Genomic DNA, 57,671 nt, shown 5'->3' with positions numbered 1-57,671 from the left:
TCAGGTGAAGTTCACGACAAATTGTGTAAGAAATATGAAGGCAAACCAATCGTAACCATAGGATACGGACCGGATTTTGCAGTAATCCGCTCAAAGGGAGTCCTTATGAATATACCACAGATGGTAAGGGAACTCTATGAGGAAGTGCAAGGTGGCGGTGTCAACGGCGGAGGACACCTGGTAGTCGGAAGTATCAAATTCGTGCAGGGCATGCGCACGGAAGTGCTTTCCAAACTTGTAGAGAAAATAGGTTCCGTAGGAGTTGAATAACTCCTACTGAAAAACAAAAAATAATTTCTTTTTTGATCAGTCTACACGTGTGATGCGTACAAGAGAGTGCACAGGTACTTCGGAGAGGGTCTCTGAGCCGCTCTTGTCCACAAGTACGGCAATTGCCAGAGGTTTGGCACCAGAACTACGCAGATGTGTTACAACATCAGCCATTGTGTTACCGGTTGTAATTACATCGTCCACTATGATGCATTTCTTTCCTTTGATACCGGCAAAGTTCCTGCTGAAGGCACCATTAAGCTTGGAATCATCGCCCTGCTCATTGTAAGCATGGTAAACTGAAAGTTCTGTGTTGAGCTCTTCTGCAATAAGGCTTGCAAGAGGTACTCCACTAAGGCCAATTCCTACCACCAGATCAATTTCATTACCTGTTGCCTCTACTGTATCAAGGACCATGTCACACATGGCAATTCCTACATGACGCATCCTGAATGCGCTCTTTCCTATGCTGCTCCAGTTGACAGAAATGTCTTTTGGCGCAGGTGAAACTTCTTCCTTCTTTGCGCGGGTCAGGAGCCATGTGACGGTTTCCCGGGAAACGTTAAGCTCATCTGCTATTTGCCTTGTAACAAGACCATTTGCCTGTAACTCAAGGGCTTTTTGGATTAGTTTATCAATATTCTTCATATGTATCCCGTATCTTCATCTTTAACTTATATGTAATATATCAACAGAGATGTTATATTTTTCTTTTGCGCCTTTTCTTCAAGGGAGAACCACAAACAGGACATACATCACCACTATCAAATTTTCTCCGGCATCCTGTACACTGCTTTTGCCACACCAGAACATCCTTTATCTTTTTCTGGGCCACAGGCTTTACTTCAAGCCCCAGAACCTTTGCGACATTCTGGACTGCATAGTCATCGGTCAGGAGCACTGAATTCCCTTTATATTCAAGAGCCTTGGCCAGAATATCAATATCTGTTGACGACAATTCCTCACAGTCTTTTGTCTTGTTGGCAGTCTGTAAGACTTTCTCGCGGAGATCATCCTCCGGCATTTCAACCCTGGCACCACTTTCCCTGGCAAGATCAAAACGCATTGCTGCTTCGTTACTTTTCAATTCGTTTACAACCGAAGGTATGGTTATGATACGATGAGGCTCTATTCCGCTGCCCATGATGAAGACCGCAGAATCTGCGATGTAGTAATCCATATAATGCCAGATACTTTCTGAATATAGATTAATTCTTTGTCAGTAAAAGTGCAAGGGATATATATTCGACATTAATATATAATAACATGCGTATAATTAATTGATATATCATAAAATGAGAAGATAAACTATGGCCAGATTATCAACCGGAATAATGGAACTTAACAAAAAATTACAGGGAGGGATTCCAGAAGGAGAATGCATCCTTATTGCAGGAGAACCTGGAACAGGTAAAACTATTATGGGAATGCAGTTTCTTTACAATGCATGTAAGGAAGGTAAAAAATGCGCACTAATAGCAACTGAGGAAACCCCGGAAAAAATAATGATACATGCAAAAGCACTGGGATTTGACCTTGAACCTTTTGTGGAAAACAATCAACTATCAATGATACGTTTTCTGGAAATGAGAGCATACGATGTCGATGAAGAATATAACAGTAATTACATGCAAATTGATGACATCAGTAACCTGATTCATATGATGCAGGATGATATTGATGTTATAGTGCTTGACAATCTGGGGACTTTTTCAATTGGTGTGGACCTAAAAGAATTCAGGGATAAAGTGGATATGCTTGCATATTTGCTTTCAAAGCAAAAGAGAACATCCATCATCACTATAGATGCAACAGCACACGAACTCACACACAAAATAGCTGAGTACTCTACCTATGGCACTATCCGGTTGATGGTCAAAGAAAATCCATATACAGGGAAAATGGAAAGGTTCATGTACATACCAAAAATGAGAGGAACAAAGCTCTCCATGGAACTTATTGGATATGATATTACCGAAGAAGGAATCAAGCTGTCACCTCCAAAAACCAATAAATAAATATGATAGAGAACATTCTCAATCAAAGACTGCCAGGGCTGATATAAATGGATATTTCAAAAGCTAAAGACATTATAGTTGAGTTCATAAGGGAAAAAACAACAGAAGCAGGTGTAAAAGGTGCGGTTGTAGGTCTTAGCGGAGGAATTGATTCAGCACTTACTGCATACCTGACAGTTGAAGCCCTTGGAAAGGAAAATGTTCTTGGCATACACATGCCTGAACTCACTCTGACACCTGCCGAGGATGTACTGGATGCCACTGAAGTTGCAGAGAGACTTGGAATTGAATTCAAGACCGTTGACATCTCAGAAATACTTGCAGGATATCTGAACTCAATTCCTGAAGGTTCCGAATCAAATTCCCAGGCCAATGGTAATCTCAAAGCCAGGATCAGAATGTCAGTTCTTTATTATTATGCTAATATCATGTCCAGAATGGTCATGGGAACCGGCAACAAGACAGAGATCCTTCTAGGATACTTCACAAAATATGGGGACGGTGGAGTTGACCTTGAACCCATAGGCGACCTTTACAAAACAGAAGTAAGGGAAATGTCAAAACTCATGGGAGTTCCGGAAGATGTCATTACCAAAGCTCCATCTGCAAGACTCTGGGCTAACCAGACAGATGAGGACGAGCTTGGAATTACATATGAACTTGTAGACAGGTTCCTTGCGCTTTTACTTGAAGGCGAAACACCCCAGGTAGCCCAGAATACTCTTGGGATGAGCGTCACACAAAGAGATTCAGTCCTGAAAAGGATCAATGCTAACCTGCATAAACAGAAAGCAGCCCCAATACCAGAACTAAAATCACTAAGATAAGTTAATTATCTGCCAGGAAAGACTGGCAGATCCTCATTTTCAAACCGCAGAAGTTGTTTTGCAAGATGACGCCTTGCACATGGCGGAACTTCATAGAATCCTGGCAGAATATCTCTTTCTATTGCGGTTCTCTCAGGAATCACGGAACTTGTTCCACATTTTTTACATCTGTAACCCTGCCCTGAACCAGCAGATTTCATTCTCTTTCCACAGGAAGGACAGGGAGGATTCCGAATATCATAGGCTTTTGCCAGCCCTGTAATTTTTATCTTTTCAACGTTGACGGTGTTTTCAGTAACACTGCCATAAACAACCACTTTATCACCAGGGATCAGTTTACGAATTATTTCCCTGAAGTTCTTTGTAGGCTCAAAAGCAGCACAGTCAATGACATCACCTGCTGCATCCTTCAGAGGGAATATAGTGTGTCCTCCCCTGATGGTTATTGGTTCTGAAAGGACTTCGCCTTCCAGAATATAGGAATGCATCTCCTCAATTTCACTAATTGATGAAACTGATATCAAATGCATATCCGTTCCCTGGTTGGTGCGGTAAACACAGACACGTTCCACAGGTTCCGAAACTACAAAAGAAGCAGCTTTTTCCACAGAAGAAGCATCCTTTCCTCTTATTCCGTAAAGGACCGGGTCACCAGAGTGTGGAACACATACTACCATGTTGTTTGCCAGATCCACGGTGTCCCATGTATCAGGATATGTCTGCCTGTCAGCTTCAAAGAGAGAGCTTTCATCAACTTTGCGTCTGGTATCCCATACTTCTTTTTCCCGGTAAGCCAGATATTCATAAGTATGATCCCATTCAGGGTCAAGCATGGCTCCGCATGCAGAGAGAGCACCAATTAGACCGCGACCATTCTTGAAAGCATGGAACTCAAGATCAAGTTCAGAAGCAAGTTCCTTTGCTTCATCTATCATTATGACATCTTTGACTGCACGCCTGAAAAATGAACTGAGTTCACTTTTGACAGCATCGAACTGACCCTCATCAACAAAAACAACACCCGGATTTGTATTCTCATTGTCCAGACATGCCATTGAGGCTATTTTTTCCGTAACGTGCCTGATGACTTTCTCTTTATCACCACATTCAATAAACAGGGCCACCGATGCATTTCCACGGGTCTTGTAAGGTATTGTAGGATTAAGGCGCACCAGTATTGGATCTGATATGATCTTTGCAAATGAAGAAAGCTCATCCCTTAAAAGAGCACACAGGTATGTGGTGCACATCCCTTCCCTGGAATCCGTATCATCGATCCCAATGACTATTTTAGTCTTTTCACTGCTCATTTGACCAATTGCAGATATAATTGATTAGTGTTAAATGATTCCTCTGGAGGGAAAACGATCAAGAATCTTATACACATCATTCTTCTATGATTGGCAAAAGAACATGTATCTCTGTTCCTTTACCTACTTCACTAACTGCATATATGGAACCTCCGTGAGCCTCCACAACGCTTTTACAAAGGTACAGACCAAGACCATTTCCACCGTAACGACGTGTCAGGGAGCCATCTACCTGATAGAATCGTTTGAAAATATGAGGCATTTCATCCTTGGATATTCCTATACCCGTATCCCTTACAATAATTCGAATATTTTTATCCTCATGAGAAGCTACAACTGTTATCAAGCCATCAGGTGGAGTAAATTTTAAGGCATTTTCAAGTATGTGTGAAAAGACCTGCTTCAGATAGGTACTATTACCGCAAATAAATGGCAAAGGAGATGAATATTCTGTTTTCAGTTCAGGACCCTTGTCTTTAAATGTTAGCACCTTATCGATCACATTGTCCAGCACGTTGACAATATCTACTGAATCAAGATGATACTGTATATTTCCGGAATGGATGTTTTGCATATATAACAGGGAATCAATCAGTTTATGCAACCTGTCAGCATTTTGAAGGATCACACCTATGCCTTTCTTCTGATCTTCATCCAGCGAACCCAGATGCCCTTCGAAAAGAAGTTCACTGTATCCTTTAATTGGAATCAGTGGGGTTTTCAATTCATGTGTTATGTTTGCCATGAACTCATCTTTCATGCGATCCAGGGATTCCAGTTCCTTATTGTATTCCGCAACTTCCCTTGCATATGATTTTATCTGTTCCTCATTTTCCCTTCTTTGTATAATCTTCCAGGTACCTTCCATGAGGAGTGTTATTTGCCTTATATCAGAACTGTCATAGTTTCCATTCTTATTACCTACACTTGCTATCATGACAATATTGCCGGAATCTGATATTGGTATGCATAGATAATTACGGATATTCACATGTCCTGCAGGAGAACCTTTTTTGATAGGAGAATCATCAGGATAATTGTTTGAGATTAGGGGTTTTCGCTGCTTTACGATTATTCCCCACAGATTATCTACGTCTATATTGCAGTCCATATTTACCGTTTTTATCTCATAACCAGCTTCAGTTATTTCAGACCATGAATACATGGAGAAAGTTTCTTCAGCTTCATTCACAAAGCCAACATAACCTACACTGCTTTCTGTAAGGTTTACTGCTTTTTCAAGTGAAAAGTCAAGGATTTCTTCTATTGTAGAATCTGAATATTGACTTAGCTCAATCAGGGCCTCAAGCCGGGATTCATCCATTAGAAGTGCTTTTTCAGCAATTTTTCTATCAGTAATATCTTCACCGGATATTGTGATACCGGCAAATCTCCCGTTATCATCAATAAAAGAAACAGCATTCCAGAGTACATGTTTTCTGGAACCGTCTGCACATATAATAGGAAATTCAAGACCTGTTACAGAATCGATCTCGCCTGATACAAACTTGTCCCAGTATGGAAGTACTTCTGACCTGTATTCCTCTGGAAAAAGAAGGTCTAGCCATTTATTGCCTGATATCCGGACTTCTTCGTATCCGGTAAGTTCGAGGATTTTCTTGTTGACACATGAAACATTCCCTTCAGTATCCAGAAAAAGGATGATCATAGGTAGAATATCCATTATCTTATGGGATTTTATCTTTTCATTCTCAATTACATTATTCATTTCCTGCATTCGGTGAACAAAGAGTGAAACGATCATTCCAAATATCAAAATAATGAAAAACATTGAAATACGCATATATATTTCATGAGTTGAAAGACCGAAAATCAGACTATCTACGAATGTTCTTTCCGAGAAAAAAGTAGTATCCAATAACCCATCAATGATCCAGGATAGAATTCCAAAGAAGAATGAAAATACAATAATATGTTTGGTACTGAGAAAAGCTCTCTCAAGTGCAGACATCAGAAATACCCCTCAAATGAAATTTGCATTTCTTCTATCTCTGGTTCCATATTTTTCACTCAACAAGCAATGTACCAACTGTCATAAAAAATGAGGCGTTGTTGTATATACAACATTATTTCTGCATATTAGATAAATAATTTGCCCATATAATATAATAAATTATTATCTCTAAGAGATTATGAGTCTGTATTTAAAGGCACCCCATGGGATATCTTTATATAGATGTGCAAACAATGGCTATTTGCCTATGACAAAAGACATCCTCATACATCAGATCATTGATGTATTACAACAAGCTGGCTTTATGGTCTCAAAGCGATGTAATATTCGTCCACGGAGCTTTGACCTTGCAGCCCGAAAAGGGGATGTACTCATCTTTTACAAGGTATTGTATAATATAGATGGCCTGAATGAGGAAACTGCAAGGGAAATGAAAAGCCTTGCACGTTATCTTGGAGGGACTGCAGTACTCATTGGTGCCAAGACTAGGGATCAGATGCTGGAAGACAGCGTGGTATACATGCGCTACGACATCCCTGCTGTGAATGTCCAGACCCTTTATGACTATTTTGTTGAGGATGTACCGCCTCTTGTATCCGCAGCCCCCGGTGGACTCTATGTATCTATTGATGGGGATGTGCTAAAAGAAGCACGTAAGAGAACCGCAATGTCATTGGGTGCACTTGCCACCGAACTTGGAGTATCAAGAAGAACCATAAGTAAATATGAAGAAGGCGGCATGGATGCTTCAATTGATATTGTCCTTCAGCTTGAGGAGTTGCTGGATGTGGCTCTTGCGAAATCCATAGACATACTCCAGTGTTTTGAGAAACGTGTTAGTCTGGAAAAGCCACAGGAAAAACCCGCAGAGGCTCAACCTGATGATGGTATCCTTGGTATGCTCAATGCTCTGGGATATCAGGTAATGTCTACAAGCCAGGCACCATTTAAAGCAATATCAAAGGATACTTCTGACACACTGCTTACGGGAGTAAGCACTTACAGCAGCGCAATGATAAAACGTGCAGACCTGATGAGCAGCATTTCCTGTGTTACAATGACAAAATCAGTCTTTATCATCAACGGACAGATCAAATCTGAGACGGTGGAGAATACTGTACTGATAGAGAAAAGCGAACTGGATAAACTCTCCGGCACTGAGGAGCTTGCTGAACTTATTGATGAAAGGACTAAGAAGCACAACATCAATATCTGAATGCTAAAACCTCCTTTAATGCTAACAAATCAGGGAAAACTTTCCCAGTATATTTTCACTTTTTTAGCAATTCCAAAACCCTAATATACAGAAATCCCTTTTAGAACTAACAATGACTACCAACATTGCAGTACTTGTTTCAGGAAGAGGATCGAATTTACAGTCCATTATAGATAATATCGAAAACGGATACATTAAAGATGCAAAAGTATCCGTTGTTGTCAGCGATGTTGGAGACGCGTATGCACTTGAACGTGCACGCAATCATGGAATTACTGATGTGTTCGTTGACCCCTCAGATTATTCAGGGAAACAGGAATATGAAAAAGAGGTAATGGAAGTACTGAAGGACAATGATGTCGGACTGGTGCTCCTTGCAGGATACATGCGCCTTGTTGGTAAAGACCTGATTGCAGCATACCGTAACAGGATAATAAATATCCATCCTGCTCTGCTTCCTTCTTTTAAAGGACTTCACGCACAGCAGCAGGCATTTGATTATGGTGTAAAGGTCAGTGGATGTACCGTTCACTTTGTTGATGAAGGAATGGACACAGGGCCTATAATTATACAGAAATGCGTTCCTGTACTTGACACAGATACTGCAGACGATCTTGCAGCCCGCATACTTGAACAGGAACACAAGATTTTCCCGGAAGCTGTGAAACTCTTTGTTGAGGGTAAACTTAAAGTGGAAGGTCGAATTGTAGTACACACATAAATAACTCATATTAACTAAATACTGTCCTGGCAAGCCAGGATTCCAAAAACAGATACAATCTTTAACGTGGTAACAATGTCTTACATCTCAGAAATTGACCCGGATATTGCAGAAGCCTTAAGGCTTGAAGCAAACCGTCAGGATTACAAGCTGAACCTGATAGCATCAGAGAACTATGCAAGCCGTGCTGTAATGGAAGCACAGGGCTCTGTCATGACAAACAAATACGCAGAAGGATACTCAGGAAAGCGCTACTATGGTGGCTGCGAATTTGTAGATATTGCAGAAGACCTTGCTATTGAGAGAGCAAAGGAGATCTTTGGTGCAGAACATGTAAATGTCCAGCCACACTCAGGTTCCGGTTCAAACATGGCATGTTATTTCTCAGTTATCAAGCCAGGCGACACAATCATGTCAATGGACCTCTCACACGGAGGCCACCTTTCACACGGAAGCCCTGTAAACTTTGCAGGACAGCTCTATAATATAGTACCATACGGTGTTGACAAGGAGACAGAAGCCCTTGACTACGATGCACTTATGCTAATGGCAAAGGAAAAGAAGCCACAGATGATCGTCTGCGGTGCTTCAGCATACTCGAGAACCCTTGACTTCAAGGCATTCAGAGACATTGCTGATGAAGTAGGAGCATATCTCCTTGCAGATATCGCACACATTGCAGGTCTTGTAGCAGCAGGCGCTCACCCAAGCCCAGTACCATATGCAGACTTTGTCACAACCACAACCCACAAGACCCTCAGAGGTCCAAGGGGTGGAATGGTAATGTGTAAGGAAGAGTACGCAAAGGATTTGAACAGGTCAGTGTTCCCAGGAATTCAGGGCGGACCACTCATGCATATCATCGCAGCTAAGGCTGTTGCATTCAAGGAAGCACTCGGAGAGAAGTTCAAGGCAGACCAGTTCCAGACAGTAAAGAACGCAGATGTCCTTGCAAAGGAACTCCAGGCAAGGGATTTCGATATCGTATCCGGTGGAACTGACAACCACGTAATGCTCCTTAACCTTAACAAGTTCGACATCACAGGAAAGGATGCAGAAGCAGGAATGAGCAAGGCAGGAATTGTCCTTAACAAGAACACCATTCCATTCGAGACCAGAAGCCCATTCATCACAAGTGGAATAAGGATCGGTACACCTGCAGCAACAACAAGAGGAATGAAAGAAGACCAGATGAAGGAAATCGCAGGATACATTGCAGATGTAGTTAACAACCTCGATAATGATTCAGTCCTTCACGGTGTCAACTCCGATGTTGAGCAGCTTTGCAGCAGATTCCCGGTTTACAAGTAAATTAAAAACGCAGGCTGTATAGAAACTACATCAGGTGTTTTCATAATGGCAGAAGAGAACTACGATTCCAGGAAGATAGACGGCAGAGGCCTGTCAAAGAAAGTGGAAGAGCAGGTAAAGCAGGGAGTTGACAAGCTCAAGGCAGAGAAAGGTATCACACCTGGACTTGCAACCATACTTGTTGGCGAGGACCCTGCATCCAAGATGTATGTCCGTCTCAAACACAAAGCATGTGAAAGAGTTGGCATACACGCAGAGGACCAGAATATGCCTGAGTCCACCACACAGGAAGAACTCATGCAGCGTATCCAGGAATTGAATGACAGGAAGGATATCCACGGAATTCTCCTCCAGTTACCTCTTCCAAAACACCTTGATGATAAATCAGCAATGCTTGCAATAGATCCTGCAAAGGATGCGGACGGATTTCACCCATACAATATGGGTAAACTTCTCATTGGGGATGAAGGACTTGTACCATGTACTCCGAAAGGTGTTATCAGAGCACTGGAAGAGTATGATGTCACTATCCAGGGTAAACATGCAGTAATCGTTGGACACAGCAACGTTGTTGGAAAACCCATGGCTGCAATGCTTATCAACAGGAATGCAACCGTTTCTGTTTGCCACGTTTTCACCGATGACCTGAAGAAATTCACCCTAGATGCAGATATCCTTGTAGTCGGAACCGGTGTAATGCACCTTATTAAAGCCGATATGGTGAAGGAAGGTGCAGTGATCTTTGACGTTGGGATCACCGAGAAAGAAGGCAAGGTTTACGGTGATGTTGATTTTGATAATGTCGTGAAGAAAGCTTCACTGATAACCCCTGTTCCGGGAGGTGTTGGTCCTATGACCATTGCAATTCTCATGGAGCACGTGCTTATGGCAGCTTCAAACAGCTGATAAGCACACTTATATTTTATTAATTGAATACTATTTTGGCAAAACTGTTTTGCTCATTTACCTTTGATTAAAACTACCAGGTTGAATAATGGTTGTTGATGTAGACATATGCGGCTTGAAAGTTGGTGACGAGCATCCTGTAAGACTTATGGGTATCATCAACCTCAGCAAAGAATCCTTTTATAAGGGTTCGGTTGTTAGTAACGATTCTCTTCTTGATGTTGCACAAAAGATGATCAATGACGGTGCAACCATACTTGATATTGGTGCCCGTTCCACATGGCCACTTGCAAATCCTGTGATCAGCGAGGAAGAAGAACTCAATCGCATGATTCCTGCACTGGATTTACTTAATGAAAATGTGGATGCACTCATTTCCGTAGACACTGTTTATGCAAGCGTTGCAAAAGAATCCCTGAAACATGGTGCAGATATTATCAATGATGTATCAGGCTTTACAACAAATCCCGAAATGATGGATGTTGTTGCTGAGTACGATTGTCCTGCTGTTGTTATGGCATCGGAAAAGGTTCCCGGTGACCCAATTGGCATGGATGCTATCATGCAATCACTTGCTGACATAATCAGCAGAGCAGATGCAAAAGACATCGATACCAACAAGCTTATTCTTGACCCGGCAGTCGGTAAATGGATACCTGAAAAAGACCCGATTTTTGATTTTGAGACTATAGACCAGTTCGAGAGTCTCAGGGTTTTTGGCAGGCCACTGCTTGCAGCCGTATCACGAAAATCCTGCATCGATGCTGTGTTACACAAACCGGCAAAAGAAAGGTTGTATGGAAGCCTTGCTGCAACTGCAATTGTTATCCACAAGGGTGCACATATCGTAAGGACTCACGATGTTGCTGAAACAAAGGATGTAGTAGAGGTGGCGGCTGCAATGAGAAAAAGACAGCCGTTTGTGAAAGAAGGTGATTTTGAAGTTACCATTTCAGATATAACTCATCCTGATGATGCGGAATATCTCATGAGAAGTATGAAGGTCACAGGTACCGGTGCAAAGGTCATGAAAAATAAGACCGTAAGCAAGGTTGTTCGTGTAAATAACATTACAACCACTGAGGCACTGATCATCAAGCAGGAAATCCTTGCAAGAGGCGGAGATGCTGCCCTTGAGCGTGATGCAGTATCACACGAAACCAACAAGACTGATGTGCTCATAATTGGTACTATATTACAATTTGAGAAACTGGTCCATAAGCTCTCGTTCCAGGCACGCAACCTTCCTTTGATAGCAGAGATGATTGCGGAAGTGCTTGAAAATGATATGGATGTAGAGCATGGGTACCTGAGGGAACTATGATAATTTCATCTGCAAAGCCCTTTGAAGAGATACTTGAAATACTGAAAGATGAGGATGATATCTTCATTATCGGCTGCAATGCATGTGCAGCAAAGATACACGTTGGCGGTGAGCCTGAAGTTCTTGAAATGTGCCAGCGCCTTGAAGATGCAGGAAAGCATGTAGTAGGCTGGGTAATCCCAAGTGCAGCCTGCAGTGTAGCTTCATTCGATTCACTTGTTGAAAAGAATCCTGCCATAAAAGATGCTAAGACTATTCTTGTAATGGCCTGCGGAAGCGGAGTTTCTATTGTAGCCGGTGTTGTGGATGTACCGGTTTATCCATCAAATGACACTGTATCCCTTGGAGGAAGAACTCACGGAGAAGTTGTTCCTGAACTCTGTGCCATGTGTGGTGAATGTAAGATATATTATTTTGGTAGTATTTGCCCGAAGAGTTTGTGTCCCAAGCATTTACTGAACGGACCTTGTGGAGGTTCCGTTAACGGAAAATGCGAAATCGATCCTGAAAAAGACTGTGCATGGGAGCTTATCTGTAACAGGCTTGAGAAAATAGGAAGACTTGACCTGCTTGATATCACATGGGATGCTAAAGAAGGTACTGAAGATTCAGTCTGACATTACTGATAACTTGTTGTCCTGAATAACTGAAAAATTGCTAGCAGGATAGTATTTCCTGTATCTGCCATCTTTTTCATCACGTATCATATTTTCATCTTTCAGTTTGGTTATGTGCCAGTGAATGGTACTCTTGTCAACCCCTATTTTTTCTGATAATTCCTTACCATTCACACCGGGTTCTTCACATATCGTTTCCAGAACACATTTTCTGGTGTCACTTTGTGTATTAGAAACAGCATTTTGCAGGGAGGTCTCATTTGCATGACCCTTGCTGAAATAATTGATAAAGCGACCTTGTTTAAAGGCAATAAGAAGATTTGAAAGCTGAAGCTTATCTACATGATACCTAAAGGTTCCTCTTTTCATTTCCAGGTCAGAAAGAATATCACTTTCAGAGCAACCCGGATTTTCAGATACATACGAAAGTATCTTTTTCCTGTTCTTTTCACCTTTTGTGCATGCTACTTTTCCAAGAAGCAATGGGATGAATTTACCTATTGAAACTATGATGAACCAGATAGTGCAACCAATCCATATAAATTTGAAATATAATGGCAGGTCCCAGAAAGTAAGAGTGCCATCTGATCCTGTATTATGGACATTCTCTGGAGGAATGTCTTTTGGAGGTTCAAAAGTAACATAAACTTCAGCACTTGCAATATAGCAGTTACAGATTATCAAAAGCAAAAAAATTATTATTTTTAAAGTTTCTTGTAACTTTAATTTCAAGTAATAGAACCCCCGCCATCTCATCATTTGTAGATACGTTCTACGTTTAAACAACCTTCTGCTTGAAGATAACAAATATGTGATATATAGATTATGGCCAATCGTTCCAACTAATTTCAAAGTACTACGTTTATTGAACTTTAATTGCTTTCAGTTTGAACTCTGGCCATAATAGTTAAATAAAAACCGAAAAGACTACATTATAACAATACATATCTTATTGCTAAATTAGATTAGATAGTTGTGTTGCCCAATAGTGCATAAGACAGAGTCATAGCTGGCATTGGGAACAAAACAAATGGTGAAATCAATGAATTATAAACAAATTATAGTAATTTGTTTTGTACTGGTATTCATTTCTCTGATAGTTGTAAGTGAGAAAGCAGTAGAATCATCAAATGAAACTTCACAAAATGTGCATTTTGAAAAAATAGAGATTAATGAAGATGATGGAATCAATTTACAGAGGTTCGATTCAATAACGAAATATGATATCGTCACTGTTGACCCTGTAGCTTTCATAAAAGATGCAGATTCTGGCAAAATTACTATTGAGTTATCCGGGAAAGAATACAAATTAGAATTAGAACCCGGCATACTTATGAATGAAGGAAGTAAGCCAGAGATATATACCTACAATGGAAATGTCGTTGGCTATTCTGAAAGCAAAGCTCGTTTTACAGCATCAGAAGCCGGAGTCATTGGCAGGGTCGATTTCGGGGGCATACTAAACATAAAATACATAATTGAACAAGCAGGGGAGATAAGACGAAATGGGGAAAAAATAGAAATTAATGTTATATACCGTAGTGGGGATGTGGAACCCGGTGGAACTCTTCCTAGTTCAGATGATGAGGTTTCCGATTAACGAAAAAGGCACATCAGTATTACACCTGAGGGAGGGATACTTTTTCAATTGCCTATATCAAACAGTTTGAATCTTTGGCCATAACACCTAAATAAATTAATGTTTTTTTAGTAATAACCCCCATAAATACAGAAAGTTTGTGGGAACCCAATGTACCAACTGCAAGGTCACAATGTCATCCGATTAAAGCTCATATACATGTGGCCTTGCTCCCCAACTTCCTGATGGTACAAATGATCTATTGAAATACCAGATTCTAATCAGAGAAGAGATTGCTGAAATGAATACTGACACCCAGTTTAAACAAAAGATGCAACTGGACATGACTTTTGACAAAGCCATGTTGAAAGTTCTTGTCCCCATGATAGTAGCAACCTTAATAGTCTATGCTCTGTGTCTGCAATCACCTGAATGCAAGGTTTTGATCTATGCAATCTGGTACATAGGATTCATCATTCTTTTTGTCAAAGAACGGACACAGGTTGAGATCAATTCCCACATGATAATAATTCACAGACCTCTTTTCAGTCCGCTTGTGATTAACAAGAAAGACATAAAAGAGGTACATATCAGAAAAAATAGGAGTCACACATATCGCTTGATGCAGATTCTCTTATTATTTGTCCTTCCTACATATCTTATTTACAAAGCAAGAAACGATCTGCTTTATGGAATATCTGGAGTTTCACTGACAGAAGGTGTGTATATACTTCTTTATGAATTCTGGTTCATATTTCTGGCAGCAGCAATTATTGTAAATCTACTGAAAAAACTTCCATATTCGAGATTATTAAGAGTGAATACCGATAAATCCAATATTGTATTCTATTCAAAGGAACCTGAAGAACTGAAACAGATTATTGAAACACAGGAAACTGCATAATATGACTCCGGTTAGTTTCAAAGAAAAAATGAGCGTGGATAAGATAGGCGATTTAAGATTGCCCATAATCCTAATTTTTCCGATGGTACTTTTATTTATAATGGCGGTAATAGGACTGGATATTCTTGCCTTTAATATTGTTTATTTTTTAATATGGTACCTGTGCCTTGCAATAATTGTATTGCAGGATATCACTACTGTCGAAATAGAAAGCAACAAAATAATTATTCACAGATTTGTTTTGAGTCCGACTACAATAAACATGGATGATATCAAAACAATAAAAGGTAGAAACAATATACCTCGAAAATACCATATTTTATTTACATTCATTATGCTGGTTTTGATAGCAGGCATGTTATATTTTGCATACAGCAACATACAGAGATCTTTCACTGGAAACATATCATCAGAAGAAGGGATTTTACTAGTCCTTTCCAATTCAATGATGATAATATTTTACTTAATAATTTATTTCAATGCAGAAAAAAGAATCAGGTACCCTGCATTTCTTGAAGTAATAACCAATAAAGAGAAATTCAGGTTTTACACGCATAAACCCATAGAATTCAGAGATTTGATACTAAATGAATCAAATAAATGATGAAATCAAAATGAAAGTCCCGTTGCACATTCGGGATTATGAATTCATACCAGTGATTATTGCCATAGGGTTAGTATTCATGCCCTTATCCTTGATTGACCATATATACCGGAGTATCTGGACTTACCTTAGTGTTGTTTTAACAGTATCTGTAATCTTGATGATTATTCACCTTCGATCATATTATGAAATTATAATCAACAACAACGAAATAATTGTGATAAAACTATTGTTCAAAGACCTGAAAATACCTGTGGAAAAAATAATTGAAATATCTGATTTCAACAATACCTTACACAAATACCGAAAACCATACTTTTTAATTCTAGGACTTATGGTGTTGATAGTCGCAGTTATGAATGGAAGTAATGGGTTAGAATCAATCGAAAAATATGGATTTTACGAAGCTTCAAATATCTCATTAATATTCTTCCTGCCTCTTATGTTTGTAATCATTCTTTACAACTCATATCGAATGTCCCATTATCCAACAGCTATCAAAGTAAAAGCTGACCCCGGATTTATTGGCCTTTATCCTGAAAACGAAGAGAAATACTTACTCCTGAAAGAAAAACTCGATACTCTCCTGCGATGATTTTAAAACCCTGACATACATATAATTCCCCGATGTCCCGGACCTTCAAAGACAAACTCACATCAAACGATTTTCTGATAACAGCAGAGGTCAGCCCTCCAAAGGGAACAGACCTTACAGAGGTGCTTTCTGATGCGGAACTCACAAGAGGGTGGGTTGACGCTCTTAACGTAACTGACAACCAGAAAGCTATTATGCGTATGAGCCCACTGGCAGTGAGTAAATCTCTCCTTGATGCTGGCCATGAAGTAATCATGCAGCTTACATGCAGGGACAGGAACAGGCTTGCACTGCAATCCGATCTGCTTGGGGCATACTCCATGGGCATCAGGAACATCTGTATAATGACAGGTGACCACACAACAAAAGGAGATCATCCAAAAGCAAGACCGGTTTATGATCTGGACTCCGTGCAGCTTCTGAGTATTGTCCGGAAAATGCAGGAAGGTTTTGACCTTGCAGGCAATGTCATTGAAAATCCACCGCAGTTTGTAGTGGGTGCAGTGACAAATACTGATCCTTCCAGGAAAGCACAGATGATGAAACTACGAAAGAAGGTCAAAACAGGAATTGATTTCATGCAGACTCAGGCTGTTTATGATATTTCTATGTTTGAAGACTTCATGGAATCTATCGGAGACATTGAAATTCCGATTATTGCCGGAGTTATACCACTCAGGTCTGCAAACATGGCCAGATTTATGAACAGGAACATACCTGGAATAGATGTGCCTGAGAAAATAATAGAGAGAATGGAATCGGCAGAAAAACCAATGGAAGAAGGCATGGCTATTTGTGCAGAGTCAATAAAAGAGCTGCAAAAACTCTGCCGTGGAATTCATCTGATGCCAATTGGCAAACATAATAATACGCCAACAATACTTGAAATGGCCGATATAAGGAAGAGTAAACAATGACAAAAACGCAGGTCGACCATGCAAAAGAAGGTATCCTCACACCAGAGATGCTGGAAGTTGCAAAAACCGAGAAAATCGATGAAGAACTTGTCCTGGAAAGGGTTGCAAATGGCAGCCTTGTAATAATGACACGTAAAGGATGTCCGCCCGTTGCGATTGGCAAAGGTGCCAGCACCAAGATCAATGTCAATCTGGGGACATCATCTGCTGCAATTGATCCTGAAGCCGAAATTGAGAAGGTTAAAATTGCACAGGAATACGGGGCAGCTACAATTACCGATCTGTCAATGGGAGGAGATATCTCTGCCATCAGACAGAAGGTGTTCGAGAACACAGAACTTCCTGTTACAACAGTTCCTATCTACCAGACAATTGTAGAACGGGGAATGGAGAACTTAACTGTTGATGACATTCTTTCCTACCTGAAAAAACATATTGAAGAGGGAGTTAGTTCGGTACTTATTCATTGTGTGGAAAGGGAAATGCTTGAACAGCTCAAAGGTACAGGCAGGGTCATGGGAATGGTCTCAAAAGGTGGTTCCTTTACCAGCAGTTTCATGCTTCTCAATGAATGTGAGAATCCTTTCATCGAGCATTTTGATGAGATTATGGAAATACTCAGGGAGAATGATGTTGTACTATCACTTGGAAATACCATGAGAAGCGGTTGCGTCCATGACCTGAAAGACAGTGCCCAGTTAATGGAAATTGAGACTAATGCAGCACTTGCTAAAAGAGCAAATGAAATGGGTGTTCAGGTTATAATCAATGGCATGGGAGGACATATTCAGGCATCTGACATTCCAGGTTCTGTGAAATTATACAAAGAAAAGGCTGATTATCCACTTTTTGTAGCAGGACCGCTGCCTACTGATATTGCTGTGGGTTACGACCACATTGCAGGGGCAGTTGGTGCAAGCATGGCCAGTGGTGCCGGAGCAGATTATCTATGTTATATCACACCTGCAGAACACCTTTCACTTCCAACCCCACAACAGGTTAAAGAAGGACTTATTGCATTCAGGATTGCAGCCCATATTGGGGATTCCATGAAGTATGGATTAAATGATGCAGATCTGATGCTTGCTGAAAAAAGAGCAAACTTTGACTGGAAAGGACAGGCAGAACTTGCTATTGACCCTGGCAGACCTGCACAGATGTGTCCAGATGAAGGACCATGCTCTATGTGTGGCGATTACTGCGCCATCAAAATTATGAAAAGTTATCTTACAGGAGAGGACTAATGCCAGAGGAGCCATCTTTCCCATCCCTGCAGATGTTTGGAATCAAAACCCCGATAATCAGACCCGGAGATAACATTGCAGAGATAATCATTGATTCACTTGAAAAGCAGGGATTGAATTTTCAGGATAATGACATTCTTATCATTGCCGAATCACCGCTTGCAACATCAGAAGAACGTCTTGTACGCCTTGATGATATTACTCCCGGCGAGAAAGCAAAAGAACTTGCTGAGAAATACAATATTGACGTAAGGGAAATGGAGCTTATAGTTCAGGAATGCGATGAGATATTCGGAGGTGTTCCGGGAGCAGCACTTACTATTACCAAAGGGACGCTTGCTCCTAATGCCGGTATTGATGCTTCCAATGCCCCTAAAGGATATGTTGTTCTTCTTCCTGAAAATGCACAGACAAGTGCCGGCAGGATCAGAAGAGAGATCAAAGAACGTTGCAAATGCAATATTGGAGTTATCGTCGGTGATAGCCGTACACAGCCTCTGAGACTTGGGTGTGTTGGAATTGCACTTGGAACTTCCGGAATGGTTCCTGTTGAGGATGCAAGGGGAACTTTTGACCTCTTTGGAAAAGAGATGATGATCACCCGCAAAGCAGTTGCTGATAATCTAGTTTCTGCTGCACAGCTTCTTATGGGAGAAGCAGGGGAAAGTGTTCCTGCCGTACTTGTTAGAGGGTCACCTGCTCAGGTAGTTGATGATGATATCGACATGCCACTTTTCAGCAGGGACGAATGCATGTATTATAGCAATATCAGAAAAGCATAGCTTTTCAATTTTTTGATACAATTCTTTTTTTTGCTTTTTAAAAAAGACGTGCTGCACGGCTATAGAACTATATAGATATTTGAGTTCTAATTGGACTATTTTATTATCAGCGTAGTATATAGCATTACCAATAAAGAAGAAAAAACATTCAGCTACATAATCTATTGGTAGAAAGTTCAAATGTCCCTAAGCCAAAAACAAGCCAGTGAACCTTAAAAAAAGTTGGTGATTTGATGGATAAAAGACATAATGTATTATTTGCGTTATTTATTGTATGCATGCTTGTTCTTGGAAGCGCCGCTTCCGCTATGGCTGGCAATAATAACAAATTAAATGATGGCGATGATTACAAAAACTCAGGCCAGTACAACTCAAACGAGAACTCTGAAAAGAAGATCAAAAACATTATCGTAATGGTACCTGACGGATGCGACCAGAGTGTCCAGACACTTGCTCGCTGGTATAGTGGCGAAGACCTCCAGCTTGACAGCATGGTTTCCGGAATGGTAAAAACATACATGGCAGATTCAATTATCACAGACTCTGCATCTGCTGCAACTGCTTTCTCAACTGGTTACAAGACATCTAACGGATTCCTCAGTGTAGGACCTAACAGCGAAACACTTCTCAGTACAATCGATGAATCTGAAGTCGCAGAAGAATATGTACCTCTTGCAACTGTTCTTGAAGGTGCAAAGCTTGAAGGTAAGGCAACAGGTCTTGTTGCAACCTCAGAAATTCCACATGCTACACCTGCAGCTTTTGCTTCACACGTAGACTCAAGAAAGTCCTATGATGACATTATCGAACAGATGGTCTACGAAAACATTGATGTAGTATTTGCCGGTGGAGAAGATTTCCTCAATGACTCACGTGGTGACGGAGAAAACCTCATTGATGTTCTTGAAAGCAGAGACTACCAATTCATTACAACAGCAGACGAACTTAAAGATGTTGAATCCAGAAAAGTTTGGGGAATGTTTGCAGGAACATCCATGTCTCCTGAAATGAGCCGCACAGATGAAGAACCAACAATTGCAGAAATGACCACAAAAGCTATTGACCTTCTTTCCGAAGACCAGGATGGTTTCTTCCTCATGGTAGAAGGCAGCCAGGTTGACTGGGCAGGACACGCAAATGATGCAACATACATGGTAACTGATTTCCTTGCATTCGATGAAGCGGTGGAAGCAGCTGTTGACTTTGCAGAAGAAGATGGACACACATTAGTAATCGTCTTCCCTGACCACAACACCGGTGGATTGACAATCGGTAACGATGAAACAAACAAAAACGGTGACTTGCATTACACTGAACTTTCAGTTGAAGAGCTTGTTGACCCTCTTATGGGTGAAGAAGGCGAAGTTGTAGTCGGATGGACAACCGGTGGACACTGCGGTGACGATGTACCTCTCTGGTCATACGGTCCTGACAGGCCAATAGGTCTTTTCGACAACACAGAACTTGCAACATACGTAGCTGACGCATTTGGATTCGTCCTTGATGATGTCAGTGATGAGCTCTTTGTAGATGTCGAGGAAGCATTCCCGGGAATGTGGGAACTTGATACGACAGATGCAAAGAACCCTGTACTTGTGATCACATACGAGAACAAGGTTGCTGAACTTCCTGTAAACAAGAATGTTATGACCATTGATGGAGGAGAAGAGACTGAGCTCAATGGTGTCGTTGTCTATGCTCCAAAGGCTGACGATGGAAATGGAAAAGTATTCATTCCACAGGAAGCTGTTGACCTTTTAAAGAGCAAGAACAACAAGTGACCTGTTAATGGTAAATTCAAAAGATAGGAACACATGAATTTTAGCTAAAAGGGGTATTATCCCCCTTCTTTTTCTTTTTGATTTTAGCTGGGATATGATTACACTTTTTTCTTTTAATAAAAATAATCTGAACTAAAAAATAGTTTGGCAATAGCTTGCTTGCTAATTTAATAATAATGAATAGAAATAACAAAATAATGCTTATTTTGCCAAAATAAAACAAAATAAAGCTTATTTCTACTGGAAACTAAACGATACATTAATATATGATAGTCCATTCAAAACATAGGAAACTAATCCAAATCATTATTATTCAAATTGAGGAATTACAATTCATAGAAAAAAGAAAATAGAAGTCCGTAATCTTGTCAAGATTTTTGGCAAAAACCCTCAAAAAGCAATTTCTTTAGTTGAGCAAGGCGTTTCTAAACAGGAAATTTTTGAAAGGACAAAACAGACGGTTGGTCTGTATAATGTCAGTTTTGATGTTTACGAAGGAGAAACTTTTGTTCTTATGGGGCTTTCCGGCTCAGGAAAATCAACTCTTTTACGCTGCCTTAACCGTCTTATTGAGCCAAGTGACGGACACATTCTGATCGATGGTGATGACATTGCCACCATGGATGATAAGGAACTCAGGGAAACCAGGAGAAAAAAGCTGAGCATGGTATTCCAGGGCTTTGCACTTCTTCCTCATCGAACCGTGATCGACAATGTGGCTTTTGGTCTTGAGATACAGGGTGTATCTAAAGAAGAGAGATACCCAAAAGCTGAAGATGCTGTCGCAAAAGTTGGGCTTAAAGGTTACGAATCCAGTAAAACATCACAATTGAGTGGAGGAATGCAACAAAGAGTAGGACTTGCAAGGGCTCTTGCTACTGACCCTGATGTCCTGCTTATGGATGAAGCATTCAGTGCGCTTGACCCTCTTATCAGGTCTGAGATGCAGGATGAATTACTTGCACTTCAGGATAAGATGAAAAAAACCATTGTCTTTGTTTCACACGACCTTGACGAAGCACTGAAACTCGGTGACCGTATTGCCATTATGAAAGATGGTGTCATAGCCCAGATAGGCACTGCAGAAGAGATACTTACTGAACCTGCAGATGACTACGTTTCAGAATTTGTTGCCGGTGTTGACAGAACAAAAATACTAACTGCTGAGAATGTGATGAAAAGACCTGAACCTGTTGTTTCTATCAATGCAGGACTTAAAGTTGCACTCCAGCTAATGAAGAAACACGGAATATCCTCGATATTTGTGGTTGACCCTGAAAAGGTGATCAAGGGGATACTCTTTATTGATGATGCCGTTGCGGCGGTGAAAGACAAGAAAACACTGCAAGATGTGTTAGTTACAGATATCTTATCTGTGAAACCTGACGTGCCTATCAAGGAAATCATTCCTGTGATGTCAGACTCTTCCAGTCCGCTTGCAGTGATTAATGAAAACAACAAACTCATAGGAGTTATTGTCAGAGGCAGCATACTTGGTGCTCTGGCGATCACGGAGGGTGATCAGAATGGTCTTACCTGAGCTTCCCATAGGGGAAACAGTAGAATCAGGAGTTTACTGGCTGAATGACAATTTCGGTTTTTTGATGGATATCTTCAGTGATATCATCGATCTGCTAATATCCGGTTTTAAGGATGCTTTGTTATTTTTACCACCTTTTGCATTCATTATTCTGGCTGCAGTTCTTATCTACCTGGTTTCCAGGAAAAATATAAAACTTGCAATCGGAAGCGCATTCGGACTTTTACTAATAGATATGATGGGGCTGTGGACTCTTTCCATGGAAACCATTGCTCTTGTATTGTCGTCGGCTCTTGTGGCTTTATTAATTGGTATTCCAACAGGAATTCTGGCTGCAAAGAATGAAACGGCATTCCACATTGTCAAACCGATACTTGACTTCATGCAGACAATGCCTTCGTTTGTTTACCTGATACCTGCAGTCATATTCTTCGGACTTGGAAATGTTCCAGGTCTTGTGGCAACCATTGTGTTTGCAATGCCACCTGCAATTCGTCTGACAAATCTAGGTATTCGCCAAGTTCCAGTAGAACTTGAAGAAGTTGCAACTGCCTTTGGGACAACATCATTACAAAAACTCCTCAAAGTTGAACTTCCCGTTGCTTTACCTACAATAATGGCGGGTGTGAACCAGTGTATCATGCTATCACTATCAATGGTAGTTATCGCTGCTATGATAGGTGCCCGTGGACTTGGTTATCAGGTGCTTGTGGGAATTCAGAGAGTAGACATTGGCCAGGGATTTGAAGCTGGTCTTGGAATTGTGATCATTGCTATAATTCTTGACAGGCTGACACAGAACATTACTCCTAAAAAATGATGGAAACTTACAAATTCAAATTTATGACCATTCGGTCTTTATTTTTACATAAAAAGTTGTGATAAAATGAAAAGTCAAATTAAAATCCTTGCAGTAATCATGATGCTTGCCATCCTTGTTATGGTAAGTGGATGCGCTGACCAGGAAACCGCAAATGCACAAACCGATCAAGAAGCTACTGATACCGTTAAGGAAGCAACTATAGGTTATGTCCTCTGGGACGGAGAGATAGCCAGTACCAATGTCATGAAACTTGTCCTTGAACAAGCTGGTTATGATGTTGAGATCATCGCCGTTGATGCAGGCGCACTCTACCAGGGACTTGCAGATAGCCAGTTCGATTTTACAACTTCTGCATGGCTCCCACAGACCCAGAAGAACTACTGGGAAACATATGGAGATGACATTGACAGTGTTGCAGTTAATCTTGAAGACTGCCGTATTGGCCTTGTAGTTCCAACATATGTGACTATTGATTCTATTGAGGAGCTTAACGATAACAAAGATATGTTCGATGGAGAGATCATTGGTATTGATCCTGGAGCTGGTATCATGTCTACAACTGAAACTGCAATCGAGAACTATAGTCTTGATTATACCCTTATTTCAAGCAGTAGTGCAGGAATGACAGCTGAACTTAAGAGTTCTATTGCAGACGAGAAGTGGGTTGTTGTAACACTCTGGTCACCTCACTGGGCATTTAACAGCTTTGACCTGAAATACCTTGATGATCCAAATGGTGTTTATGGACAGGCTGACCACGTAGAGACACTCGCAAGAAAGGAACTCGCAAAAGATGACCCTGAACTTTATGGAATAATAAGCAGATTCCACTGGACTCATGATGATATTCAGTCAGTAATGTCTGACCTTGCAGACGGCGTACCAGAGGAAGAAGCTGCTCAGAAATGGGTAGATGCGAACCAGGATAAAGTCAATGAATGGCTTGGAGAGAACTAAAGTTCTCTCATACTTTCTTTTTTTAATTTTATTAATTACTCCGCTTCTTCCAATCCATAAGCCTGCATTATCATGTGATACTCAAGAGGAGGCATCCTTGAGTAGAATGCTCTTTTGATGACCTCACTAAGTGAAGGATGAATATCCATTGCATACATAATCGGACTGGCATTCTGACCTTCGGTGTACATCAAAGGGATTATCTGATGGATAAGCACTGAAGCTTCAGGACCAATAATATGAGCACCAAGAATTTTCTGAGTCTGCCCTTCAAATATAATTTTTACAAACTCATCCTCAAGGGACATGGCAATACCTTTTGCAGTTTCCTGGAAACGATAAAAACCAAGCATAATGTTGTCTTGTCCATACTCTTCAACTGCCTGCCTTTCTGTCATTCCGACTCCGGAGATCTCCGGATATGAAAAAACAGCATATGGAACTGCGTGGTAATCTGCCTTCATGTTCTTTTTCAGGATAGCATTGTAGTAGACAACAGTAGACTCATGATTTGCCACGTGCTTGAACAGGTATTTACCATTGGCGTCTCCAAAAGCCCAGACATTCTTTGAACTTGTTTCAAGGTTTTCATTAACCTTTATCCAACCACGTTTATCAGTCTCGACACCTCCAAGTTCAGGCTTGAGTATGTCGGTGTTAGGACTCCTGCCTGTTGCCACAAGTATTACAGATGCAATAACCTCTTTTTCTTCACCGGTTTCACGGTCTTTTGCAACTACAACCTTTCCTTCGGATGAGTCCTTAACTTCAACAACCTCGCAATTAGTCAGGATATCCATATATTCTGACATCATTTTCTTTGCAAGGGCTGATATCTCAGGTTCCTCTTCAGGAATAATACGGGCATTCCTGCCGATTATCGTGACTTTTGAACCCATTGATGAGAAGAAATGACCGTATTCGGCTGCAATATATCCTCCTCCGATTATGGCAAGACTTTCCGGAAGCTCTGTCAGTTTCAGTACATCATCACTTGTGAGATAAGCTACGTCAGCAAGCCCTTTTACCGGAGGAATTGATGGTTTTGAACCGGTACACAGGAATATCATTTTTCCGGAGATGATCTCCTCGCCTACCTTCATGGTGTAGGGTGAAACGAATTCTGCAGCCTCGTTATAGAAATGCATACGTGGCATATATGTGTAACCTTGTTTTACGCCTTCTATATTTGATGATATCGTAGAACGCATTCTTTCCATTATAGCTTTGAAATCAATTTTTTCAATTGAAACGTTGATGCCAAATTTTTCTGCTTTTTCAATGTCCCTTACAAGCTCTGCAGGATAGAGAAGCATCTTTGAAGGAATGCAGCCTCTTGTGAGACATATTCCGCCGGGTTCATCTTTATCGACCAATGCAACTTTCATTTCAGGATTCGCATCAAGCATTGCATTTACATAATTCATACCTGAGCCGGAACCAATTACTATCAGATCATATTCTTTCATCAAATTCCCCATACACAATATACTGTGAACATTGGTCTTTACCCGTATAATTATTTCTGATAGAGTTGGAACGTAAAACCATGGTATAAAGAAGTGATACTTAATGAAAGATGAAACTGCTCACACCAGCACAGTTTTCTAAAAAAGAAAATGAGGGCTGTTGAGCCCCATTTTTGAACAAGAGAGAAACAATTCTTGTACTGACTTTATGTTATAAAGGTGCTTTTGAGTATATAATTCCATATAATATAATAAGATGTAATAAAAACAGTAAAGAGAATTATAGAAAATAAAGTACGTATTTTAACTGTGCATTTATAGAGGAAAAAGGAGTTGGTATGTTTTAGATTAAAAACAAATTATAACTCCTAAAAATACAAAGCTAACTCTAGTTAGTATAATATTCAAATTCAGAAAAAAGAAGTTAATAGATCAATTGTGAGTGAGTTGGCAGCGATCCAGAGTTCCCGAAGACTCTCATACTTCAGTACAATAAGGAACGCTGGCGGGCTTATCTTCTGTGTTCGGGATGGGTACAGGAATTACCCCGCCGCTATGGCCGCCAAACTCACTCACGATGAACGATAAAGTTAAAGCCAAGATCCGGATTCGAACCGGAATGGAATCGCTCTGCAGGCGATTGCGTAGCCGCTCCGCCATCTTGGCAATGAGCGATACATGGATGGAACCATTGTATAAATACTTTATCAAAAAACCGTGTATACTCAACACACACATATCAGATTTCGCCTGGACAAAGCAAGACAGACAGGCACGGATTATTAGTAGCCGCGGACTGAACACCTCGTTGCCTTGGTGCGTACATCCCGACCCTATCAAACCGGTCTTTTACCGGGACCCTTAATGTAGTCTCTTTTCAAGTCAGATTTCGAGCTTAGATGCATTCAGCTCTTATTCCTTAGCGCGTAGCTGCTCAGCAGTGCCCTGTCGGACAACTGATACACCAGTGGCGCCGCTACTCTGTTCCTCTCGTACTAAAAGTAGCTTACCCTCAGACTACAGACACCTCTAGTAGATAGTAACCGACCTGTCTCACGACGGTCTAAACCCAGCTCACGATCTCCTTTAATAGGCGAACAACCTCACCCTTGGCCGCTGCTGCACGGCCAGGATGGAAAGAACCGACATCGAAGTAGCAAGCTGCCGGGTCGATATGTGCTCTTGCCGGCAACAACTCAATTATCCCCGGGGTAACTTTTCTGTCATTTTTGGCTCGCACCAAGCGAGCTCAAAAGTTCGCTAGAACCGACTTTCGTCTCGTCATCCACTACTGTGCTGAATAACGTCAGGCTGACTTATGCTCTTGCACTCTTCAGTGGGTTTCCGACCCACTTGAGTCAACCTTTGTGCGCCCTTGATATCTTTTCAAGGGCGTCCCGCCCCAGGCAAACTGCCCACCTATCGGGGTCCTCCTCTCGGAGTGAGGGTCGTAATCCTGGAAGGGTAGTGTCCCAATGGCGACTCCATCGATGCTGGCGCACCGACTTCGACGTCTCCTACCTACACTGTACATCCAAAATCACAACCCAACGACAGGCTGCAGTAAAGCTCCACGGGGTCTTCACTTCCCCCTAGAGGTCTCTAGACTGTGCACTAGAAAGTAAGCTTCACCGGACTCTGGCTAGGGACAGTAGAGCTCTCATTGATCCATTCATGCAAGTCGCCAATTAAGCGACAAGGTACTACGCTACCTTAAGAGGGTCATAGTTACCCCCGCTGTTTACAGGCCCTTCGTCCCGTTGAACCGGGGTTTCAGGTACCTGCACTGAGCAGGATTCAGAGATTGTACTAGCCCTTACGGGTTTGCAATCTCCTATGTTGATATTAGACAGTTAGAGCTCTCTTGTCACTGCGACCTGCTATCTTCATAGCAGGCACTCCTTCTCCCGAAGTTACGGAGCTAATTTGCCGAATTCCCTTAGCCAAATTATTCCGACACGCCTTAGCCTTTTCAGCTAGGGGCACCTGTGTCAGTTCTCGGTACGGACCCATGACTCCCTTTTCACGGGTTCCCGGGTGCAGCCAACTTTCGCCATTACAGATTCGCCCGCTTCTCGCCATTACGGCTCTCCACGGGATTCGCTGCTTAGACGGCGCGACGGCGCCGCTTGGCCTGCCCAAAAACGTTGGTTTCACTGTCATGAGGTACAGGAATATTAACCTGTTTCCCTTTTGGCGTACTCGAATTACGGTACGTCTTAGGACCGACTAACCCTCGGCTGACGATCATTGCCGAGGAAACCTAGCCCCTTCGGCGGATAGGATTCTCACCTATCTATGCTGTTACTATTACCAGGATTTTCGTTTCCGCACGGTCCACAGGACTTCACAGCCCTGCTTCTGCCCGAACGCAACGCCTTCCTACGAGATCACCTTACGGTGCTCCGTGGTATCGGTGGTCGACTTGAGCCCCGTCCATTTTCGGGGCCCCAAACCTCGACTGGTGGGCTGTTACGCACTCTTTAAAGGATAGCTGCTTCTAAGCTAACCTTCCAGCTGTCTAGGGCTTAGGACGCCCTTTAGTATTAACACTTAGTCGACACTTTGGGACCTTAACCACGGGCTGGGTTGTCTCCCTTACGGACTACAAGCTTACCCCAGTAGTCCGGACTCCAACCTTCTACGACGACGGTGAGTTTGGAGTTTGACAAGCGGCTGAGGAATTTCTTCCCCGGGACCACCAATCAGTGCTCTACTTCACCGACTATCTCCAGTTAGGTCATGCTACGACATGTTTCGGAAGGAACCAGCTGATGCCGGGTTAGATTAGCCTTTCACTCCGAGACGCAGGTCACACGAATGATTTGCAGATCAATACCGCTTGCGGTCCTCCACGTAGCTTTCGCCACGCTTCAACCTGCCCACGCCTAGATCACCCGGCTTCGGGTCGTATCCTAATGACTCCACGCACTTGTATACGTCGCTCCTCGTCTTACGACTGCGAGCATGTTGCTTTCGCTTCGGCTTCCTATTTAGAAGTTAGCCATCGCCATTTGAATACACTCCCTGGCCCGTTCTTCAAAACGTAAGATATGACATTGGCAATATTACCCGTACTGCAGCCTCGCGACTGTTTCCTTCGTAATAAAGATCCTTTAACGCCATATCGCTCTATCGCCTCCAGGTTTCAGGCACTTTTAACCTCCCTTCTTGGGGTACTTTTCAGTTTTCGGTCACCCTACTAGTTCGCTATCGGTCTCAAGGAGTATTTAGTTTTGGAAGTTGGTGCCTCCCAAATTCACGCGGGAATTCCGACCCACGCTACTCAGGTTATAATCCAGATCCTTTGGTTGTTGTTTACGTGACTATCACACTCTATGGTCTAACGTTCCAGAAAAGTTAAACTTCAACCAAGTGGGACCTTTAGAAAAAACCTACAACACCACATCTCCCACATGTTACCAGTGGGATTCAGTTTGAACTTTACCGTGTTCATTCGCCATTACTAACGGCATCTCTTCGATTTCTTTTCCTGCCCCTACTAAGATGCTTCAATTCGGGGCGTTCCCGATCATTGATGATCAACACACAAAATGTGTTAGGAAGACCCATTAGGAGATCCCGAGATCATAGGCTCCATGCACCTACCCCGGGCTTATCGCAGCTTGGCACGTCCCTCATCAGCTCTTGAGCCGAGCCATCCACCTGAAGGCATATTTACCAGAGTCCATCTCACTTTGTCCAGTGAGCGTCTGATATATGCATGCATATACACGATTTCATTGCAGCTGTTGTTGCTTCAGCCGCTTCATCCTTCCCCACAGACGTTACTCTGTAGGTGCACTAATAATGGACTTGCAGGGATTCGAACCCTGGGCCTTCGCCTTGCAAAGGCGACGATCTTCCAACTGATCTACAAGCCCATAGAAGATTCACTTATTGAATCTTGCCTTTTTTTCTTGAATCTGACAGTCTTTCGATTTCTGACCGGTAAGTGGTGATAGACGTTGTGCCTATCTTGCTTAGGAGGTGATCCAGCCGCAGATTCCCCTACGGCTACCTTGTTACGACTTAACCCCCCTTGCGAAATTTAGGTTCGAATACGGCACTAGTCCATACCCTCACCCATACCTCACTCGGGTGGTTTGACGGGCGGTGTGTGCAAGGAGCAGGGACGTATTCACCGCGCTATATTGAAACGCGATTACTACGGATTCCAGCTTCATGAGGGCGAGTTACAGCCCTCAATTCGAACTACGGGCGGGTTTATGAGATTACCAACCCTTTTCAGGGTAGGGACCCATTGTCCCGACCATTGTAGCCCGCGTGTAGCCCTGGAGATTCGGGGCATACTGACCTACCGTAGCCCGCACCTTCCTCCGGTTTAGCACCGGCGGTCCCCACAGAGTACCCATCATCCCGAAGGATATGCTGGCAACAGTGGGCACGGGTCTCGCTCGTTGCCTGACTTAACAGGATGCTTCACAGTACGAACTGACGACGGCCATGCACCTCCTCTCAGCGATTCAGGTAAGACCTTCAGCCTGACCTACATATTGCTGTCGCCCCAGGTGAGTTTTCCGGCGTTGAGTCCAATTAAACCGCAGGCTCCACCCGTTGTAGTGCTCCCCCGCCAATTCCTTTAAGTTTCAGCCTTGCGGCCGTACTTCCCAGGTGGCTCGCTTCACGGCTTCCCTGCGGCACCTGAAACGGTCGCACCGTCCCAGACACCTAGCGAGCATCGTTTACGGCTGGGACTACCCGGGTATCTAATCCGGTTCGTGCCCCCAGCTTTCGTCCCTCACCGTCGGACCCGTTCTGGTAAGACGCCTTCGCCACTGGTGGTCCCACAAGGATTACAAGATTTCACTCCTACCCCTGTAGTACCTCTTACCTCTCCCGGTCCCAAGTCTGACAGTATCCCCCAGAAGCCTAACAGTTGAGCTGTCAGATTTCCCGGAAGACTGATCAAACCGGCTACGGACCCTTTAGACCCAATAATAGTGGCCACCACTCGGGCCGCCGGTGTTACCGCGGCGGCTGGCACCGGTCTTGCCCGGCCCTTGCTAACACATGCTATTTATACATATGGACAGCCAACATAATATGCTGGCACTCAGTATCCCCTTATCGCGGTTTCCCGCATTGTAAAGTTTTCGCGCCTGCTGCGCCCCGTAGGGCCTGGATTCATGTCTCAGAATCCATCTCCGGGCTCTTGCTCTCACAACCCGTATCCGTCGTAGGCTAGTAGGTACACTACACCCACTACAACCTGATAGACCGCAGATTCATCCTAAGGCGCCGGAGCTTTGAATCACAGAACATTCCAGTATCTATGATTTATCAGGGATTATCACCAGTTTCCCGGAGTTATACCTGACCTTAGGGCAGATTATCCACGTGTTACTGAGCAGTACGCCATGTTCACGAAGAACATTTGACTCGCATGGCTTAGTCGAATACTGATAGCAGTGACCTCTGGCAGGATCAACCAGAATTGTTGATCACACACAAAGAATTGTTTATTTTTGGAAGTCATTTAGGAATCAGTCGGAAAGAACTCTCTTTGAGAGAAAATTTCCTATTTGCACATAAGTTTGGTTAATTCCTTAATTTGTTTGTAGTTATACACTACCGGTCAGAATTAACCGAACTGCCAAATCCAACGTCAGACTGAAAAAACTTCAGTCTCCACTTGTAAGGCGGTGATTGTAAGTGTTTTCGCGCGATTTGCGCGGACTCCTTCAAAGGTTACCATCGTATATAAGGCTTTCGAACACGGGGTTCGAAGCCAAAGGATGGACCTTTGATCACACCTGCCATGATGAAATTAAATTTGATACTTCATCTTCTACTCTGCGACGAGCTTATTTTCGTGATGCATTGACCGCATCACCTGGCTCCTCGCGAGCACCCTAACATAACAAGCTTACTATATAAGCGTTGCGGGAGAATGCAATAATTGAACCAAATATATGATTAAAAGGGCATTCACAAAATTCATAATTTGATGTTCAGACATGGATGATTATAAACACACAGGTCTAAATCTATACATACATTGCAAACATTGCAATAATATTATAGTTATATATGAATATTATTAAAGAAACTATCAATATGATAGAAGGATCATATGCGGTAAAGTATGCCCTGAACGCAGCAGACGTATGGTGGTTATGTGAAAACAGCGGACAAAATACAACAAATGCAGGGAATCGGATTGATGTCTGCGGGATTAGGTAGCATTATAGCTATCTTAACATCTACCCAGAATCTTCCGACTAATTATACGATCATAGGAATGATTCTTTTCTTAATTGGAATTTTCTTTTTTGGAAACTCCGTGATTATTCGACGTAAAATGCAGAAACACTAACTTAAAACCCATAATAATTGTACATTCAATACCACATGAAAGTGATATCCATACTCAGGAAGCAAATACAACATAAAATATCAGATTTAATTTAAACAATATCTAAAATCAATACGTTTCCTTTTTATAATATGATAGAACTATTCCAACTGATTATCATGAATTCAACCGTAGAACTGAGGGATCGCTTTTTACAGCGATAAACCGCTTATAGATAAACACAAGACTATTTTTGACACGACACTGCGCGACGGTGAACAAACACCTGGCGTATCACTCACCAACGAGCAAAAACTCAAGATTGCCCTTCAACTGGACAAACTTGGCGTTGACGTGATTGAAGCTGGTTTCCCGGTCTCTTCGGAAGGCGAAAAGCAAAATGTAAGAGCCATAGCCAACGAAGGACTCAGTCTCGATGTCTGTGGTCTTGCCCGCGTCCTTACCAAAGACCTGGATGCATGTATAGATTGTAATGTTGATATGATACACACCTTTGTATCCACATCTGACATCCAAAGGATACATACTATAAAGAAAAGCAGGGAAGAAGTGCTTTCCATGGCAGTCAACGCTGTAGACTACATTAAGGACCACGGTGCAAAATGTATGTTCTCAGCCATGGACGCCACAAGGACTGACCTTGACTATCTCATAGAAGTGTACAAAGCCGTAGAAGAAGCAGGCTGTGACATCATAAACGTACCCGACACAGTCGGAGTAATGTCACCATCCTCAATGTACGAGCTTATCAAGAACATCAACAGTGAAATAAACATACCCATTGACGTACACTGCCACAACGACTTCGGAATTGCAGTCGCAAACAGTCTTATGGCTGCCGAAGCAGGCGCAAGTCAGATACAGGTAACCGTTAACGGCATCGGCGAACGTGCCGGCAATGCTAATCTTGCAGAAGTTGTAATGTGCCTGCATTCAATATATGGCGCAAAGACAAATGTCAAGACAGAATATCTCCTCGAAACCGCAAAGATGGTGGAGAATTACTCCGGCATACACATGCCTGCAAACACACCAATCGTTGGAGACAATGCATTTGCCCACGAATCCGGCATACACACCCACGGAGTGCTTGAAAAGGCTGACACCTTTGAACCAGGCATCATGACACCGGAAATGGTCGGTCACAGGCGCCGCATTGTTGTTGGAAAACATGCTGGAAGACATGCAGTCAAGAAATCCCTTGACGATATGGGTATTGAAACCAACGACGAACAACTGGATGAGATTCTTGCCAGGATCAAGGATATTGCAAACAAAGGTAAGCGCATCTGTGATGCAGACCTGCGTGCTGTTGCATCAATAGTCCTTGGAAGAAAACTTGGCAATGAGACCATCGTCCTGAAAGAGTTCTCTGTAATGACAGGTAACCTCACAACACCCACAGCAGTCGTCAGGGCAAAAATAGGTGACCATGAAGCAGTAGCATCAAATTACGGAGTCGGGCCGATAGATGCCGCCCTTAAGGCAGTAGAACTTATGATCGGTGAATACACCAAAGTAAAGGTGCGCGACTTCAGCCTTGAAGCTATCACAGGCGGAAGCGATGCTCTTGCAGAAGTAACAATTTCGGTCCAGGACGAAGACGGACGTGTTGCCAGTGCACAATCAGCCAGTACAGACATTGCAACTGCATCTGTTGACGCACTCATAACAGCCATAAACCTGCTTCTTGACAAGAAGAAGCTCTGGAATATGGAATAACTGGTTTTTTACTGAACCGTGATTTCACGGTTCTGGTCCTTTTTTAATATATTTGCCCTTAACTGTGATTTTCCAAAATATCAAATGACAGCATTGTTTTCATACATGTATCGTAAAACAGGCCATATCCATAATATCTATATAATGAACTCATAATTCTGAGCAGATACACATGAACTATGAAGTTATAGATTCTCACTGTCACCTTGATTTCCCAAAATTCAACAAAGACAGGCATGAGACAATCATGAGGGCAAAAGAAAGTGGTGTTGTCTTAATGATCAATTCCGGCATAGACTACAAAACCAATGCCAATTCACTTGAACTTGCTAAAAAGTACGATTTCATCCATGCAACACTGGGCCTCAGTCCCCAGATGGTACCTGAAACCAACAACGAAAGAATTAACCAGATACTTGCCCAGATGGAACGCAACGTTGACAAAGCCATAGGAATTGGCGAAGCTGGCCTGGACTTTTACTACTGTACCGACGAAGCAGGAAAACAGAAGCAAAAAGAAGTATTTCAGAAGGTCATTGACATTGCAGACCAGTACAACAAAACTCTTGTAATACACGGCAGGGACGGGGAAGAACTTGCACTTGAAATGACCAGAGACCTGGACAGGGTTGTCTTCCATTGTTACGGAGGCACTATCGAGACCATGAAAGACATAGTTGATGCAGGCCACTATGTTTCAGTTCCCACACTTGTATGTTTCTCAGACCACCACAAGGAAATTGCAAAAAATCTCCCTCTTGAGAACATGCTCATTGAAACTGACAGCCCGTTCCTCTCACCACGAAAAGGACGCAATGAACCTGTATTTGTCAGAGACTCAGTTCCTGTCATATCACAACTAAAAGAAACAGATGAAGCTGAAATTGCTAAGGCGACAATGCAAAATACCCTCAGGGCATTTGAGCTCTAAACTTGACTGTTCTACGGGAGAATATACATGCAGGTCAAACATTTTATTATCGGGCTTTATGACGCTAACTCATACCTCATTAACGGAAAAATACTGGTGGATACCGGAATGAGCACAGAAGGCCTTATCTCTGCTATCACAGAGAACATTGACATCAAGGATCTTGAACTTATAATACTCACACACTGCCACTACGACCACACAGCATCCGCACAGGCAATAGCAGACATCAGCGGTGCAAAGATAGCCATCCATAAAGACGATGAACCACTCCTGAGCAATGACACGATAAGTGCAGCAGCAATGTTTGGAAACAAGGCACCTGTAATCAAGCCTGACATGCTTCTGGAAGAAGGCGACAGGATACCCATAGGAAATGATGAGGAACTGGAAGTAATTCATACACCCGGCCACACCCCAGGCGGAATCTGCCTCTACGAAGCAAATTCAAAGAGCCTTTTTTCAGGGGACACAGTATTTCCCAACGGAAGCATCGGACGCACTGATTTTCAGGGTGGCAACCGCAGCCAACTGACCGAATCAATCAACAAACTTGTACAGCTTGATGTCAAAACACTTTACCCGGGACACGGCGAAGTTACATCAAATGATGTTAACACGCAGATACAATTCTCCCTTCGCATGTCCAAAAGCATGTTACTCTAAGGACGCAATATGAAACAAAAAAGAAATAATAACGGCAAGAATGTCAAGAATAACAAAATGGCAGACCCGGCAAAGTTCCTGCCCATGAGCCTTGAAGAAGCAAAAAAGAAAGGCTGGGACGAACTTGACGTAATTATTGTCACAGGTGATGCATATGTGGATCATCCAGGATTTGGTACCAGCATCATTGGCAGAGTTCTTGAGGACGCAGGTTACAGAGTAGGAGTTATTGCACAGCCAAAATGGGATGATGTAGAGGAATTCAAGAAACTTGGAAAACCACGTCTTTTCTTTGCTATCAGTGCAGGTAACACTGATTCAATGGTAAGCAACTACACACCATCAAAACGACTCAGACATGATGACGCATATTCCCCCGGTAATGAAGCAGGATTAAGACCTAACCGTGCATCCATTGTTTACTCCAACCGCCTGAAAGAAGCTTATCCTGATACTCCGAGGATAATCGGAGGAATTGAAGCATCCTTGCGCCGCTTCGCGCAATATGATTACTGGTCTGACAAAGTACGCCAGTCAATACTTGCAGACGCTCCTGCAGACCTCATTGTTTATGGAATGGGCGAACTACAGATACTTGAGATCGCAGACAGACTCAACAAAGGGATTCCTGTATCGGATATCACAGACATTGATGGAACTGTCTGGAAAATGGACATCAAGACATGGAAAGAGAAAAAAGATGAATTGCTTGAGAGCAGGATAGAAATCCCGCCTTATGTAGAAGTATCAAAGAACAAAGAACTCTATGCAAGCGCATTCAAAACGGTTTATCAGGAACAGAACCACATTAAAGGACACGCCATTATCCAGGTCCATCCAAAGACAGTCATAATACAGAATAAACCCATGCGCCCACTCACAACTGAAGAGCTGGACCACGTTTATGAACTTCCATTCACCAGAGAGACGCATCCGTCATACGATGAACCTGTCCCCGCACTTGATATGGTCAGATTCTCCATTAACACACACAGAGGTTGCTTCGGTGCCTGTTCTTTCTGTGCCATTGCCCTGCATCAGGGAAGAATGATACGCAGCCGCAGCATGGAATCAATTCTCAGGGAAGCAGAAGGTTTCACCGAAATAAAAGATTTCAAAGGTACTATAAACGGACTAGGTGGTCCGTCTGCCAATATGTATGGAATGGACTGCAAGAACTGGGAAGACAAAGGTGTATGTAAGGACAAGATCTGTATCTATCCGAAAGCCTGCCCGTCACTTAATACAAGTCATAAGAAACTCATCGAGCTTATGCGCAGGCTCAGGGAAATTCCAGGGATTAAGAAGGTCTTTGTAGGATATGGTGTGCGCTATGACCTTGCGCTGCTTGATGAAGAATACATGGAAGAACTATGTGCTCACCACGTAAGCGGGCAACTGAAGGTTGCACCTGAAAATTATTGCGACAAAGTTACCGATGCCATGAAAAAACCTGACAGGGAAGTATTCGAGAAATTCGAAGAAAAATTCAAGGAGATAAATGAGAAACTTGGCAAAGACCAGTATCTTGTTGCTTTCCTTATGTCAAGTCATCCGGGATGTACTCTTAATGACATGATAGAAACTGCTGAATATATCAGGGATACCGGACGCTATACCAAGCAGGTTCAGGATTTTACCCCTACTCCCATGACTGCGGCAACATGCATGTTCCATACAGGAATCGATCCTTTCACCGGGAAGAAGATATATGTGGCAACTTCCCAGAAAGATAAAAGCATACAGAGAGCAATGCTTCACTACCGTGAGCCAGGGAACTATAATCTGGTGTATGAAGGATTGAAGCGTGCCAACCGGCTCGATCTTGTTGGGAATTCCTGGAACTGCCTGATAAGCCGCAAGAAAGGAGGTAAAAGAGGATGGTAATACTAATTACCATTACCTTTTAGAATAAAATCGTTATCTTTTTAACATATATTAGTTTACTGTACTTCAAACGTATATTTTTCAAAGAAAAATGGAAGTTACGCTATGAAGTATAAGTTGTTGGCACCATTGCTATTGTTGATTATTATCCAGACATCTACTGTTCTGGCGAGCCCGGTCATAAGCATAGATGAGACTGTGACTGAGAATATGTTCTATTCCAAATCATACACGAACCCTGATAGTTTAGAGGCACATCAGATAGTTGTGTACAGCGAGGATGGAGAGCATTCACAGATACACCTTAACTACAGACTTACCCCTAGAACAACAACAAGTCCTGATGGAAATCACAATGTATACAAAAAGGCACTTGATTCCGAAAATGGAGTAGGGGTTGAAGATTATGTCATTAATGATACTGTTGCGGGAACAGAGGCCAATATCAAGAACATAATTACAATGAGCTATTATGGAGTCGCTTTTTCTCCTGACAGCAAGATGTACGCAGCACCAAGGGCAGTTTTCTTCGATGACGGCAGAAATGCCCAATACGCCATAGATATCTGCTCTGTTCACAACAATACCCTACTGCACAGAGAACTCACACCATTCTACATAGAAAGTACTAAAGACACACCAATGGAATGGGAAAAATCAGTAATCTACGAAGTCTACTGGTCAGATGATGGTTCCTGCATAATATATGAAGTTCTTGGAGGAAATACCGAGTCCGGGCAATATCCTGCTTATCTTGCCAGCAAAAGACTCAACCTGGACTATGCAGAACTTCGAAAAATGAACGGATATGAGGATACAGAAATGGAATCTGTGCAGGAAGTTGTTGAAGAACCAACTAATAATGCTGAAAACAGTCTGCCTATTCCGGGATTTGAAGCATTAGTAGCAGTATTTGCTCTGGCGCTTGGCAGGAAAATAAAGAGAGCATAAACTCATGCTCTTTTCCTTTTTTAAAAAGCAATTAAAAAAGAGTGGGAATAAAACTAAAATGGCTATCCCATAGCCATTTCAAGCAGATCGATAACATCAAGAACATCAACCTTTGGGCCACCACGTTTGAGATTTGTGCGGCAAAGAGGGCATGCAGTTACCAGATAGTCAACATCCTTTGGTATCTCTTCAAGCCTGTTCTTTGAGAGTTCAAGTGAGAGTTCAGGATAACCTTTTAAGACTCCACCACCTGCTCCGCAACATTTGGATTTTTCCCTGTTGCTCTTCATTTCCTCAAGATAACAGACTGATTTTATGATCTGCCTTGGAGCGTCGAATACACCATTGCACCTTCCAAGGTGACATGGGTCATGATAAGTAACTTTCAAGTCAAGTTTTTTCAGGTCCAGCTCATCAAGACGGTCTGCAAGGAACTCAGTAACATGGAGAACATTCAATTCTTCCGGGAAATCATTCTTCAAGGTTGTATAGCAACCTGCACAGCCTGTGATAACTGTGTGAGCACCTATCTTTTTGATCTGCTCAAGGTTCTTTGACATAAGCTCGGATGGGTCAGAGCCGGTTCTCAGAAGTGGGGAACCACAGCAAACTTCTTCTTCAAGTACAGTTACTCCGAACTTCCTCAGGATATCAAATGTCTTCTTTGTAATCTCCGGATAGCGGTAAGATGCAAGACAACCTGCAAAGAATACATATTCTGACTTTTCAGGAAGGTCATTTCTGGAATCACCCAACCATGCCATCCTGTCCTTAGACTCACCAAGAGGGTTTCCTTTTTCAAGAGCATCTGTGCGTATCAGCTTCTGTGCATCTGTCATCTTACCCTGAAGCACAAGCTGGTGCCTTAAGTTTTCTATAACCTTGACAGGAGATGCACCTGAAGGACAGATCTGTTCGCAAAGTCCGCATGTAGTACAGGTGTTAATACTATCGAAGACACCCTGGTCTACCTCAAGTCCCTGGGATATCCCATGTGCTACAAGCATACGGCCACGTGAACCTGATGATTCCCAGCCGTTCACTTCAAAAACCGGGCATACTGCACGGCATGTACCACAACGTACACATTTCAGTATAGAACGCATGTCTGTATCGTTCATTTTCAGACCCCCATCTTACCCGGGTTGAGAATACCCTTCGGGTCCAGTGCGTTTTTAATCAATATCATTACATCAAGAGCTTTTCCAAGTTCAAGGTCAAGATACGCTGCTCTGGCACTGCCAACTCCATGCTCTGCAGTGACCGTTCCGCCAATACCTATAGCAGTGCGGTGTATTTTGTCAGCAGCCTTGTTCAGCTTCTCCCATTCAGCATCGCTTAGCACATCTATGCACATTCCTGTGTGAAGATTTCCATCACCTATATGACCGTAAGTCATGATGGGAAGCTTGAACTCTTCAGATATCTCACGTACCTTGTGAAGCATTCCAGGAAGCTCTTTTATCGGGACACCGATGTCCTCACCTACATAAACACGGGTGCGGAGTGGATCCAGTCTGGAAACCGCCGCTCCTACAAGTCTTCTGGCAGCCCATATCTCATCTCTTTCCTTCTTGTCCGAAGCTGCCCTGATACTTGTTGCAAGGGTGCTGCATGCATCCTTTATCATTTCTATTCCTTCACGGACCGTGTTCTCAGTTCCATCCACCTCGAACATCAGGATGGCACCTGCTTTTGGCAAGCCGATCTTAGGGTCAAATGTGTTAATTGCCTCTATGATATTCCTGTCAAGAATTTCACATGCAGAAGGAACGATTCCTGAGGAGAGGACTTTTACTACTGCCTGACCTGCAAGTTCTGGATCTTCAAAAGAAGCAAGCAAGACCGAACGTTCCTTTGGAAGTGCCCTTAGTCTTAGAGTAGCTTTTGTGATAATACCAAGTGTACCTTCTGATCCTACAAAAAGATCAGTGAGTGAATAACCTGCAACTGATTTTGATGCCTTGGAACCTGTATTGATCACAGTTCCATCCGCAAGAACAACTTCAAGTCCAAGCACATAGTTGCGGGTGGTTCCGTATTTTACAGAGCGCATTCCACTTCCGTTGTTTGCAATAAGCCCACCAAGGGTACACATTGCTGAACTTCCAGGGTCCGGTGGGAAGAAAAGACCATATGGTTCAAGTGCCTGATTCAGTTTTTCCTGGACAATACCCGGCTCGATGGTTACCTGAAGATTGTCAAGGTCTGTTTCAAGTATTCTGTTCATGCTTGACATGTCAAGTACAATGCCGCCTTCTACCGGAACAGCCCCTCCGGCAAGTCCTGTACCCGCACCTCTTGCGGTTACAGGAATCTCATTCTCATTTGCAAGACTGACTATCTTCGATATCTGTTCAGTACTTACAGGCCTGATAACAAAATCAGGCATGCCCCTTATCTGTGAGGCATCACATGAATAACAATAAAGTTCTGCAGCTGATGCGGAAACGTGCTCATCTCCTACTATTTCCTGCAGTTTTTTAAGTAAATCGGATTTTTGCATGGAATCGTTTTTTAAGTGGAATAGTGAGATTTATAGTTTTTGGTGAAGGCAAACATTTACATCTGACTAAGCCTATTACACAGCAATGACACGATACTTTGAGGTACAGCAGCGGGACGGTGCTGCAAGGATAGGGAAATTCCTATTGAAGGAAGATATCCGTACACCTTATATTATAGATACAAGAAGCCTGGGTAAGCCTGAAAGCCCGATAATAGACGGCGGATCACTCTGGAAATATCCCGGCTTTGAAGAAGCTCAGGAACATCTCAGGGAAATAAGACAAAAAACCGGTGAAGATGCGCTTATAATACTTCCACATCAGGACCTTACACCGGAAGCTCCAAAGAATGTGACAATCAAACTGGTTGAGAAAGCCGAGGGAATGGAAGACTCTGGTGCTACCGGAGCTATTTACATAACCGGACAGCAGGTAAAAGAGCATGACCTGTACGTTATGGAAGGAGCCGGATGCTTTGAGAACAATGCAAGAGCTTTTCTCAGTGTTCTTTTAGAAATGAAAAAGAACATCGCTCCTGATACTGCAATTTATGCACCTAACATAGCAATTCCTGAAAATCTGGCAATGCTGATCTACCTCGGAGTCGATGTCTTTGATAATACCAAAGCAATAGTTGCCGGACACAACGATATTTACCTTACAACTGCCGGGCAGTTCTATCTTGATTCACTTGCAGAGTTGCCATGCCGATGCAGTGCATGCTCATCCACTGACCTGACAAGCCTCAGGGCCATGGATAAAAAGAGCCGTGCAGCAATTCTTGAAAAACACAACATCAACGCCATGGAAGCGGAAGCTGCACTTGTAAGGGAAAGAATACGTGCAGGAACTCTGCGTGAGTATATTGAAGGACAGTGCAGAGTGAACACCTGGCTTACGGCACTTATGAGACTTACTGATGCAGAGTATGACTTTGTGGAAAGCCAGAATGCTATTGCAAGGAATAACACACTGGTTGCCACCTGTGGAGAATCGCAGAACAGGGCAGAGATCGTAAGATATGCTAAAAGGATTCAGGAAAGATACACACCTCCTGCATCTGATGTGCTGCTACTGCTACCATGTTCTGCCAGAAAACCATATTCCACTTCAAACTCACACTGGAAATTCATCAATGCTCTTGGCAAGAGCAGGAAATTCGTCCATGAGGTAATAATCACATCCCCTCTTGGAATTGTCCCAAGGGAACTGGAACTAACATATCCTGCTGCGCATTATGATACTACAGTAACAGGTTACTGGGATGCAGAAGAAAGGGAATGGGTAGCGTCCTGTCTTGAAGATTACCTGACAAAGCACAAATACACAAGTATTGTTGCACATGTTGAAGATGCATACCGTGTTATATGTGAGATGGTTGCAGAAAAGCTTGGTATAAATATAATATATACGAGTCTTGGTAATGTTTCATCACCGGAATCACTGAAAAATCTCAGCAAAACAGTGTCAGAACTCTGTACCGGAAGAAAACGCGGACATGAGCAGACACAGAAAGACCTCATGAAAGCTGTTGCAGACTACCAGTTCGGCAAAGGTTCCGGAGATATTCTTGTTCCTGAAGGTTCAACTGTCAAAGGACCATTCCCCAAACACCAGATATTTGTCGGGAAAAAACAGCTTATAACACTTATACCGCAATATGGAACACTGGCCATTACCATAGAAGGGGCAAAAGCCCTTCAGGAACAAGGCAGATATACCGTTAAAATAGATGACTTTGTGCCGCGTGGCTCTCTTCTGGCACCTGGCGTTATTGATGCAGATCCGTTGATCAGACCAAATGATGAGGTTATAATCATCGGAGAAAAAGCAATTGCAGTCGGAAGAGCAAATATGAACGGAGATGAGATGAGAAGATCAAACCGTGGAGTTGCAGTTGATCTGCGCCACGTAAAAAAGCTCGAATAATAGTGATTTCAGATGTTAGTAATAAGGAACTTTGAGCCATCAGATTTCGAAGAGGTTCTGGAGATAGAGTCACAAGCTTTCTCGGAACACAATCCTTTCCTTTATATGAACTTCTACGAAATGAACAGTGAAGGGTTCCTTGTTGCAGAATACAACGGTTACATAGCAGGATTTGTTGTAGGATATAAGCTATCTGAAACAGAAGGACGGATCTTTTCTCTTGCCGTAAGAGAGGGATTCAGAAGCATGGGCATTGGTGCCCGGCTTATGGACGCCATCCTTTCAGTGTTTGTATGCAAGCTTCTGACATTTGCAAGTCTGGAAGTTAGAATAACAAATACAAGAGCCCAAGATTTTTACAAACGCAGGGACTTTATAGCCTGCTGGGTACAACACGGCTATTATTCGGATGGAGAGGATGGCATCATTATGAAAAAGCGCCTGACACCATCAATCTCATTGTCCATTTAACCACAACTTTAATTCCGGATATCTGTCTCCAATGGGAAATTAAAGAAGTTAAAAGGAGGAATAGCCTAGTTAGTATGTAACAACTGGCTGCCTGCCTTCATAGCAAGCTCATGCATCCTTTCAGATGTCCTTCCTATTCCGGAAGTGTCATCCCGAGAAAGAGCTGCTGCAATGTCGTTACCAAGAACGAATATTGCATGTTTGTGCTCTGCCTTGCTCCTATGAACATGCAGAGGACTTATGGATAGTGAGTCATACTCCGCGAATGGAGTATCCATACCCATGTGCTCAAAGTGTCTTCTGATCTGTGCCATTAATGTGTGCAACTGTATTAATTCATCTTTATGCATACCAACCAACCTGATTTGAAAATTAAATATTTACTGTTATTTTGTGCACTCTTTAAAATAATGCACTTATGTTAGTTGGTAAATTTACTAATAAAGGTATTTCCCCCGGAAATAACTTCCGTATACATAGTAAATAAGATTTTCGTAATTATCTCAATGATTAATCATGAGAGATTGCATGAAAAACTCATTAATAAAATAAGAAGATCCAAAAAGAAAATCAATAAAAAATAAGAAATATATATACTGTGCGCAAGCACAGTACATCAATTTATAGAGAAGCTGCAGTAAGAACTTTTACAGAAGCAGGTCTTTTGGTAACACTGCCTACTTTTGCACCTATAAGGCGTTCTATGCCTTTATCTGCAGCAATATCAAGAATCCTTTGAGTAACCACACCATCAAACACAACTGTTTTGACTTCGGCCTCGTAGTCCTTGAGAGTGCTTACAAGATCCCTGACAGCAGTTTCATTGACAACATTATCCTTGCCATCAAGGAAACGTGCACTAAAAGTACCTATCAGGTCGTTTGCATGATCTTTAAATCTCTTGTTCTCCGGGGAGGCAGGAACCTTAGTCTTAGGAGCTTCAACCTGCTTTTCAACAGCAACCCGATCTTCACGTGACTGTTGATCTCTTGGTTCTTTCTTCCTGTTATCCCTTCCACGGGCATCTCTTGGAGTTCGTTTTACAGTAGAAGTAGCAACACGCTTCACTTCAGAAGCAGGTGCAGGGGTTGGAGCAGGTCTTCTTTCCTTGCGTTTAGGTAAACGCTGCACACGACCATTGTCATCGGATGAACCCTGGTCCTTGACAAGATATTTGTCAATTACCTGCTCAACAGGGACTTTCTGCCTGAGTGACCTGACAATCTCTTTCTGAACAAGATCCTCGACACTCTTTCCGTCAGGTGCCCTTGCAATGTAGTCGATGTTAGCAACCTGGACAAGTTCCTTAATGATAAGCTCCCCTCCACGGTCACCGTCAGTGAAAGCAGTTACAGTATCCTTTTTCTTTGTAAATTCGGCAACTTCAGGAGGAACATTTGTACCGCCAACACAAATAGTATTCTTTATACCGTATTTCAAAAGGTTAAGAACGTCTGCGCGGCCTTCAACTACGATAATAGCGTCGGAATCAAACACAGTAGGACCACATGGTATCTTGTTCTTGCCAAAATACTGCATTTCCTCGACCCTTACAGACTGGCGCACTTCATCAGCAATCTCCTGGGATTCCGGAAGGTTCTCATCGAACATTCCCTTGTAAATGTACTTAGCCCTCTCAATAATCTGGTGACGCTTGGTAGCCCTGACATCCTCTATATGAGTAACCTCTATCTTTGCGCTGCATGGACCGACTCTGTCTATGGTCTCAAGTGAAGCTGCAAGGATTGAAGTCTCAACCTTGTCAAGACTTGAAGGAATAAGGATAGTACCCTTTGTCTTTCCACCTTTCGCACCGACAACAACCTCGATCCTGCCGATACGTCCTGTTTTCTGAAGGTCACGAAGGTCAAGATCGGAACCAAGAAGACCCTCGGTCTGACCAAAGATGGCACCTACTATATCCGGGCGTTCTATTATTCCATCTGCGCTAATTTTTGAATGAATTATATATTTTGTAGTATCTGCATTTTGCATATGATAAACTCCGAATTTGTGATGATGATACCGGAACAATTCGGGAATACAAAATAGAAAAGTTGTAATGACTGCGCAAAGTCATCTTATCGAAGGTCCAGAATAGCGTAACCTGAATAATGGAACTCAAACTTCAACTTCAATGAATAAACATGAAGATTTCCACTTAATCCAAACCAACGCCAAGCTAACAACAGCAGCGTGAGTACCATGCAATGTATGCATAAGCTACTGAAACTGTTTTGTGGCATGGCCAATAAGCAGTATTTCCAAATCCCTCATTGAATACCTGCAGCTTTTGACCTGTAAGCACTTTGTGATGTTATGAATACCTTTTCGGTAGATGATCCTTTTTGAATCGTAGTGATTACGAATGACTAAACTATATTTGTATTATTGAAAGATACCCTCGTTCTCAGTATCTATATTATATCGAACACGTAGGCATATAATCATGACTACATTAAGTAATAGAATTCAAACTCTTATAAACTTATGGGTCGACATTTTCCAGAGTTTGTTGGATATTTTAAACCGAAAACACAAATTATTTTGACTACAGAATCCCGATTTGTCTCAGGGAACATAGTTAATATTCATGCGAGCTTATAAAAGACCATGTCAGATGAAAAGAACAATGACAATCAAAAAATAATAATCATTGGTGGTGGAGCAGTCGGCATGGCTGTTGCCACAAGCCTCACACGCCACAGCGATTACTCAGTAACCGTATTTTCTGCAGATGTGCATACTGCTTATAGCCAGTGCGGTATGCCTTTTGTCATTAGTGGAGAAATAGAAGATTTTAAGACACTCATCAGAAGAGATAAAAAAATCTTAAAAGACATGGGTATAGACCTGCACCTTGGAACAAGAATTGATTCTATAAATATCAAAGAAAGCACCGTTACATCAGGTGAAGAAAAATATCATTTTGACAAATTAGTAATTGCAACCGGAAGTAAACCAGATATTCCTTCCAATATCCCAGGAACCTCTCTTGGAAATGTGTTCACGCTCAGAACGCTTACTGATGCCATGAGAATAGAGGAGGCACTCAAAAATGCATCTTCGGTTGTTATTGTAGGAGGAGGTTCCATAGGTACTGAACTGGCGGCTGCAACTGCAAGAAGGAATATAAATACCATTCTTTTGAACAGAAGTCATTCAATACTTTCCCATAATGTTGATCCGGACATGGCTGAAGCCGTGCAGGAGCACCTCGAATCCCTGGGAGTGAATGTAATCACAGGATACGTCCCCTCTGCATTGAACGGTGAAGAGAATGTTAGCTCTGTAACAATTAGCTCCACCGATTTCCCGGCAGACCTTGTGATATTCACCACTGGAGTATCACCAGAGAATGAACTTGCAGTAAACGCAGGAATCGATATCGGCTCTACCGGAGGAATAATAGTTGATGACTATCTCCATCCGTCAGTGTCAGGCATTTTTCACCCTGACATCTACTGCGGAGGAGAATGCATAGAAGTTCTTGAGCTTATGACCGGAAAGCCAATGTTAAGTCAGGTAGCAAGCAACGCTAGAAGAATGGCAGGAACAATAACAAAAAACCTTACATCAAAACCTGTCAAATTCGATCCGATACTTAATCCCTGGGTAGCAGTAATAGGAGGACTTCAGGTAGGGACCACCGGAATCACATCAAAAAAAGCGGCAGAGAACGATATAAAAATAGTAACCGGACTTGCAACCGGCTCAACCAGAGCTGAATATTACCCCGGGGGAAGCAAGCTTTTCATCAAACTCATATTCAGCGATGAATATCTCGCAGGAGCACAGGTGGTAGGAGGAGAAGGAGTAAAAGAACGCATCGATGCTCTCACACTTGCCATCAAAAAGAGAACAACGGTTCATGAGCTTGCAAACATAGAGACCTGCTATGCTCCGCCAGTAGCTACACTTCAGGACCCTACAGGTTTTGCCGCAAAAGGCGCATTGAAAAAGATGAGAAAGAAAACATGATAGAAATAGACGGTTCATACGGAGAAGGTGGCGGCCAGATCCTCAGGACAGCCATAGCTCTTTCCGCAATTATCGGAGAGGACATCCATGTAACGAACATACGCCGTAACCGTCCAAAGGAAGGACTAAAACCCCAGCACCTCATGTCCATTGAAACTGCAGGAATGTTATGCGATGCTGATATCAAGGGGGCTTTCCCCGGTTCAACTGATATATTCTTTTCTCCATCGGAAATAAAGGGGGTGAATGACACTATTTCTATAGGAACTGCTGGCAGCATACCCCTTCTTATGCAGGCCATCATGCCCATTGCAGCCTTTGCAAAAGAAAAGACAAAACTACGCATATCCGGTGGAACTGACGTTGCATGGTCGCCTTCCATAGATTACCTCAAAGAAGTGACTCTTAAAGCACTGAAGATGATGGGATATCAGGCAGATATAACTCTCATTGAACGTGGATACTATCCAAAAGGAGGAGGAATCGCAGAAATTGAAATTACTCCCTCTGTATTGAAAGGATTCTATCGCACATCTGAAAACAAAAATGAGAATAACATTATTCATGGGATATCACACTGCTCAAGACTGCCAGACCATGTTGCAAAAAGGCAGGCTGAATCTGCAATAAAAATAATTGGTGAAACAGGCAAAGAAGCTGATATTGGCATCACTTCAGACAATTTCAGATCTACCGGAAGCGGCATCACTTTATGGTCTGGCCTTTGCGGCTCTGTGAGCATAGGTAAAAAAGGGCTACCTGCTGAGAAAGTAGGGGAATATGCAGCTAAGGAAATGCTTGATGAACTGTTGTCGGGTGCTGAAGTTGATGTACATCTTGCCGACCAGTTAATCCCTTATTTAGGACTTGCCGGAGAAGGTTCATTCACAGTAAGAGAAGTTTCAAAACATTGCCTGACAAATATACATATAACTGAAAAAATGCTTGATGTCAGGTTCAGCATCAATTACGGTAAAAAAAAAGAGCCTGTAGAGATTGCCGTGGAATGAGGTCATTCCTCGGATTCTTCTACAACACTGATATACTCAGGCGGAATGCCTCTTGCAAGAACAATGTCATCGTTTACAGTAACGATGTCAACTCCGTCCTGCTGTGCAGTTTCCGCATCTACCTCAAGTATCACCGGATTATCAGTATGGACCGAAGCAGCCTCCTTTGCCTTATCAAATGAAGTGCTCAGGTGTACGTAACATTGCCTGATAGGATATATTCCATTATCAAGAAGCATATCCGCTTCTTCCTGGCTCACGCCGTAATACAGGTAAGTAAGATCATTATCGGGGTAATCGGATATCAGGTCTACTTCTATTGAGTGACCGTATCTTGCCCGGATAAAGCCATCATCTATTTCGTAGCGTCCTTTCCTGTCTGACTCAACAAGAGAGATAAGACGCTCCATTGTACCCCACTTATAACGCTTTTTCATGACATCGCAGAGCTGGTTAAGTTCAACCCATCCCTGAGGGTCCATTTCTATACCCACATCTTCAGGGAAGTGTCTAAGCGCACCGGAAATGAATCTCCCAAGCCTCTCTTCCCGATCATCATCCAGCACATAACGTCCTTCTTCTCCACAGTCAGGGCAGCTTTCTCCCCTGAAATAGCCATGCTCTTTACATTTACGGATCATGATATCTTGCAAATACATCTCATAATTAATATAAGTTATTAAAATAACGCAAGAATCATACAAGTCTCTTAAAAAGATAAGGAAGATCTCAGTTCAAAGAACATAAAAAACAGAGCAAAATTTGATAATTTGCAGATTTTTTCGTTACATTAATTTATCTGAAAGGATACTTAGACTAGTTTAACATAAAAGAATGGATATTTAAAATATAATAAACTACCTAAATCCAATTTCCATATCACTTTATTCATTTTCAGGGTATTATCATGGACGAGATAAACGATATATATGAAAAACTCGGTGGCGTCATCAGCAAAGATGACTTTACACGCAAGGTGGAAGAAAAAGTAGAGCAGATGAGCGGACTCTGTGATACAAGAACAGCAGCTATGCTGGTTGCACATGACCTTGGAGTCAGTGATACAGGCGGAGAGCAGCAAATACAGAGAATCTCAGAAATAACACCAAACAGCGGAAACGTGAAGCTCATAGCTAAAGTAATGACCGTTTATCCTGCAAAGGAATTCAACAGGAACGATGGTACAGTCGGCAGGGTTGCAAACCTTATTGTTGCTGATGAGACAGGATCCATACGACTCACATTATGGGATGACAGGGCAGATCTTGTAAAAAGTGGCGAGATAGAGATCGGACAGACATTCCAGATAGCAGGATATGTAAAAGAAGGATACTCCGGTGTTGAGGTTAATGTTGGTAACAATGGTGTATTTTGTGAAAGTGATGAAAAGGTCGAAGCACGTATCGAGTCTAAGCAGATAAAAGATATAACTAACGGCATGGGCGACATCAACCTGCGTGCAAGGGTACTTGACATTTCTGACATCAGGACATTCAACAAGAGAGATGGCAGTACAGGTAAAGTTGCAAACCTCCTTATTGGTGATGAGACCGGAAAAATAAGAGTCACACTCTGGGATGAACTTACAGATTTCACACAACAGGTCGAAGTTGATGATTCTGTTGAGATCATCAATGCCTATGCAAGAGAGAACAACTTCAACCAGCAGGTGGAAATGCAGGTTGGAAACCGCGGAACAATCAAAAAGATAGAAGAGGAAGTAGAATTCAAAGAAAGCTTCACTCCAATCTCTGACATAATTCCAGGTGAATCATATTCCATCTCAGGACAGGTTTCCGGGCTTGGAGAAATAAGAGAATTCAATCGTGACGATGGTACAGTGAACATGGTATCCAACATATACGTTTCAGATGACACTGGTAGGATACGCATAGCTCTCTGGGGTGACCATGCACTTCTTGTTGATGAGCTTGATATCGATACAAACATTGACATTATCGATGCATACTCAAAATCCGGGTTCAACGATGAGATTGAGCTCAGTGCAGGAAACCGCACAAGGATTAACATCCATTAATAAATTAGACAGAGTATATATTCCGGATAGCCAGATTAAGTTAATCCGGAAATTACATTTTCAATTAAAAAAACAAACTATAAAGCTTCTTTTTTGATTATATTCAGATATTATTTCTGCTACATGTTGAGCCTTTGAATCCACGAACACCTATATATACAATAAAAGTCCAATTTTATTTAGTGGACTATAGGTAATCGATTCCTTTAATCCAGGATTCTGAGGTGAGTCTTATGGTCTTGAATGTTCATGATGGCATGGAAACCGATGTCTCCATAATGGAAATCCAGAATGAGATGACGGTCAGGGAAATAATGTCAAAGGATACTTTTGACATTGATACCACTGCCAGTGTGCTTGATGTTGCAAGCAGAATGGCAGGAAGTGGTACTGGCAGCATTATTGTTACAGAAAATGGTGACAGTATAGGTATCATAACCGAACATGACATTATGGTAAAGACCGTAGCCAGAAATGTACTACCCTCAGAGATGACAGTCGCAGAAATCATGTCATCCCCGATCATAGCAATAAAGCCTACGACAAATATAATCGAAGCTGCTGAAATGATGGTCAAGTCTGACATCAGAAGGCTTGCTGTGATGGAAGGGGACAAAATTGTGGGAATGATAACGGACAGGGATATACTAGCCATAGCTCCGGGTCTGAACACAATTCTGGAAGGAATGATCGAACTGCACCATGAAAATAACATCCAGTATGAACCGGAGTTTGAACGTGGCATTTGCCAGCGTTGTGGAACTCTGGTAGACAGCCTGACGGATGTTAACGGATTGATGCTGTGTGAGGACTGTAAAGAGGAAGAAGGTTACTATGACTAGTTCTTACTGGTCAACTGATTAAGGACACTTCAAGTTGGTGAAACAAATGTCTGTCCCGATATATCCTAAAAGAAGAAATGTATCGATCTTCAAAGCAACACCTGTGTTTCTACCGGGAAAAATTGTGAGTTCCTGGTATTTCGTGTTTGCTGGATTATTAACTGTTACTGCAGACAGGCACAGAATATTACCTGCATTTTGAGGAAATATTCACTATACCGGCAGGTAGGAACGTTTACCAAGAGGTTGGAATGTCTTTCGCAAAACATCTGTACATTATTGCTATAATAAGACAGTAATTTTGCGATGTTATGGAGCACAGTGATTTAATTGGAAATTAAAGATCAGGTTGCTGAAACGGGAAAAATAATCACCCTATCCTTGATAACAGACCAAAAAACACAATACTCCAGAGCCATAGCTATACCTTTTGGACTTATAAACGGCGTACATGAAAATGTTGCTGCATCAGTTGACGCTAATTGTTGATAAGGAGGTGGAGAAGAAAACCCGATACCAACGGGAATGCCACTTAAAGTGGTAATCAAAAACAATGGACTGGTACTCTTGTGAGAGTCCGGGTCCAAATCCATGTTTAGAGCAGAGTTGAGATCAAAGAGCAAGGAAGAGCCACAAAGGCACTGCTCTTTGCAGAATAGACATTAGAAATATCCTGCAGGTCTGAACGTTTTGAAGTTCAGGCTTCCAAAAAGGAGGAACAACATGAATGTGAAAGACATTATGAGTTCACCGGTATACACCATAGCACCGGAAGAAACCGTAGCACATGCAAGAAAGCTTATGCTTAAGCATAAGATCAGCACCCTTGTGGTAGCTGAAAAGGAAGAGATGGTTGGTATTGTCACAAAGACAGACCTTGGAAAGAGGCTTGCACAGGCCGAGCCAATGTGGAGAAGGAGACCAATTGACAAGATACCGGTGAGTATGGTAATGCACGAGAACCCCATCACTATCTATCCTGGAGCTACACCCGCCCAGGCATGTGAACTCATGATAGAGAATGGAATAAACTCACTTGCTGTTGTGAACAGAGAAGTGCTTGGAATAGTAACAGGAACGGACATTATGAAGTATTACTCCGAGCAGGATATTAAAACCAAGGTTTCAGAAGTAATAGAAGATGATGTTGTGTTCGTTCACAGGCACCACACAATCAACCATGTGATCAACGAAATGGAGGAAAACCAGACCAATTTCGTCATTGTAAATGATGATGCTGAAGAAGCAGTTGGAATGATCACAACAGCCAGTATTGCATTCAACCTGATGTCTGATAACGAGGGAAATCTTCCTTCAAAGAACATTAAAATGACAAGGCGCTCAACACCTGCTGGTGTGAAGGAGTATCGCTACGTAAAGGAAGTGCCTCTTGTTGCAGAAGATATCATGACAGAACTTCCACATATAATGGACTCAAATAACAAGGCAACAAATGCAGCAAAGATGATGCTCACAGAGCATACAATTGCCCTTCCGGTCTCTAATGGAGGCAACATTGTTGGACTCATTAGCAGACGCGATATAATCAAGGCAGTACAGCAAGGATAAGCAGACCATAGAAACAAAACAAAGAAGAGGAATTGATATGGAAGTAAAGGAAATTATGGCAGAGCCGATGGCCGTAGATAAGTCAGATACAATTTCCCATGCACTTGACATTATGGACAAGAAGGGAACAAGACGTCTTCTGGTGAAACATGATGGAAACCTGCTTGGAATACTCACGATGAGAAACCTTACAAAGGAACTTGGAACACGTAAGAAGGGAAGCAAGCCTGCTTCTTCCCTGCATGTTGCCACAGCAATATCCGATAATTTCGTAAAGGTACTCCCGGACACGAAGGTCACTGACGCTATAACTCTCCTCGTAAAGAATGGAGGAGTAGCCGTTGTGGTTGAAAATGACCAGATAGTAGGATGGGTTACACCTAACGAGATACTTAAGAATACCGATTTCACTGGGTTTGCCGGAGAGATCATGCAGAAGAACCCAATTGTTGCAGGACCTGCAGATCGTGTCAGCCATGTAAGGAGACTAATGCTGGACAACGATATAGGAAGAGTTCCAATTATGGAAGGAGACAAACTTGTAGGAATCGTAACCGAAAAGGATATTGCAAAAGCAATGCGTTCTTTCCGTGACCTTGTGGAAGGAAATAAGCAGGAATCCCGAATCAAGAACCTCATTGTTGAAGACATCATGAAGATGGGTGTTAAGACCGTTTATACCAATACGGCTACAAGTGATGCGGTCAAGATGATGCTTGATGAGAATTTTGGAGGAGTTCCGGTCGTCAATCTGGAAGGACACATGGTAGGACTTATCACCAGGAGGAGTGTAATCCGGGGAATGGCTGAATAAACCCGGGTGAATGGAGATGAAAAACTCCGAAACTTCAAAACTGAATATTGAAAAGGCGGCAGAGTTCATGGAACTTCCGCCTTCCAAGGTTTCAGAACTTATCGAAAAAGGAAACCTTAAGCGCAATTGGGATGAATACTACGATATTTACAGATTTCAGGGGCATGCACCCCATATGGAAGACGGGACGGTACTCATTGACCACCACGGAACCTTTGAACTGGTGCGTGGGTTCCCAAAGATAAAAAGAGCAATGCTCCTTGAGCCAGCTCTGCTGAATAATTTCAGTGAGATTTCTTCTGTTGCCGTTGAAGAGAAAATGAACGGATACAATGTCCGTGTTATAGAATTCAGGGGAAAGCTTATTGCATTCACTCGCAGCGGTCATGTGTGCCCTTATTCCACTGAACGCGTGCAGAATTTTCTTGAACCGGATTTTTTCAGAGAGTATCCGGACCTTGTGGTCTATGGAGAAATGACAGGACCTGAAAATCCGTATGTCCAGAAAGAAGCCTATGGCATAGAATCTCTGGATTTCTTTGTCTTTGACATACGTTACAAGAATACAGGCGAAGCTCTGCCGGTTCATCATAGAAGAGAACTTGCTGATAAATATGGATTCAATCAGGTAAGGCTCTTTGGAGATTTCAGCATCAATAGCGCTTCTTCAAAGATAATGGAGATTATCAGGGAACTTGGAAAAAAAGGGCGGGAAGGAGTTGTTATCAAAGATCCGGCAATGGTATTGCAACCAATCAAATACACATGTTCCGAAAGTAATTGTTCTGATCTAAGGCAGGCATTTAAATTCTACAACGAAGCCGGAAGAGATTACCTGTACTCCAGAGTCATACGTGAAGGCTTTCAGTCACATGAATGGGCTGAAAGTGAAGAGGATTTCATGGAAAGGTGCCTGAGACTTGGAGAAAGCATTCTTCGCCCTATGAAAAAAACAATTGAACAGGTGGAAAGCGGAGAAAGAATCTCTGATGAATTCCGCATACGTGTAAAAGACCGGGAGACTATTTTCAAATACAGAGATTACCTTGACCGGTTCGGACTCTACATTGCACTTGGTGATATTAAGAAAATCGGGGATGAATATGTGGCTGAGATCAGAAGAATGAATAAAAGCACAAATGATAAGACACTTGCAATGTTAGAAGGTCAATTGTGGTCATGAAAAAGACATATATCCGAATAGATTAATTCGTAAACCACAACAAAGGTGCCTACATGACAAAGATTGCTATCATCGGAAGTGAGAAAAGCGGTAAGACCACTCTTGCCGGAAAACTTGGAAAGAAAGGTAACGTCACTGACGTAACAATGTACGATTATGCCAAGAACGACAGCATACTCACAACCATTGATGCCACCGGCTACCCGGTATCTGTTAAACCTCTTATTACGGCACTTAATCTCTCAGATATTGCACTTTTATGTATTCCACCGCAGGGACTTGACCCACAGGCAGCGGAATGCATCATTGCCCTTGACCTTATGCAATACAAACACGGTATTGTGGTTCTTACAAAAGCAGATTCAACTTATCCATTTGCCATTGACGAGTTAAAAGCCAAGCTCCAGAACATTACAAAGGGAACAGCACTTGAGAACTGGGAATACATGTCAATTTCCACAACTTCTTTTGAAGGAATGGAAGAACTCAAAGCACTCATTTTTGAGATGGGCGCTAAAGTTGACGAGGAACTAAGAGAACTTGACGGACTTAGCCCAAGAATTATGATAGACCAGTCTTTCAACGTGACTGGTATCGGTTGTGTTGTCCTTGGTGTTGTTGAACAGGGAACAATCAACATGAAGGATAAAATGATCGCGTATCCTACAAAGAAAGAGCTTGAGATCAGGTCAATACAGATGCACGATGTAGATGTGAAATCTGCTCCGGCAGGTGCCAGGGTCGGACTTGCACTGAAAGGAATCCAGTCCAAAGACATTGACAGGGGATTTGTTGTCTCAAAAGAAGAGACAGTTGCAACAAACTTTGTGTTAAATTGCAGAGTTTCACCTCTTGCAAAGTCATTCAATGTAAATGATATGTTACACCTTTACGTTGGACTCCAGTCCTCACCTGTAAGAGTTGTGGAAATCACTGAAGGTGGAAACACAGTTGAAGCTGCAAATCCCGGAAAAGAATACACATTAAAACTTGAAGGAACAAAGGAAATTTCCTACATCAAAACTGACAGATTCATTCTTTCCAACCTGGATGAAAAACAAAGGTTCATCGCCTACGGGCATGAACAATAACTACTTTTTTTGAACAATTTATCATCTTTTCCTGGGCGTCAGATGCTTTGCACCTTCCAGGAATGATGGCCTTTCCACAACTTTAGCTCTTTCTATATTGTTGGGAAGATCTACAAGCGTAGGCTGGTTTGTCATGTCTAATGAACCGGAAAATGAATAATCAGCATTGTTGTAACCAGACTTAATATTAGAAACTGTATACTCAGTCTTAGTTCTCTCTGTTGTGAAATTTGGAGGAGCTTCAGATTCAACCTTACTGCTGACCATTCTGGAAAGCCCGGACTTTGTATCACGGTCCTTTGCCTTAGCACCCTCCTCTTTTCCATTATTGTAATTTTCTTTTACAAAATCCTGGAGACCATATTGCTCGGCAAAGCTGTATATTTGTACCAGCTTTTCACGGACCCATCCAATTTCTGAATGTCGATGATAACCGACTTCAAAACCGAGTCTTCGTGCAGCATCTGCAAGCTGGACTTTTCCTTCATGAGGAAGTTCTTTCTTCTCATCATCCTGTTTTTTGAATATCCTTACCATAACAGACAACCGTCATTCAAGATAGCCTTCTACTTTCAATCCATTTTCAGAGAAGTGAACACTTCTCATATTACAATCATGTTTTGTTCCACGCATCTTAATGACCTGTATAGCACGGGTCATGGTCCTGTCATATAGGAAATTATGCATGAATATTACACCATGAGCAGCGAACTGTTCTGTAGAATAGGCAGTCGGATCAGTCATTTCAGATAGTATCAATGTCGTGCAACCCAGTTTCTTGAGATTGCGCATGAACCTGCTCATTTCTTTTTCCTGAAGTGACAGGTCCCTTGTTGTAAAACGGATAGCTGATACTGAATCAATTACGAGCCTTTTTACATCATATTCTGAGACATAGGCAGCTATCTCTTTAAATACAATAGAAGGGGATGGAGCTTCTGTCTCAATTGAACTTGTCCCTACATCATAATCTGTGGTTATGAACTCGTTAACTTCATCCATATAGCCATATTCCATACGAGGACCAAGATCAGCAAACAAGAGCTTTTTCATTTTGATCAAACCGGGAACATTCATGTCGTAATTTGACATGTCGTTAATAATGTTCTGCGGACATTCCAGCAGGGTCACATAAAGTCCTACTTCCCCTGCACTTGCACCGCTGGCAAGGAACTGAACTCCAAAAGTTGTTTTTCCACTTCCAGGAGGGCCACTAAGCACGTAAACCCTCTCTGTAAGCAAACCGCCCTGTACAAGGTCATCAAAACCTTCTATTCCTGTAGGTATTCGCATTGATCATACTTCCCAAACGTGATGAATAGTAATATACTGGTATAGTAATATAGTAATACAATTATATAATGCATAAAGTATTTCAATGCATCGATAATATAAAAACTGGTAAAAGTGCTGCACATGGGAAATGAAGAGAACAAAAATATTAACAGGTTCAATATCGGTACAAAGGATATCGTATGGACTTGCAGGGTATTTCTGTTATCCGTATTTTTTGCATTTATCCTTGCTATGATAGCTTATGTCCTGACATTCCTTTTTGCAGAGCCGGAACCTGTAAGCGAAGTTATCATGAGCACTGCTTCTGCAGCAACATCCAAAGTTGAGGTGACCTCGAATTATATTAACCCCATGTGGGCGATCTTTTTCTTTAACAGCATTGCAGCATGCTGTGCAGTTATTGGCACAGGTCTTTTCATGATGATACACAAACTTCTGATAGGTGATATTGCCATGAGACCTAAGAACAGACATTATGCCAATATTTCCATTCTTATGGAAAAGACAATGATGCCATTATATAAGATACTCATCCGTATCGCATCGTCTCTTGACCCGGACATGCTACAAATAAAAAATGAGAATGAGGAAAAAGAAGGTACAATATGGCAATATTGTGGATATGGAAAATATGAGTATCGCATGTTCTCATACATGCTCCCGTACACAGTACCTCTTTTGATACTGATAGTAAATGGAATGCTTATGGGAATTCTGCTTGCATATTTTACTTTTAATGGTGCACTAACAGGA

51 protein-coding genes, 2 tRNA genes and 3 rRNA genes (2 of these 56 only partly in view) are annotated in these 57,671 nt (G+C 42.3%); 38 read left to right on the top strand and 18 right to left on the bottom strand.

The window, feature by feature from the left end; translation table 11 throughout:
* On the top strand, positions 1-270 hold the 3' portion of the coding sequence (locus RE474_RS07210) for a DHH family phosphoesterase (RefSeq protein ID WP_309309711.1). 1,854 nt of this gene lie to the left of the window's left edge; only the last 270 of its 2,124 coding nucleotides appear in the window; the start codon falls outside the window, past its left edge; it ends in the stop codon at positions 268-270.
* A gap of 36 nt (positions 271-306) precedes the next feature.
* Here the strand turns inward: RE474_RS07210 and RE474_RS07205 are convergent, their stop codons facing one another.
* The gene (locus tag RE474_RS07205) at positions 307-918 is read right to left on the bottom strand and encodes an orotate phosphoribosyltransferase-like protein (RefSeq protein WP_309309710.1); all 612 of its coding nucleotides are present in this window, start codon (positions 916-918) and stop codon (positions 307-309) included.
* Positions 919-970: 52 nt separating this feature from the next.
* Positions 971-1,450 (bottom strand): NOB1 family endonuclease, encoded by a 480-nt coding sequence (locus RE474_RS07200; protein WP_309309709.1) that lies wholly within the window; start codon positions 1,448-1,450, stop codon positions 971-973.
* A 130-nt stretch (positions 1,451-1,580) separates the two neighbouring features.
* Between RE474_RS07200 and RE474_RS07195 the strand changes: the two genes are divergently transcribed.
* Together RE474_RS07195 and RE474_RS07190 are read left to right on the top strand one after the other, a co-directional pair.
* Complete coding sequence (locus tag RE474_RS07195; protein WP_309309708.1) at positions 1,581-2,288, top strand: RAD55 family ATPase; 708 nt, start codon at positions 1,581-1,583, stop codon at positions 2,286-2,288.
* A 47-nt stretch (positions 2,289-2,335) separates the two neighbouring features.
* Positions 2,336-3,115 carry an NAD+ synthase gene (locus tag RE474_RS07190; protein WP_309309707.1) on the top strand — a complete coding sequence of 260 codons (780 nt, stop codon included), beginning with the start codon at positions 2,336-2,338 and terminating at the stop codon, positions 3,113-3,115.
* A gap of 5 nt (positions 3,116-3,120) precedes the next feature.
* Here RE474_RS07190 and RE474_RS07185 read toward each other — a convergent pair whose 3' ends face one another.
* Together RE474_RS07185 and RE474_RS07180 are read right to left on the bottom strand one after the other, a co-directional pair.
* The gene (locus RE474_RS07185; protein ID WP_309309706.1) at positions 3,121-4,425 is read right to left on the bottom strand and encodes a TiaS agmantine-binding domain-containing protein; all 1,305 of its coding nucleotides are present in this window, start codon (positions 4,423-4,425) and stop codon (positions 3,121-3,123) included.
* Positions 4,426-4,501: 76 nt separating this feature from the next.
* On the bottom strand, positions 4,502-6,397 hold the full coding sequence (locus RE474_RS07180) for an ATP-binding protein (RefSeq protein ID WP_309309705.1): 1,896 nt from the start codon (positions 6,395-6,397) through the stop codon (positions 4,502-4,504).
* A 250-nt stretch (positions 6,398-6,647) separates the two neighbouring features.
* Between RE474_RS07180 and RE474_RS07175 the strand changes: the two genes are divergently transcribed.
* The 6 genes from RE474_RS07175 (at position 6,648) to RE474_RS07150 (ending at position 12,495) form a co-directional block, all read left to right on the top strand.
* The gene (locus tag RE474_RS07175; protein WP_309309704.1) at positions 6,648-7,616 is read left to right on the top strand and encodes a transcriptional regulator; all 969 of its coding nucleotides are present in this window, start codon (positions 6,648-6,650) and stop codon (positions 7,614-7,616) included.
* A 112-nt stretch (positions 7,617-7,728) separates the two neighbouring features.
* Entirely contained in the window at positions 7,729-8,337 is a 609-nt protein-coding gene (gene purN, locus RE474_RS07170) for a phosphoribosylglycinamide formyltransferase (protein ID WP_309309703.1), read from the top strand.
* Positions 8,338-8,412: 75 nt separating this feature from the next.
* Positions 8,413-9,648 carry a serine hydroxymethyltransferase gene (glyA, locus tag RE474_RS07165; protein WP_309309702.1) on the top strand — a complete coding sequence of 412 codons (1,236 nt, stop codon included), beginning with the start codon at positions 8,413-8,415 and terminating at the stop codon, positions 9,646-9,648.
* 45 nt (positions 9,649-9,693) lie between these two features.
* Positions 9,694-10,554: a bifunctional methylenetetrahydrofolate dehydrogenase/methenyltetrahydrofolate cyclohydrolase gene (locus RE474_RS07160; protein ID WP_309309701.1), complete on the top strand. Its 861-nt coding sequence runs from the start codon at positions 9,694-9,696 to the stop codon at positions 10,552-10,554.
* An 88-nt stretch (positions 10,555-10,642) separates the two neighbouring features.
* Positions 10,643-11,878: a dihydropteroate synthase gene (folP, locus tag RE474_RS07155; RefSeq protein ID WP_309309700.1), complete on the top strand. Its 1,236-nt coding sequence runs from the start codon at positions 10,643-10,645 to the stop codon at positions 11,876-11,878.
* Positions 11,875-12,495, top strand: a complete 621-nt coding sequence (locus RE474_RS07150; RefSeq protein WP_309309699.1) for a methylenetetrahydrofolate reductase C-terminal domain-containing protein — start codon at positions 11,875-11,877, stop codon at positions 12,493-12,495. Before folP ends, RE474_RS07150 begins: the two co-directional genes overlap by 4 nt.
* Here the strand turns inward: RE474_RS07150 and RE474_RS07145 are convergent.
* Positions 12,487-13,185, bottom strand: a complete 699-nt coding sequence (locus RE474_RS07145) for a winged helix-turn-helix transcriptional regulator (RefSeq protein ID WP_309309698.1) — start codon at positions 13,183-13,185, stop codon at positions 12,487-12,489. The two genes, RE474_RS07150 and RE474_RS07145, sit on opposite strands and share 9 nt — an antisense overlap.
* A 352-nt stretch (positions 13,186-13,537) precedes the next feature.
* Between RE474_RS07145 and RE474_RS07140 the strand changes: the two genes are divergently transcribed.
* The 11 genes from RE474_RS07140 to RE474_RS07090 all read left to right on the top strand — a co-directional run bounded on the left by RE474_RS07140 (position 13,538) and on the right by RE474_RS07090 (position 24,221).
* A complete protein-coding gene (locus tag RE474_RS07140) occupies positions 13,538-14,095 on the top strand; it encodes a hypothetical protein (RefSeq protein WP_309309697.1) in 558 nt (185 codons plus the stop codon).
* 280 nt (positions 14,096-14,375) lie between these two features.
* Positions 14,376-14,978 carry a hypothetical protein gene (locus RE474_RS07135; RefSeq protein WP_309309696.1) on the top strand — a complete coding sequence of 201 codons (603 nt, stop codon included), beginning with the start codon at positions 14,376-14,378 and terminating at the stop codon, positions 14,976-14,978.
* A 1-nt stretch (position 14,979) separates the two neighbouring features.
* Positions 14,980-15,582: a hypothetical protein gene (locus tag RE474_RS07130; RefSeq protein WP_309309695.1), complete on the top strand. Its 603-nt coding sequence runs from the start codon at positions 14,980-14,982 to the stop codon at positions 15,580-15,582.
* A gap of 10 nt (positions 15,583-15,592) precedes the next feature.
* Complete coding sequence (locus RE474_RS07125; protein ID WP_309309694.1) at positions 15,593-16,177, top strand: hypothetical protein; 585 nt, start codon at positions 15,593-15,595, stop codon at positions 16,175-16,177.
* Positions 16,178-16,209: 32 nt separating this feature from the next.
* On the top strand, positions 16,210-17,094 hold the full coding sequence (locus RE474_RS07120; protein ID WP_309309693.1) for a methylenetetrahydrofolate reductase: 885 nt from the start codon (positions 16,210-16,212) through the stop codon (positions 17,092-17,094).
* On the top strand, positions 17,091-18,338 hold the full coding sequence (gene thiC / locus RE474_RS07115; RefSeq protein ID WP_309309692.1) for a phosphomethylpyrimidine synthase ThiC: 1,248 nt from the start codon (positions 17,091-17,093) through the stop codon (positions 18,336-18,338). Before RE474_RS07120 ends, thiC begins: the two co-directional genes overlap by 4 nt.
* Complete coding sequence (gene cofE, locus RE474_RS07110) at positions 18,338-19,120, top strand: coenzyme F420-0:L-glutamate ligase (RefSeq protein ID WP_309309691.1); 783 nt, start codon at positions 18,338-18,340, stop codon at positions 19,118-19,120. Before thiC ends, cofE begins: the two co-directional genes overlap by 1 nt.
* A 233-nt stretch (positions 19,121-19,353) precedes the next feature.
* Complete coding sequence (locus tag RE474_RS07105) at positions 19,354-20,901, top strand: alkaline phosphatase (protein ID WP_309309690.1); 1,548 nt, start codon at positions 19,354-19,356, stop codon at positions 20,899-20,901.
* A gap of 325 nt (positions 20,902-21,226) precedes the next feature.
* On the top strand, positions 21,227-22,441 hold the full coding sequence (locus RE474_RS07100; RefSeq protein WP_309312222.1) for a quaternary amine ABC transporter ATP-binding protein: 1,215 nt from the start codon (positions 21,227-21,229) through the stop codon (positions 22,439-22,441).
* Positions 22,428-23,261, top strand: a complete 834-nt coding sequence (locus RE474_RS07095; RefSeq protein WP_309309689.1) for an ABC transporter permease — start codon at positions 22,428-22,430, stop codon at positions 23,259-23,261. Before RE474_RS07100 ends, RE474_RS07095 begins: the two co-directional genes overlap by 14 nt.
* A 66-nt stretch (positions 23,262-23,327) precedes the next feature.
* Positions 23,328-24,221: a glycine betaine ABC transporter substrate-binding protein gene (locus tag RE474_RS07090; RefSeq protein ID WP_309309688.1), complete on the top strand. Its 894-nt coding sequence runs from the start codon at positions 23,328-23,330 to the stop codon at positions 24,219-24,221.
* Positions 24,222-24,256: 35 nt separating this feature from the next.
* On the opposite strand, the gene RE474_RS07085 is transcribed toward RE474_RS07090, so the two are convergent.
* The 6 genes from RE474_RS07085 to RE474_RS07060 form a co-directional block, all read right to left on the bottom strand.
* The gene (locus RE474_RS07085; RefSeq protein ID WP_309309687.1) at positions 24,257-25,690 is read right to left on the bottom strand and encodes a dihydrolipoyl dehydrogenase; all 1,434 of its coding nucleotides are present in this window, start codon (positions 25,688-25,690) and stop codon (positions 24,257-24,259) included.
* A 445-nt stretch (positions 25,691-26,135) separates the two neighbouring features.
* Positions 26,136-26,257 (bottom strand): 5S ribosomal RNA (rrf, locus tag RE474_RS07080).
* Positions 26,258-26,284: 27 nt separating this feature from the next.
* Positions 26,285-26,356, bottom strand: a tRNA-Cys gene (locus RE474_RS07075).
* A gap of 98 nt (positions 26,357-26,454) precedes the next feature.
* A 23S ribosomal RNA gene (locus RE474_RS07070) occupies positions 26,455-29,380 on the bottom strand.
* 121 nt (positions 29,381-29,501) lie between these two features.
* A tRNA-Ala gene (locus tag RE474_RS07065) sits at positions 29,502-29,574 on the bottom strand.
* Positions 29,575-29,675: 101 nt separating this feature from the next.
* A 16S ribosomal RNA gene (locus tag RE474_RS07060) occupies positions 29,676-31,149 on the bottom strand.
* Together the 16S, 23S and 5S rRNA genes with 2 tRNA genes alongside form the textbook arrangement of a ribosomal RNA operon.
* A 1,091-nt stretch (positions 31,150-32,240) precedes the next feature.
* On the opposite strand from RE474_RS07060, the gene RE474_RS07055 reads away from it, so the two are divergent.
* The 5 genes from RE474_RS07055 to RE474_RS07035 all read left to right on the top strand — a co-directional run bounded on the left by RE474_RS07055 (position 32,241) and on the right by RE474_RS07035 (position 38,187).
* The gene (locus tag RE474_RS07055; protein WP_309312221.1) at positions 32,241-33,752 is read left to right on the top strand and encodes a 2-isopropylmalate synthase; all 1,512 of its coding nucleotides are present in this window, start codon (positions 32,241-32,243) and stop codon (positions 33,750-33,752) included.
* A gap of 172 nt (positions 33,753-33,924) precedes the next feature.
* Positions 33,925-34,683 carry a TatD family hydrolase gene (locus RE474_RS07050; RefSeq protein WP_309309686.1) on the top strand — a complete coding sequence of 253 codons (759 nt, stop codon included), beginning with the start codon at positions 33,925-33,927 and terminating at the stop codon, positions 34,681-34,683.
* A gap of 27 nt (positions 34,684-34,710) precedes the next feature.
* Positions 34,711-35,349 (top strand): MBL fold metallo-hydrolase, encoded by a 639-nt coding sequence (locus tag RE474_RS07045; protein ID WP_309309685.1) that lies wholly within the window; start codon positions 34,711-34,713, stop codon positions 35,347-35,349.
* 84 nt (positions 35,350-35,433) lie between these two features.
* On the top strand, positions 35,434-37,236 hold the full coding sequence (locus RE474_RS07040) for a YgiQ family radical SAM protein (RefSeq protein ID WP_309312220.1): 1,803 nt from the start codon (positions 35,434-35,436) through the stop codon (positions 37,234-37,236).
* Between the two features lie 105 nt (positions 37,237-37,341).
* A complete protein-coding gene (locus tag RE474_RS07035) occupies positions 37,342-38,187 on the top strand; it encodes a hypothetical protein (RefSeq protein ID WP_309309684.1) in 846 nt (281 codons plus the stop codon).
* Between the two features lie 62 nt (positions 38,188-38,249).
* Here RE474_RS07035 and RE474_RS07030 read toward each other — a convergent pair whose 3' ends face one another.
* Positions 38,250-39,308, bottom strand: coding sequence for a (Fe-S)-binding protein (locus tag RE474_RS07030; protein ID WP_309309683.1), 1,059 nt, complete (start codon positions 39,306-39,308; stop codon positions 38,250-38,252).
* 2 nt (positions 39,309-39,310) lie between these two features.
* Complete coding sequence (locus RE474_RS07025) at positions 39,311-40,693, bottom strand: FAD-binding oxidoreductase (RefSeq protein WP_309309682.1); 1,383 nt, start codon at positions 40,691-40,693, stop codon at positions 39,311-39,313.
* A gap of 85 nt (positions 40,694-40,778) precedes the next feature.
* On the opposite strand from RE474_RS07025, the gene arcS reads away from it, so the two are divergent.
* Together arcS and RE474_RS07015 are read left to right on the top strand one after the other, a co-directional pair.
* Positions 40,779-42,623 carry an archaeosine synthase subunit alpha gene (gene arcS / locus RE474_RS07020; RefSeq protein ID WP_309309681.1) on the top strand — a complete coding sequence of 615 codons (1,845 nt, stop codon included), beginning with the start codon at positions 40,779-40,781 and terminating at the stop codon, positions 42,621-42,623.
* 12 nt (positions 42,624-42,635) lie between these two features.
* Positions 42,636-43,094, top strand: a complete 459-nt coding sequence (locus RE474_RS07015) for a GNAT family N-acetyltransferase (protein WP_309309680.1) — start codon at positions 42,636-42,638, stop codon at positions 43,092-43,094.
* Positions 43,095-43,159: 65 nt separating this feature from the next.
* On the opposite strand, the gene RE474_RS07010 is transcribed toward RE474_RS07015, so the two are convergent.
* The gene (locus tag RE474_RS07010; protein ID WP_309309679.1) at positions 43,160-43,444 is read right to left on the bottom strand and encodes a UPF0058 family protein; all 285 of its coding nucleotides are present in this window, start codon (positions 43,442-43,444) and stop codon (positions 43,160-43,162) included.
* 271 nt (positions 43,445-43,715) lie between these two features.
* A complete protein-coding gene (dnaG, locus tag RE474_RS07005) occupies positions 43,716-45,089 on the bottom strand; it encodes a DNA primase DnaG (protein ID WP_309309678.1) in 1,374 nt (457 codons plus the stop codon).
* A 618-nt stretch (positions 45,090-45,707) separates the two neighbouring features.
* On the opposite strand from dnaG, the gene RE474_RS07000 reads away from it, so the two are divergent.
* Together RE474_RS07000 and rtcA are read left to right on the top strand one after the other, a co-directional pair.
* On the top strand, positions 45,708-47,075 hold the full coding sequence (locus RE474_RS07000) for an FAD-dependent oxidoreductase (RefSeq protein ID WP_309309677.1): 1,368 nt from the start codon (positions 45,708-45,710) through the stop codon (positions 47,073-47,075).
* On the top strand, positions 47,072-48,085 hold the full coding sequence (rtcA, locus tag RE474_RS06995; RefSeq protein ID WP_309309676.1) for an RNA 3'-terminal phosphate cyclase: 1,014 nt from the start codon (positions 47,072-47,074) through the stop codon (positions 48,083-48,085). Before RE474_RS07000 ends, rtcA begins: the two co-directional genes overlap by 4 nt.
* A 2-nt stretch (positions 48,086-48,087) precedes the next feature.
* On the opposite strand, the gene RE474_RS06990 is transcribed toward rtcA, so the two are convergent.
* Entirely contained in the window at positions 48,088-48,726 is a 639-nt protein-coding gene (locus RE474_RS06990) for an RNA 2'-phosphotransferase (RefSeq protein WP_309309675.1), read from the bottom strand.
* A gap of 266 nt (positions 48,727-48,992) precedes the next feature.
* On the opposite strand from RE474_RS06990, the gene RE474_RS06985 reads away from it, so the two are divergent.
* From RE474_RS06985 to RE474_RS06950, 8 genes are all read left to right on the top strand, one after another.
* Positions 48,993-50,123 (top strand): OB-fold nucleic acid binding domain-containing protein, encoded by a 1,131-nt coding sequence (locus RE474_RS06985; RefSeq protein WP_309309674.1) that lies wholly within the window; start codon positions 48,993-48,995, stop codon positions 50,121-50,123.
* A gap of 233 nt (positions 50,124-50,356) precedes the next feature.
* Positions 50,357-50,965 (top strand): CBS domain-containing protein, encoded by a 609-nt coding sequence (locus RE474_RS06980; RefSeq protein ID WP_309309673.1) that lies wholly within the window; start codon positions 50,357-50,359, stop codon positions 50,963-50,965.
* A gap of 46 nt (positions 50,966-51,011) precedes the next feature.
* The gene (locus tag RE474_RS06975; protein ID WP_309309672.1) at positions 51,012-51,167 is read left to right on the top strand and encodes a hypothetical protein; all 156 of its coding nucleotides are present in this window, start codon (positions 51,012-51,014) and stop codon (positions 51,165-51,167) included.
* Between the two features lie 128 nt (positions 51,168-51,295).
* Positions 51,296-51,454: a hypothetical protein gene (locus tag RE474_RS06970; RefSeq protein WP_309309671.1), complete on the top strand. Its 159-nt coding sequence runs from the start codon at positions 51,296-51,298 to the stop codon at positions 51,452-51,454.
* Between the two features lie 234 nt (positions 51,455-51,688).
* Positions 51,689-52,534: a CBS domain-containing protein gene (locus RE474_RS06965; protein ID WP_309309670.1), complete on the top strand. Its 846-nt coding sequence runs from the start codon at positions 51,689-51,691 to the stop codon at positions 52,532-52,534.
* Between the two features lie 37 nt (positions 52,535-52,571).
* Entirely contained in the window at positions 52,572-53,348 is a 777-nt protein-coding gene (locus RE474_RS06960; RefSeq protein WP_309309669.1) for a CBS domain-containing protein, read from the top strand.
* 16 nt (positions 53,349-53,364) lie between these two features.
* A complete protein-coding gene (locus RE474_RS06955; protein ID WP_309309668.1) occupies positions 53,365-54,531 on the top strand; it encodes an RNA ligase in 1,167 nt (388 codons plus the stop codon).
* Between the two features lie 53 nt (positions 54,532-54,584).
* Positions 54,585-55,622 carry an EF-Tu/IF-2/RF-3 family GTPase gene (locus tag RE474_RS06950; protein ID WP_309309667.1) on the top strand — a complete coding sequence of 346 codons (1,038 nt, stop codon included), beginning with the start codon at positions 54,585-54,587 and terminating at the stop codon, positions 55,620-55,622.
* 21 nt (positions 55,623-55,643) lie between these two features.
* Here RE474_RS06950 and RE474_RS06945 read toward each other — a convergent pair whose 3' ends face one another.
* Together RE474_RS06945 and RE474_RS06940 are read right to left on the bottom strand one after the other, a co-directional pair.
* Positions 55,644-56,159: a hypothetical protein gene (locus RE474_RS06945; protein ID WP_309309666.1), complete on the bottom strand. Its 516-nt coding sequence runs from the start codon at positions 56,157-56,159 to the stop codon at positions 55,644-55,646.
* Positions 56,160-56,171: 12 nt separating this feature from the next.
* Positions 56,172-56,915 carry an RAD55 family ATPase gene (locus RE474_RS06940; RefSeq protein ID WP_309309665.1) on the bottom strand — a complete coding sequence of 248 codons (744 nt, stop codon included), beginning with the start codon at positions 56,913-56,915 and terminating at the stop codon, positions 56,172-56,174.
* A gap of 123 nt (positions 56,916-57,038) precedes the next feature.
* Here RE474_RS06940 and RE474_RS06935 point away from each other — a divergent pair, with 123 nt between their 5' ends.
* A protein-coding gene (locus RE474_RS06935) for a stage II sporulation protein M (protein ID WP_309309664.1) crosses the window boundary here: on the top strand, positions 57,039-57,671 show its 5' portion. The gene runs 390 nt beyond the window's last position; only the first 633 of its 1,023 coding nucleotides appear in the window; the start codon lies at positions 57,039-57,041; its stop codon lies beyond the right edge, outside the window.

Source organism: Methanolobus sediminis, from assembly GCF_031312595.1.
Lineage (GTDB): Archaea > Halobacteriota > Methanosarcinia > Methanosarcinales > Methanosarcinaceae > Methanolobus > Methanolobus sediminis.
This window is presented reverse-complemented; position numbering and strand designations above follow the sequence as displayed.

Excerpts from the sequence above, each read along its gene's own strand:
- arcS (WP_309309681.1), top strand. The coding sequence starts at position 40,779 with ATGACACGATACTTTGAGGTACAGCAGCGGGACGGTGCTGCAAGGATA.
- RE474_RS07010 (WP_309309679.1), bottom strand. The coding sequence starts at position 43,444 with ATGCATAAAGATGAATTAATACAGTTGCACACATTAATGGCACAGATC.
- RE474_RS07120 (WP_309309693.1), top strand. The coding sequence starts at position 16,210 with ATGTCCCGGACCTTCAAAGACAAACTCACATCAAACGATTTTCTGATA.
- RE474_RS07130 (WP_309309695.1), top strand. The coding sequence starts at position 14,980 with ATGACTCCGGTTAGTTTCAAAGAAAAAATGAGCGTGGATAAGATAGGC.
- RE474_RS07185 (WP_309309706.1), bottom strand. The coding sequence starts at position 4,425 with ATGAGCAGTGAAAAGACTAAAATAGTCATTGGGATCGATGATACGGAT.
- RE474_RS06945 (WP_309309666.1), bottom strand. The coding sequence starts at position 56,159 with ATGGTAAGGATATTCAAAAAACAGGATGATGAGAAGAAAGAACTTCCT.
- RE474_RS06955 (WP_309309668.1), top strand. The coding sequence starts at position 53,365 with ATGAAAAACTCCGAAACTTCAAAACTGAATATTGAAAAGGCGGCAGAG.
- RE474_RS07095 (WP_309309689.1), top strand. The coding sequence starts at position 22,428 with ATGGTCTTACCTGAGCTTCCCATAGGGGAAACAGTAGAATCAGGAGTT.
- folP (WP_309309700.1), top strand. The coding sequence starts at position 10,643 with ATGGTTGTTGATGTAGACATATGCGGCTTGAAAGTTGGTGACGAGCAT.
- RE474_RS07195 (WP_309309708.1), top strand. The coding sequence starts at position 1,581 with ATGGCCAGATTATCAACCGGAATAATGGAACTTAACAAAAAATTACAG.
- RE474_RS07200 (WP_309309709.1), bottom strand. The coding sequence starts at position 1,450 with ATGGATTACTACATCGCAGATTCTGCGGTCTTCATCATGGGCAGCGGA.
- rtcA (WP_309309676.1), top strand. The coding sequence starts at position 47,072 with ATGATAGAAATAGACGGTTCATACGGAGAAGGTGGCGGCCAGATCCTC.
- RE474_RS06975 (WP_309309672.1), top strand. The coding sequence starts at position 51,012 with ATGTCTGTCCCGATATATCCTAAAAGAAGAAATGTATCGATCTTCAAA.
- RE474_RS06960 (WP_309309669.1), top strand. The coding sequence starts at position 52,572 with ATGGAAGTAAAGGAAATTATGGCAGAGCCGATGGCCGTAGATAAGTCA.
- purN (WP_309309703.1), top strand. The coding sequence starts at position 7,729 with ATGACTACCAACATTGCAGTACTTGTTTCAGGAAGAGGATCGAATTTA.
- RE474_RS06985 (WP_309309674.1), top strand. The coding sequence starts at position 48,993 with ATGGACGAGATAAACGATATATATGAAAAACTCGGTGGCGTCATCAGC.
- RE474_RS07025 (WP_309309682.1), bottom strand. The coding sequence starts at position 40,693 with ATGCAAAAATCCGATTTACTTAAAAAACTGCAGGAAATAGTAGGAGAT.
- RE474_RS07140 (WP_309309697.1), top strand. The coding sequence starts at position 13,538 with ATGAATTATAAACAAATTATAGTAATTTGTTTTGTACTGGTATTCATT.
- RE474_RS07015 (WP_309309680.1), top strand. The coding sequence starts at position 42,636 with ATGTTAGTAATAAGGAACTTTGAGCCATCAGATTTCGAAGAGGTTCTG.
- thiC (WP_309309692.1), top strand. The coding sequence starts at position 17,091 with ATGACAAAAACGCAGGTCGACCATGCAAAAGAAGGTATCCTCACACCA.
- RE474_RS07090 (WP_309309688.1), top strand. The coding sequence starts at position 23,328 with ATGAAAAGTCAAATTAAAATCCTTGCAGTAATCATGATGCTTGCCATC.
- dnaG (WP_309309678.1), bottom strand. The coding sequence starts at position 45,089 with ATGCAAAATGCAGATACTACAAAATATATAATTCATTCAAAAATTAGC.
- cofE (WP_309309691.1), top strand. The coding sequence starts at position 18,338 with ATGCCAGAGGAGCCATCTTTCCCATCCCTGCAGATGTTTGGAATCAAA.
- RE474_RS07040 (WP_309312220.1), top strand. The coding sequence starts at position 35,434 with ATGAGCCTTGAAGAAGCAAAAAAGAAAGGCTGGGACGAACTTGACGTA.
- RE474_RS07150 (WP_309309699.1), top strand. The coding sequence starts at position 11,875 with ATGATAATTTCATCTGCAAAGCCCTTTGAAGAGATACTTGAAATACTG.
- RE474_RS07205 (WP_309309710.1), bottom strand. The coding sequence starts at position 918 with ATGAAGAATATTGATAAACTAATCCAAAAAGCCCTTGAGTTACAGGCA.
- RE474_RS06980 (WP_309309673.1), top strand. The coding sequence starts at position 50,357 with ATGGTCTTGAATGTTCATGATGGCATGGAAACCGATGTCTCCATAATG.
- RE474_RS07135 (WP_309309696.1), top strand. The coding sequence starts at position 14,376 with ATGAATACTGACACCCAGTTTAAACAAAAGATGCAACTGGACATGACT.
- glyA (WP_309309702.1), top strand. The coding sequence starts at position 8,413 with ATGTCTTACATCTCAGAAATTGACCCGGATATTGCAGAAGCCTTAAGG.
- RE474_RS07000 (WP_309309677.1), top strand. The coding sequence starts at position 45,708 with ATGTCAGATGAAAAGAACAATGACAATCAAAAAATAATAATCATTGGT.
- RE474_RS07050 (WP_309309686.1), top strand. The coding sequence starts at position 33,925 with ATGAACTATGAAGTTATAGATTCTCACTGTCACCTTGATTTCCCAAAA.
- RE474_RS07035 (WP_309309684.1), top strand. The coding sequence starts at position 37,342 with ATGAAGTATAAGTTGTTGGCACCATTGCTATTGTTGATTATTATCCAG.
- RE474_RS07045 (WP_309309685.1), top strand. The coding sequence starts at position 34,711 with ATGCAGGTCAAACATTTTATTATCGGGCTTTATGACGCTAACTCATAC.
- RE474_RS06950 (WP_309309667.1), top strand. The coding sequence starts at position 54,585 with ATGACAAAGATTGCTATCATCGGAAGTGAGAAAAGCGGTAAGACCACT.
- RE474_RS07180 (WP_309309705.1), bottom strand. The coding sequence starts at position 6,397 with ATGTCTGCACTTGAGAGAGCTTTTCTCAGTACCAAACATATTATTGTA.
- RE474_RS07160 (WP_309309701.1), top strand. The coding sequence starts at position 9,694 with ATGGCAGAAGAGAACTACGATTCCAGGAAGATAGACGGCAGAGGCCTG.
- RE474_RS07105 (WP_309309690.1), top strand. The coding sequence starts at position 19,354 with ATGGATAAAAGACATAATGTATTATTTGCGTTATTTATTGTATGCATG.
- RE474_RS07085 (WP_309309687.1), bottom strand. The coding sequence starts at position 25,690 with ATGAAAGAATATGATCTGATAGTAATTGGTTCCGGCTCAGGTATGAAT.
- RE474_RS07175 (WP_309309704.1), top strand. The coding sequence starts at position 6,648 with ATGACAAAAGACATCCTCATACATCAGATCATTGATGTATTACAACAA.
- RE474_RS06965 (WP_309309670.1), top strand. The coding sequence starts at position 51,689 with ATGAATGTGAAAGACATTATGAGTTCACCGGTATACACCATAGCACCG.
- RE474_RS06940 (WP_309309665.1), bottom strand. The coding sequence starts at position 56,915 with ATGCGAATACCTACAGGAATAGAAGGTTTTGATGACCTTGTACAGGGC.
- RE474_RS07125 (WP_309309694.1), top strand. The coding sequence starts at position 15,593 with ATGAAAGTCCCGTTGCACATTCGGGATTATGAATTCATACCAGTGATT.
- RE474_RS07030 (WP_309309683.1), bottom strand. The coding sequence starts at position 39,308 with ATGAACGATACAGACATGCGTTCTATACTGAAATGTGTACGTTGTGGT.
- RE474_RS06990 (WP_309309675.1), bottom strand. The coding sequence starts at position 48,726 with ATGATCCGTAAATGTAAAGAGCATGGCTATTTCAGGGGAGAAAGCTGC.
- RE474_RS07190 (WP_309309707.1), top strand. The coding sequence starts at position 2,336 with ATGGATATTTCAAAAGCTAAAGACATTATAGTTGAGTTCATAAGGGAA.